The 54584-nt window shown below is 42.4% G+C and carries 60 protein-coding genes; 2 read left to right on the top strand and 58 right to left on the bottom strand.

From position 1 onward, the window contains the following. Positions 1-123 precede the first annotated feature (123 nt). The 31 genes from INF28_RS10120 to INF28_RS09970 form a co-directional block, all read right to left on the bottom strand. Positions 124-525, bottom strand: coding sequence for a hypothetical protein (locus INF28_RS10120; protein ID WP_226393353.1), 402 nt, complete (start codon positions 523-525; stop codon positions 124-126). Positions 526-601: 76 nt separating this feature from the next. After that, positions 602-763 carry a hypothetical protein gene (locus tag INF28_RS10115; protein ID WP_226393352.1) on the bottom strand — a complete coding sequence of 54 codons (162 nt, stop codon included), beginning with the start codon at positions 761-763 and terminating at the stop codon, positions 602-604. Between the two features lie 62 nt (positions 764-825). Beyond that, positions 826-1176: a hypothetical protein gene (locus INF28_RS10110; protein ID WP_226393351.1), complete on the bottom strand. Its 351-nt coding sequence runs from the start codon at positions 1174-1176 to the stop codon at positions 826-828. A gap of 293 nt (positions 1177-1469) precedes the next feature. Next, entirely contained in the window at positions 1470-1673 is a 204-nt protein-coding gene (locus INF28_RS10105; protein ID WP_226393350.1) for an IreB family regulatory phosphoprotein, read from the bottom strand. A 41-nt stretch (positions 1674-1714) separates the two neighbouring features. After that, positions 1715-2224, bottom strand: a complete 510-nt coding sequence (locus INF28_RS10100; RefSeq protein WP_226393349.1) for a nitroreductase family protein — start codon at positions 2222-2224, stop codon at positions 1715-1717. 68 nt (positions 2225-2292) lie between these two features. After that, complete coding sequence (locus INF28_RS10095; protein WP_226393348.1) at positions 2293-2931, bottom strand: helix-turn-helix domain-containing protein; 639 nt, start codon at positions 2929-2931, stop codon at positions 2293-2295. After that, on the bottom strand, positions 2912-3583 hold the full coding sequence (locus INF28_RS10090) for a DUF3990 domain-containing protein (RefSeq protein ID WP_226393347.1): 672 nt from the start codon (positions 3581-3583) through the stop codon (positions 2912-2914). The genes INF28_RS10095 and INF28_RS10090 overlap by 20 nt, the downstream gene beginning before the upstream one ends. A gap of 545 nt (positions 3584-4128) precedes the next feature. Beyond that, entirely contained in the window at positions 4129-6558 is a 2430-nt protein-coding gene (locus tag INF28_RS10085) for a hypothetical protein (protein ID WP_226393346.1), read from the bottom strand. Beyond that, positions 6521-8647, bottom strand: coding sequence for a hypothetical protein (locus tag INF28_RS10080; RefSeq protein ID WP_226393345.1), 2127 nt, complete (start codon positions 8645-8647; stop codon positions 6521-6523). The genes INF28_RS10085 and INF28_RS10080 overlap by 38 nt, the downstream gene beginning before the upstream one ends. Before the next feature lie 89 nt (positions 8648-8736). Further along, complete coding sequence (locus INF28_RS10075) at positions 8737-9402, bottom strand: YkgJ family cysteine cluster protein (RefSeq protein ID WP_226393344.1); 666 nt, start codon at positions 9400-9402, stop codon at positions 8737-8739. Continuing rightward, complete coding sequence (locus tag INF28_RS10070) at positions 9392-9604, bottom strand: hypothetical protein (protein WP_226393343.1); 213 nt, start codon at positions 9602-9604, stop codon at positions 9392-9394. Before INF28_RS10070 ends, INF28_RS10075 begins: the two co-directional genes overlap by 11 nt. Before the next feature lie 338 nt (positions 9605-9942). Further along, on the bottom strand, positions 9943-10761 hold the full coding sequence (locus tag INF28_RS10065) for an LPD28 domain-containing protein (RefSeq protein WP_226393342.1): 819 nt from the start codon (positions 10759-10761) through the stop codon (positions 9943-9945). 17 nt (positions 10762-10778) lie between these two features. Then, positions 10779-11615, bottom strand: coding sequence for a hypothetical protein (locus INF28_RS10060; RefSeq protein WP_226393341.1), 837 nt, complete (start codon positions 11613-11615; stop codon positions 10779-10781). Then, positions 11612-11929: a hypothetical protein gene (locus INF28_RS10055; protein ID WP_226393340.1), complete on the bottom strand. Its 318-nt coding sequence runs from the start codon at positions 11927-11929 to the stop codon at positions 11612-11614. Before INF28_RS10055 ends, INF28_RS10060 begins: the two co-directional genes overlap by 4 nt. Continuing rightward, entirely contained in the window at positions 11926-12255 is a 330-nt protein-coding gene (locus tag INF28_RS10050; RefSeq protein WP_226393339.1) for a hypothetical protein, read from the bottom strand. The genes INF28_RS10055 and INF28_RS10050 overlap by 4 nt, the downstream gene beginning before the upstream one ends. Positions 12256-12258: 3 nt before the next feature. Continuing rightward, a complete protein-coding gene (locus INF28_RS10045) occupies positions 12259-12753 on the bottom strand; it encodes a hypothetical protein (protein WP_226393338.1) in 495 nt (164 codons plus the stop codon). Between the two features lie 127 nt (positions 12754-12880). Beyond that, a complete protein-coding gene (locus tag INF28_RS10040; RefSeq protein WP_226393337.1) occupies positions 12881-13933 on the bottom strand; it encodes a DNA methyltransferase in 1053 nt (350 codons plus the stop codon). Beyond that, complete coding sequence (locus INF28_RS10035) at positions 13933-14580, bottom strand: hypothetical protein (protein WP_226393336.1); 648 nt, start codon at positions 14578-14580, stop codon at positions 13933-13935. Before INF28_RS10035 ends, INF28_RS10040 begins: the two co-directional genes overlap by 1 nt. A 66-nt stretch (positions 14581-14646) precedes the next feature. Then, a complete protein-coding gene (locus INF28_RS10030) occupies positions 14647-15159 on the bottom strand; it encodes an AbrB/MazE/SpoVT family DNA-binding domain-containing protein (RefSeq protein ID WP_226393335.1) in 513 nt (170 codons plus the stop codon). 2 nt (positions 15160-15161) lie between these two features. After that, on the bottom strand, positions 15162-15503 hold the full coding sequence (locus INF28_RS10025) for a SemiSWEET family sugar transporter (RefSeq protein WP_226393334.1): 342 nt from the start codon (positions 15501-15503) through the stop codon (positions 15162-15164). After that, the gene (locus INF28_RS10020) at positions 15496-15819 is read right to left on the bottom strand and encodes a hypothetical protein (RefSeq protein WP_226393333.1); all 324 of its coding nucleotides are present in this window, start codon (positions 15817-15819) and stop codon (positions 15496-15498) included. The genes INF28_RS10025 and INF28_RS10020 overlap by 8 nt, the downstream gene beginning before the upstream one ends. After that, positions 15816-16466 (bottom strand): hypothetical protein, encoded by a 651-nt coding sequence (locus tag INF28_RS10015; RefSeq protein ID WP_226393332.1) that lies wholly within the window; start codon positions 16464-16466, stop codon positions 15816-15818. The genes INF28_RS10020 and INF28_RS10015 overlap by 4 nt, the downstream gene beginning before the upstream one ends. Positions 16467-16476: 10 nt before the next feature. Then, on the bottom strand, positions 16477-18531 hold the full coding sequence (locus INF28_RS10010; RefSeq protein ID WP_226393331.1) for a vWA domain-containing protein: 2055 nt from the start codon (positions 18529-18531) through the stop codon (positions 16477-16479). Between the two features lie 36 nt (positions 18532-18567). Further along, the gene (locus INF28_RS10005) at positions 18568-18819 is read right to left on the bottom strand and encodes a helix-turn-helix transcriptional regulator (RefSeq protein WP_226393330.1); all 252 of its coding nucleotides are present in this window, start codon (positions 18817-18819) and stop codon (positions 18568-18570) included. Positions 18820-18839: 20 nt separating this feature from the next. Then, positions 18840-20645, bottom strand: coding sequence for a P-loop NTPase family protein (locus tag INF28_RS10000; RefSeq protein ID WP_226393329.1), 1806 nt, complete (start codon positions 20643-20645; stop codon positions 18840-18842). Between the two features lie 17 nt (positions 20646-20662). Further along, on the bottom strand, positions 20663-21424 hold the full coding sequence (locus INF28_RS09995) for a hypothetical protein (protein WP_226393328.1): 762 nt from the start codon (positions 21422-21424) through the stop codon (positions 20663-20665). Positions 21425-21522: 98 nt separating this feature from the next. After that, positions 21523-21930: a single-stranded DNA-binding protein gene (locus INF28_RS09990; protein WP_226393327.1), complete on the bottom strand. Its 408-nt coding sequence runs from the start codon at positions 21928-21930 to the stop codon at positions 21523-21525. A gap of 246 nt (positions 21931-22176) precedes the next feature. Further along, positions 22177-22347 carry a Txe/YoeB family addiction module toxin gene (locus INF28_RS09985; RefSeq protein ID WP_404815162.1) on the bottom strand — a complete coding sequence of 57 codons (171 nt, stop codon included), beginning with the start codon at positions 22345-22347 and terminating at the stop codon, positions 22177-22179. 88 nt (positions 22348-22435) lie between these two features. After that, positions 22436-22696, bottom strand: a complete 261-nt coding sequence (locus tag INF28_RS09980) for a type II toxin-antitoxin system RelB/DinJ family antitoxin (RefSeq protein WP_226393326.1) — start codon at positions 22694-22696, stop codon at positions 22436-22438. Between the two features lie 118 nt (positions 22697-22814). Continuing rightward, positions 22815-23126, bottom strand: coding sequence for a type II toxin-antitoxin system RelE/ParE family toxin (locus INF28_RS09975; protein ID WP_226393325.1), 312 nt, complete (start codon positions 23124-23126; stop codon positions 22815-22817). After that, entirely contained in the window at positions 23116-23376 is a 261-nt protein-coding gene (locus INF28_RS09970) for a type II toxin-antitoxin system Phd/YefM family antitoxin (RefSeq protein WP_226393324.1), read from the bottom strand. The genes INF28_RS09975 and INF28_RS09970 overlap by 11 nt, the downstream gene beginning before the upstream one ends. Positions 23377-23705: 329 nt before the next feature. Between INF28_RS09970 and INF28_RS09965 the strand changes: the two genes are divergently transcribed. Further along, positions 23706-24869, top strand: coding sequence for an IS110 family RNA-guided transposase (locus INF28_RS09965; protein WP_226393323.1), 1164 nt, complete (start codon positions 23706-23708; stop codon positions 24867-24869). A gap of 98 nt (positions 24870-24967) precedes the next feature. On the opposite strand, the gene INF28_RS09960 is transcribed toward INF28_RS09965, so the two are convergent. The 20 genes from INF28_RS09960 to INF28_RS09860 all read right to left on the bottom strand — a co-directional run bounded on the left by INF28_RS09960 (position 24968) and on the right by INF28_RS09860 (position 45562). Beyond that, on the bottom strand, positions 24968-25408 hold the full coding sequence (locus tag INF28_RS09960) for a hypothetical protein (RefSeq protein ID WP_226393322.1): 441 nt from the start codon (positions 25406-25408) through the stop codon (positions 24968-24970). Positions 25409-25463: 55 nt separating this feature from the next. Further along, positions 25464-26144: a hypothetical protein gene (locus INF28_RS09955; RefSeq protein WP_226393321.1), complete on the bottom strand. Its 681-nt coding sequence runs from the start codon at positions 26142-26144 to the stop codon at positions 25464-25466. Positions 26145-26224: 80 nt separating this feature from the next. Then, positions 26225-26806 (bottom strand): sigma-70 family RNA polymerase sigma factor, encoded by a 582-nt coding sequence (locus INF28_RS09950; RefSeq protein ID WP_226393320.1) that lies wholly within the window; start codon positions 26804-26806, stop codon positions 26225-26227. A 12-nt stretch (positions 26807-26818) separates the two neighbouring features. After that, positions 26819-27232 (bottom strand): zinc-finger-containing protein, encoded by a 414-nt coding sequence (locus INF28_RS09945; RefSeq protein ID WP_226393319.1) that lies wholly within the window; start codon positions 27230-27232, stop codon positions 26819-26821. A gap of 139 nt (positions 27233-27371) precedes the next feature. After that, on the bottom strand, positions 27372-27719 hold the full coding sequence (locus INF28_RS09940) for a hypothetical protein (protein WP_226393318.1): 348 nt from the start codon (positions 27717-27719) through the stop codon (positions 27372-27374). Between the two features lie 65 nt (positions 27720-27784). Next, the gene (locus tag INF28_RS09935) at positions 27785-29008 is read right to left on the bottom strand and encodes a S1 RNA-binding domain-containing protein (RefSeq protein ID WP_226393317.1); all 1224 of its coding nucleotides are present in this window, start codon (positions 29006-29008) and stop codon (positions 27785-27787) included. 17 nt (positions 29009-29025) lie between these two features. After that, positions 29026-30957, bottom strand: a complete 1932-nt coding sequence (locus tag INF28_RS09930) for a VirD4-like conjugal transfer protein, CD1115 family (RefSeq protein WP_226393316.1) — start codon at positions 30955-30957, stop codon at positions 29026-29028. Beyond that, complete coding sequence (locus INF28_RS09925; protein ID WP_226393315.1) at positions 30941-32056, bottom strand: hypothetical protein; 1116 nt, start codon at positions 32054-32056, stop codon at positions 30941-30943. The genes INF28_RS09930 and INF28_RS09925 overlap by 17 nt, the downstream gene beginning before the upstream one ends. Positions 32057-32205: 149 nt before the next feature. Continuing rightward, positions 32206-32874 (bottom strand): DUF6100 family protein, encoded by a 669-nt coding sequence (locus INF28_RS09920; protein ID WP_226393314.1) that lies wholly within the window; start codon positions 32872-32874, stop codon positions 32206-32208. Positions 32875-33040: 166 nt separating this feature from the next. Further along, positions 33041-33568, bottom strand: coding sequence for a DUF5697 family protein (locus tag INF28_RS09915; RefSeq protein ID WP_226393313.1), 528 nt, complete (start codon positions 33566-33568; stop codon positions 33041-33043). A gap of 87 nt (positions 33569-33655) precedes the next feature. Continuing rightward, on the bottom strand, positions 33656-36544 hold the full coding sequence (locus tag INF28_RS09910) for a VirB4 family type IV secretion system protein (RefSeq protein ID WP_226393312.1): 2889 nt from the start codon (positions 36542-36544) through the stop codon (positions 33656-33658). Between the two features lie 41 nt (positions 36545-36585). Next, positions 36586-38250 (bottom strand): lysozyme family protein, encoded by a 1665-nt coding sequence (locus INF28_RS13015; RefSeq protein WP_318961762.1) that lies wholly within the window; start codon positions 38248-38250, stop codon positions 36586-36588. A 1-nt stretch (position 38251) separates the two neighbouring features. Then, on the bottom strand, positions 38252-39313 hold the full coding sequence (locus tag INF28_RS09895; protein ID WP_226393311.1) for a hypothetical protein: 1062 nt from the start codon (positions 39311-39313) through the stop codon (positions 38252-38254). A gap of 13 nt (positions 39314-39326) precedes the next feature. Next, entirely contained in the window at positions 39327-40037 is a 711-nt protein-coding gene (locus INF28_RS09890) for a hypothetical protein (protein WP_226393310.1), read from the bottom strand. A gap of 90 nt (positions 40038-40127) precedes the next feature. Beyond that, on the bottom strand, positions 40128-41465 hold the full coding sequence (locus tag INF28_RS09885) for an ATP-binding protein (protein ID WP_226393309.1): 1338 nt from the start codon (positions 41463-41465) through the stop codon (positions 40128-40130). Between the two features lie 147 nt (positions 41466-41612). After that, a complete protein-coding gene (locus INF28_RS09880; protein WP_226393308.1) occupies positions 41613-41966 on the bottom strand; it encodes a fimbrial protein in 354 nt (117 codons plus the stop codon). A gap of 17 nt (positions 41967-41983) precedes the next feature. Further along, positions 41984-42364, bottom strand: coding sequence for a prepilin peptidase (locus INF28_RS09875; RefSeq protein ID WP_226393307.1), 381 nt, complete (start codon positions 42362-42364; stop codon positions 41984-41986). Further along, the gene (locus tag INF28_RS09870) at positions 42364-44181 is read right to left on the bottom strand and encodes a hypothetical protein (RefSeq protein WP_226393306.1); all 1818 of its coding nucleotides are present in this window, start codon (positions 44179-44181) and stop codon (positions 42364-42366) included. The genes INF28_RS09875 and INF28_RS09870 overlap by 1 nt, the downstream gene beginning before the upstream one ends. A 4-nt stretch (positions 44182-44185) precedes the next feature. Beyond that, on the bottom strand, positions 44186-45052 hold the full coding sequence (locus INF28_RS09865) for a copper amine oxidase N-terminal domain-containing protein (RefSeq protein WP_226393305.1): 867 nt from the start codon (positions 45050-45052) through the stop codon (positions 44186-44188). An 18-nt stretch (positions 45053-45070) separates the two neighbouring features. Next, a complete protein-coding gene (locus INF28_RS09860) occupies positions 45071-45562 on the bottom strand; it encodes a hypothetical protein (RefSeq protein WP_226393304.1) in 492 nt (163 codons plus the stop codon). Positions 45563-45836: 274 nt separating this feature from the next. Between INF28_RS09860 and INF28_RS09855 the strand changes: the two genes are divergently transcribed. Then, positions 45837-47021: an IS110 family RNA-guided transposase gene (locus tag INF28_RS09855; RefSeq protein WP_226393303.1), complete on the top strand. Its 1185-nt coding sequence runs from the start codon at positions 45837-45839 to the stop codon at positions 47019-47021. Between the two features lie 208 nt (positions 47022-47229). Here INF28_RS09855 and INF28_RS09850 read toward each other — a convergent pair whose 3' ends face one another. From INF28_RS09850 to INF28_RS09820, 7 genes are all read right to left on the bottom strand, one after another. Then, complete coding sequence (locus INF28_RS09850) at positions 47230-47856, bottom strand: A24 family peptidase (protein WP_226393302.1); 627 nt, start codon at positions 47854-47856, stop codon at positions 47230-47232. A 17-nt stretch (positions 47857-47873) separates the two neighbouring features. Beyond that, positions 47874-48791, bottom strand: coding sequence for an S-layer homology domain-containing protein (locus INF28_RS09845; protein WP_226393301.1), 918 nt, complete (start codon positions 48789-48791; stop codon positions 47874-47876). 23 nt (positions 48792-48814) lie between these two features. Next, on the bottom strand, positions 48815-50497 hold the full coding sequence (locus INF28_RS09840; RefSeq protein ID WP_226393300.1) for a leucine-rich repeat domain-containing protein: 1683 nt from the start codon (positions 50495-50497) through the stop codon (positions 48815-48817). A gap of 214 nt (positions 50498-50711) precedes the next feature. Continuing rightward, complete coding sequence (locus tag INF28_RS09835) at positions 50712-51569, bottom strand: hypothetical protein (protein WP_226393299.1); 858 nt, start codon at positions 51567-51569, stop codon at positions 50712-50714. Between the two features lie 27 nt (positions 51570-51596). Then, positions 51597-53729: a leucine-rich repeat domain-containing protein gene (locus INF28_RS09830; RefSeq protein ID WP_226393298.1), complete on the bottom strand. Its 2133-nt coding sequence runs from the start codon at positions 53727-53729 to the stop codon at positions 51597-51599. 28 nt (positions 53730-53757) lie between these two features. Next, the gene (locus INF28_RS09825; protein WP_226393297.1) at positions 53758-54180 is read right to left on the bottom strand and encodes a DUF4320 family protein; all 423 of its coding nucleotides are present in this window, start codon (positions 54178-54180) and stop codon (positions 53758-53760) included. A gap of 48 nt (positions 54181-54228) precedes the next feature. Next, a complete protein-coding gene (locus INF28_RS09820; protein ID WP_226393296.1) occupies positions 54229-54450 on the bottom strand; it encodes a hypothetical protein in 222 nt (73 codons plus the stop codon). Between the last annotated feature and the right edge of the window lie 134 nt (positions 54451-54584).

Raw genomic sequence — 54584 nt, 5'->3', positions numbered from 1 at the left:
ACTCATCTTAGAGTTCCTCCCTTAGTGGATTTCTTTTTATTAGGGCTTTGACCCTGTGTTACATTCTAAGGGAGTGAACTCCTTTTTGTCAAACCTCATTTTTGTTACTTAACAGGAATGCTCCTATCCTACAAGAAAGTTTGGAATACCATGCTCATCTAACCATTTTTTATCGTATCTATGCATGTGCCTCTCGTATAAACACAATTCACGTTTTTCTTCCTCAGTCGCATTATCACCAATTTCAATCAACAGATATTCACTTTCATAGACTTCGACATCAGAGCACAAACCATCCCAATCAATATTAGGAATAGCATCCGGATGATCCGGTTCAGTTAAATCCTGCTGTTCGGCTTCTATTCCCAATGGACAGGTATGGCAAAAGCATCTGCCAACTCTCTTTCCATCATAAATGTCCGTATCTCTCTGCTTTGGATGGTCACACCCGTAACCATTCGCTTTTTCCGGATTAAAATAGGAGCAGCAGCGCGCAAATTCATCAAATAAAACTGCCTTTTTCATTTTCTAACCTCCCAAATTCACATAGTCATGGACGTTAACAATAATCTATATTTTTAAAACAACAATAAACCACCAGCTATTTATCATCTTGGTTTTCGTTGTTTTCATCTGATACAAGCCCGCAAATAGCATGGATAAAATGATAAGCGCCAAATCCTATCAGAAACATGCTGAGCAATTTTACAATACTCATCAGATATGGCACAGAATTTGATACTGTTACTGATGCAGAAAACATAAAATCCCTCCTCTCTGAATGATAATATCTATTTCCGCGCCGTTTCGGCGCGGAGATAGCCTTTACATTTCCACTTCACTCTCATCCGAAAAATCGGTATAGCCCAATTCCAGCAACAGGCATTGCAGTTCGTCCGGTGTAATTGATTTCACCTTACTTAACCGTTCAAACAGCTTTCGGTCTTGTTCAAATGATACAAATGCATCCGAAAACACCTCTGCGCGGGCGCTTATTGCATTTCCAACCTGATAAAAACTGATCATGAACTCATAAACGCAGCCGTCATCCTCCATTTTGTCAACGATATTAAACTGTTCTGTCATCCTCTTCGGCATTTCAATATCCTTGAAATACTTTTGTTTTGTCAGCCTGTAAAACCCTTTCATACATTTCCGATCATCCTTAGCATTCATTTTCATTTCGCTCCTTTACATTTAAAAATATTGTATATAAAAAGAGCAGAGATACTTCACCATAACGGTTGAAAATATCTCTGCTCTTGAGTACGGATTTCCGCAATAAACAAAAAAAGTCAACAGCGTCTACGCCCAAACGGACATAGCAATACTATTGACTCTTAGTTACAATCACGACATTTGTATGCTGAGACTTTAAGACAGTCTCGGAGAAGTCCTCCACGCACATAAATAATTTATATTTGCATTATAGCACAAAACATTGTCATTTGTCAACGGGGACCGCAATATCAGGAGCGCTTATCCTCCAAACAACGCTCCAATTCACGCTTATCAAGCTGCCGTATCTTTTCTCTTGCACCACCGAAACGGGTAATGAATAAATCATTGCCGGTTTGCAAATATCCGGTAATCTGCTCATACGGATCGTAGCCCGCACTCTTCAGCGAGGATATAATATCCGTCAGTATGCACTCAAATTCACCGTGATTCATCTGTTTTACCCCCGCTTCTTTCCATTTTACAATCCTTAAATCTACACTCTATAAATATAATGCTCCTTGCGAGGCTTTACCGGCACTTTTTCTCCGTAACCAAGCACGCAATGACCGATTCCTTCGTAATCTCCCTCAATTCCCCACTTTTTCAGCAACGCTTTGCCCGCTTCGCTCTCAAATTCTTCTTTCGCGCGATGTATCCAACAGGACTGAACGCCAACTGCCTCGGCAGCGTTCATAAGATTTCCCATCACCAAAGATCCATCATACAAATATGTGGGAATATTCTTATCTGCAAGCACAATAATCACTGTCGCAGCGCCGTAAAACGGGTCGATGTCACTGCCCATTATCTCAGCATTCATTTTAGATAACTGCTTAATCGTCTCTTCATCCCGCACCACTATCATAATCGGGGACTGTCTGCCCATTCCCGTAGCTGCGTATGTCCCTGCTTCCAAAATCGCATCAAGCTGCTCATCCGTAATCGGTCTGCCATCAAAACTGCGGCAGGAACGACGAGATTTTAAAATGTTGATTCCATTCATTCCACTTTTCCTCCCAACAATCATATTGATAAAATTATACTACGAATATTCGTAAAAATCAATTGGCTTTACCGTTCCATTAGATCAGCAGGATTGCAATCCAATGCCTGGGCAAGACTCACCGCCGTAGATAGCTGCGCTTTGTTTATATCTCGTGCTCTCTGCTCATAGCTTTGAATAATCCGCACATTCACTCCGGAACGCTCCGCAAGCTCTTGCTGCGAAAAACCGCTGGTTATTCTCATTCTTGTCAGGGCTGTCTGTGTATAGAAAAGTCCAAGCCTGTCATCTATCGCAGCCACAAATTTTGTTATGTCAGCCTCGTGCATCGTATCGTACATGAAAAGCATTTCTCCGACCGGTACAGCGTTCAGAACACGGCTAAATTTATAATTCCTCAGCCATACATAATAACTAAGCGACCAGCCAAGCCAATACTCCGGAGATTTATCAAGATACATCGCATCGGCATTTTCTATTTCCTGATTCCTAATTTCAGACACAACCAACCGCACCAATTCGCAGCCGGTTTTTCCGGCGATATAGGCGGGATTTCCCTTCTCATACTGCGTGCATACATTAGATGCTAAAAACATCTGAAAAAACTCGTCTATGTCAAACTCGCAGGTATTCACTGCAAAATCAAGCATATGCCCGAAATTTTTTTGCGAATGATATAAATAATCTTTATCGTAAGCGGTCATCATCTTGTTTCATCCTTTCCCTCATAATATCAACCATAAACAATTCATCCGGGGACAGCAGCTCACTTTTTGCCTGTCTATATTCCCTTCTGGCCGCCCTATCTCTTTCTTTTTTCTTCTTGTAGTAAACAGCAGCTTCCGCCGGGGTACTTGAAATATATTCAATTCTATCAAATGCTTTTTCGCTCATCAGAACAATCTGCTCTCCAAGTTTACCAAGACGCATAGCTTCCCCAAGCTGCCGATAAGAGATTGCACCCGCTACAAAATCCTGAGCAAACGAAAAATAAGAGTCATCGGCGCGATAACCAATTATCACATCATAACCTGAAGTATCAATCATAAAATTGTCTGCAAGATATTTCTTTGCCATTTCAGATACCGTACTGTTTTCCCAATAGGTACGATTTTTTGTAAGAACCGCAAGCCAGTTAAGCAATATATATTTTTCGGAATTCAGGTGCAAAACATTCAGCCCGGCCATATCAAATTCATACTTATTTGCAAAACCGTCATGATTGTTGGAACACGCCCATTCCTTTGCGAGTTCCTCACTCTCTGTGCAGTAAAATCCTTTTCCATAATCATTATGTGTATTTCCCTTCCCGTAAACAGGAGCTTCAATCATCTTTTCACTGCCGTGATATATAATCATACCATAACCTCCCAATATAAATACAACTGTGGTTGTATTTATATTATACTACCACAGTTGTATTTTGTCAATACTCTTTAATATCAACGATACCTACTTTCAATTAGTTCAAAGGTGAATCCAGATGCAAATTTTTCGCATCCAACTCTTCTGTTCTTAAACAATCTCTACAATTTTCCGGTCATAATTATCATGACCGTTAGCTCACGCACACGCAGTATCGACACCGGCGTTGTAATGATCTTCGCATCCATCTATATTTTCTATGTCACAAGCCTTACAAAAACGTCGTTTCATCTCCTGTTGAGCTTTTTTAAATGTATTAAACTGCGACGTTTCAATTTCCCGTCACAAACCTCAATTAATAAATATGTTTTCACAGTTGTCCCTCCTAAATTTTGGTGTAACAGATAGTCTTTCACATTTGTCAAAATACTATCTGTCGTATAACCTTCTTCCATAATTTTTTGCTTTTACCTCTCTAACTCCCTTAATTCTCTGTTATATCTTCAAATGAAAATAAACTTACCGCGTGGAGTTTACTTTTACGAATTTTCCAATACGGAATCTGCAACCAGAAAACGATTACCCCTATAACTCTGCTCACTGGATACGGAACAGGAACCGCCTAAGCTGTCAAAATATTGCTCTCCCGCTTTGGAACGGGAAATATATAAATAGTACCTGACAGGTGTATAGTTTTTGGATGATGTCTCATACGATGCGCTAAGCACCAACAGGCAATCCAGCTCTTTTGCTTTCTTTTCTGCCAGTTCGATGAACATAGCATCAATTTCGCCCCTCTTATCTAAATTAATATTAGCAGAATAGGAAAGCTCCAAAAATAATGTCAGACGCTCACGATACCTTTTTACATGTCGCTCGGAATCGTTGCTCTCTAAATCAACATACATGAATTCTTTCGAGGCATTTTTTATATCCTGAAAACTTCCTTTTGTCAAACGAAGCAGTGCTCTTGCAACAGGTTCTCCATCTATGTATGCATATAAAATATGCTTATTGCTGTCAAAATTAGATAATAAACATTGATTATATGCGCCGTCTACATATGACATACAAGTACGTTGTGGCTTTACGCCAACCATCATTGTTTCAAAAAAGCCATCGCACTCCTTAACAAAAATATCTTGTTTTCTCTCATCCAACAATTTAGTCCATGAATAGCAGTGCTTTTCTGTAACAGAGTATCCGATTTCCCTTTTCAAATCGCCTAAATGATATTTGAGCTCATAGAATTTCCCCATCAGTTCAGCCATCACAATTCTTCGGTAAGACTCCTTCGCCTTATCATCAAGCTGACGATAATAAGTCAACGCTATTTCCGCTCCATTCTTCGTCAAAAACGCAAATATTGTTTCCGAATGTGCCTCAATAAATTTTTGGTCAATCTCCAGCGTTTTGCAAAGTGCCCGCCATGCGGAATCAATCTGCAGCAAATTGTATTTTACCTCTTGCAATGTTATATACTTCTGCACAACCCCTGCATTTCTTACTACATATATCGCTTCTGTTTCATTGACAATTTCCGAAAGAAATGGATAGATTTCCTCATAAGAAGCAAGCAGTTTAACTGCCGACTCCTGACCTAAACCTTTTATGTGCGAAAACTCTTCGTTCATCCAGCGGTACAGATGCTTTTGCGACAGTTTTTGTGCCAGTTTTCTGTAGTCATCCTCAGAAATTCCGTCCAGCAAGCCACGCTTTCCAAGCTGTCGAATCACAATCAGTTTATCATCAATACGTGGAATATCCAGCATATGATAAAACATTGTATAATCGTCCGGCAGTAAATACAGAGTTTTCACCTCTTCAAATGTATAAGCATAATCCGTGCGAAAATCTACTGCATCTCCATTTCTATTTCTGACCAACAGATTTTTTAAACAAATTAGATTCTTTTTATTTAGCGAGTTAATGTTTACTGCGTTACGAAACCAAGATGAAAATAAAATAGACCTTGGCGAAAGCGCTATGTACTCCTCCGGATTCTCCTCTATCAAGCGAAGAAAACTGTTTTTTCTTGCAGTGATTGCATAGATAAGTAATTCCTCTTTTTCTGTACTCAGGTAATCTAACTCTAAATTACAAATCCTGCTTCCGAAAATGAAATTTATATAAGCGGCTCGGCTATGAAATATTTTTTGCATTTCCACAGCTGATAATCCGCGCAGCCGTTTTGTCAGTATCTCCAATTCGTATTCTGAGCAGCCGTTGTCTCTCCAAGTCGCCAAGAAATCCCGCACAGAATCGCATGTCTCCAGCAAAGACATCACGGACTGCAGTTTTTCATAAAGCGCCTTCACATTCTGTTTCTCTATCTTTTCATAATCTGGATAATAAAACTCTGAAATACCATATCGGTACAATAACCGCACAACTTTGTACATCCATTCATTTCCCGACAGCGTATGAAACATTTCCGTCAGATACTCAAGCGGCAAAATAGCAAAAACAGGATCATAAATAAACGCCCGCTCCTTATCATTGAATTCGGAAAGTTTCAACTCCCTGCATGCATAATGACAATTCATAGCACACAAATTTTGAATTGCAAGCAGTTTTTGCTCCTCATTCAGTTCAGCAGAATCAAAGTAGCGCAAAAAGTCGTAAGTAAAATCACCAAGCTTATTATTTTGAAGCACAGTAAGAAGCGATTCTTTTGTAAAATCAGTCATTTTCTTGTCCTGCGGAAGATTTTTCAACATACTACTGATTTTCGATGCATAAATCTCATGTTTTTCCCAAAAAACAAGATAATCAATGAGTTTAGGCTCCTTGAGTATAGCTTCCTGTATTTCTGGTAAGTTTCTATACATGGTATATGGCAATCCCTTTTCTTTTATATCTGCTAATACCTCTGGGATAACGGATTGATATTTTGCCGCAAGATCTACTCCAAATTGACTTTCCTCTAAACTATGGATTAAGTTTAGCCTTTCTATTATTTTCTTCATGTACAAATGCCTCCTTTGCCAAATCAATATAATTAAAAATACCCTTCATATCTGTTACATCGTCCCTTATCAACTCCAGACAAAGCTCAAAAAATGATTCCAGTTCTTCATATTCTGAGAGCGGAAGCGACTGAAGTAAATCAGCCATGTTGCTTTGCAATATTTCATAAAAATATCTTTCACGAAAACCATAGTACCTTTGAGAAGATTTATGCAAAGCATTCCACGAGTTTTTATTGTCATAAAACTCCTCCGCAACAAGCTCCTTATCCTTTGCTTCCTGGGCAAGTTTCGCCTCCAATTTTTTCTCTTCTTCTGCCCTATCATGCTCTTTTAATTCCAAATCTGTTAAAAATCGCTCCATCAATTGTCTATCCCCTGCAATTTGTTGGTTAATTCTTGACATTGCCTTATAAATGCCGCTCAATTCCTCTTTTGGATACAAGTCTGCAACAAACCCGCTTTGCAGCATTAACGATATAAGTTCACCATAATCTTTTGCAGCATACCGGAATGTATATTCTTCAATCCATCCTAATAATTCTCTATGCTCCTCCGGCGACAAAAACTCTCTCTGCAATATTAATTCCTTGATTCGTCGAGAATTTTGGACATACCGTGTATCGGTTAAAAACCAAAGGTGAAACAGGGTAATACTCAAATAAGTTTCCAGTCCGCTTAATTGATACTTGCTAATAAACCACCTCAAAAACAAGAAAGCTTCCCGAGAAGGGATTTTCGATATTTCTTTTACTAAATACCAAAGAAAGCTCTTATCTTCCCCATTCTCCAAACAAAATTCTTCAAAATAATCAGAAAGATTTATGTAACCGAGTTTCACCAAATGTCTGAAAGTGCTCTGATTCAATTTATTTTTGCCAAATATATCTGTATATCGTGTATTAGTAAGCGTTTCAAATTTGTTAATCCATTTCTGAACTGCTTCCAAAGATTTCACATCCTGCAGTTTTTCTGAGAAGAAATCCACATACTTGCCCGGATCCAGTTCTTCTGCAAGCACATCCCATTTTGTATCCAACGCATTATAGTCTGTTACAAATTCATTTGGGATTTGTTCTGATAATTGAACAAATGTTATCGGATTGACTATAGAAACTCTTTCTTCCAATACCGCTATGATACCTCTTTCATCATAACATTTCACATTAAACTTTGCATATTTGGTTAATGCATCGTCTAAAAGCCAATATGTATTGAGCGAATGCGTCTGGAAACTGTTCAAAAAACAATTACAAAACTCAATCGCAATCTTTTCCTCAACGACGCCGCCGTAGTTGATGACAGGAGATATTTTAAAATAGTCCGCTATAACATAATTGAGATACGCAATCTCCTCCGGTGTATAGCCGCAGTCCCTTAGCTTAACAAACTCCGAACCGTCTGGTGCAATAAACTTATCGCGCAAGCACAACAAAAGTTTAAACAATCCCATATCCTTCTTACGGATACTCTTTATCTGTTCTTTAAATGTAGTTATAAACCAAATAAATACTCCGGAGTTTTGGAAAGCCGAAATGCTTCGGTCTTCTCCAAATGCTTTCAACAGCTTTGGTGTTAAAAATCTAAAGCCGCTCAACATATCATCAAATAACGATAGCAAAAAAATCAATTTCTCTGTTGCTATAGTTTTCTCATCCAACAATTTCTTCAGAGCTGTCTCTTTCTTCCCATTCAATAGATAAAGTGCTGCCTGAAGATAAAAATCTCCGCCTGCTAACGCTCTTATCTCACGAATGAAATTTGCTTTTTGTGCGCCCACAAACATATTCTTTTCTAAAATATCATTCGAATATGCCAAGCCCAGAGCCAGTGCCCTAATATTCTTTATATTACTGCCATAACGCTCTTCATAACGTTCCAGCATCTCGCCCGGATATCTGAAATCGTATTTTTCCGGTACATCTGTATGAGTACACTCATACCAAATACATTTTTCTTTTATACTTCTCCGAAAGTCAAATATATCGTTCTCTGCTGCTTCCATAACAAAAGCAACAAAATCATTAAATAACTCTATATTGATTTCGTTTGCATATGCTTCATATGTGAACAATGTGTTCGATTCCATATTGAATCCCACCTCCATAATTTTTATTTTGTCAAAAGACGCCGGGGAGTTATCTCATCGGCGTCTTTCGTATTTCATCATACTGTCCATCAAGCAAGTCTTTTACTCAGCACAGCAATCAACTCTTTATTATTTTTCTCAAATTGTATCTGAAATGGCTTATCAAGCTCAAATGCAAAATGCCTGAAATACAGCATTCTGCTTAAAACAAATTCGCGAATGGATTCATCATACGGCTGCAATTTTTTCAAAATACCTGCAATTTGAGGTATTACCCGCCAATCCTCTTGCATTGCTGCTTTATCTTCCTCTCTAAAGTTTTCATGCATCCAATCCTTAACACACACAAGCGAGCCTCTTGGGTGATGCCTGCGTTCTATACTATAGTTATAGCTAAATCCATCTTCACATGGGTGTACCCAGAAAGGATACAATCGACATGTTCGTGGTTTAGATTCTTGCACAGTGCATCGGTTGCCTTTTAAGAATATACAGGAATTTTCATTTCCGGTTGTTTTTAACGTAAAAACCGGAAAAGCAGTCTTTTCATCAACCAAAAACATATCCGTATATTTGTCATAGAATTCCTCTATACCGCACTGTAAGAATTTTGCGAGACGAAATGCGTCCACTGGCTCTATTACTACTGTCTGTGACACATGCCGGCAGCACTCGCCGCAGCGCATACATCGAAACCTCACTTTTTCCGAAAGCTTTACTTCTTTTGAATTTTTAATTTCATAATCATTTTTCATTTTTACATCCCTCTCTCTGCTCCGACCGCAAATACATATCAAAATATTTTTGTATTGCCGCCAAAATTTCTTCCTGATTTCCTGCCCGTTCTTCAAAACCGCTGGACGACTCTTCTGCGATATAAATTGAATTACTTTCAGCGTCGTAATCAACCGTGATAAAAAACGAACCCGGCTTTCTCTTTGCCGTTTCTTCCTTCACAATCCACACCTCCCAAAAGCTCATTTCTATATATTTAAAAAGCACTATAGCTTTTAAGCAAAAAGAAAAGCGGAAATAAAGAGATTATAATAATCCCCTCATTCCCGCTATATAAGTACGAATTTCGCAATAAACAAAAAAGAGCCAATAGCTCCTACACCCAAATGGGCATAGCAATCCTATTGGCTCTTACTTACAATCACGACATTCGTATGCTGAGGCCTTTGTCGGCCTCGGAGAAATTCTCCACGCACATAAACAATTTATATTATTATCATAGCATAAAAAACTGTATTTGTCAATGCGTGACTGCGCCGCGAAAAGCCTACCAGCCTCTTTCAGTCATCCTCCAAATTAAACTCAATTTCAAGCCCGATGACTTGACCATTATGCTTCGCTGCTTTCACCGGATAGAACCCGTCGCCAAATCCGGAATGTGTCCAAAAGCCATCGCCGGTTTCAAAATGTTTAACAAATACCTTTGAGCCTCCCTTTTCAACTGCATCCATAAAGCTGCATACATCCATCGAAGCAGCATCATCAAAATCCGGTTTATTATCAAAAAAACCGGCAAGGCCCGCATCAACGCCTATATTGCCTATGTATGTGTAATTATTTCTTAATCGGTACAAAGCTCTGCGTTTAAAAAACGGATTGCTGTTAATAATGTAGTTTCTTACGCATCTGTTACCCCAATCAGGAAAGTCCTCAAATTCAGCATAGCATTCATAGTTTCCCGGTATGATTGGCGCTTTCATTCTACACCATACATCCTTATCATAGCCCGGATCGGTTACATCGATCCTGTCCGCTTTAATTTCTATTGTCCCGGCAAAAACTTTTTTAATCTTTTTCTCTTTCGTTATACTAACATTTTTAACCGGTATGCATTCACCAATACCTTCAAATTCCAATTTTGATTCCAGAAACAAAGTACCGCAAAAATCCTCTGAAGCCCCTTTTTTCACTGCCACCGGTCTTTTATGCCTTTTATTGTCACCTCTACTGCATTCGTAAGTATAAATTCCATTCGGGACTGTTTTTTTGTCAACACGTTCGTTTACAAATCTTCCACACATAAGCAATTGGCCGAACCTGCCGTATTCCGCTCGGAAGTAAAGCAAGCTGTCTTTTACCTCATTATAATTCTTACGCATTTAATTTCCCCCTATCCTTAAAATCCGTTCCAAATCTGCTTTTCTTTGTACGGAAATGTTTGTGCATCATCACATTCTTCATCTGTCAAATCTTCTATTCGCTTTCTTGACCGCGATATATATATTTTACTCTTAATCGCCGTATGAGGCTGCATTTCTCCTATCATGCGGTCAAAATCAACCGTTTTTTTATAATCCTCCGGCAAGTTCTCCTTCAGGTATTGAAAGAAATAGTTTCTATGAAACGGGCAAAAACAGCAAGCGCTTGCTTTTGTATCCAATCCCCATACCTCGAGGATATATTTATAGCTATCCTTTCTTTCCCACTGCATATCAACCAGCGGATATTTTTTAATAAACAACTTAGATAACTGCTGTCCTGAAATCCGTTTGCGTTCCTCATAAGAAAACCCAATATGCATTTCATGCGCCTGCATGTCTTCAGGTTTCAGCCTTTGATATTTCCGATACCCAAGAAGCTGATGCCGCAAAAACTTCTCTATTATTGTTATCTTGTAATCAAGAGTACAATGTCTGCGCATCTTAGCCATCTTACCATTTTCATCAATGCTCCAAAAAGGAATTGATGATGCGTGTCCCCTGCCAAACTTCTCCATATAATCTTGATAAAGGTTGCTTTCAATGATATAAAATGGGATGTTGGCATGTTCACACGCATTTTTTATAAACGCTACCTGCTGGACAACCCAGTAAGGCTCTAAGCCAAGATCACAAAATATAACCGCATCATAAATCGGCACTTTAGGATAAAGACTCCCCTTCGTTTTATTTTCGCAGCTCATAAGGGCCAGGGCCGTAGACTGCATCCCCGCTCCACAGCTTAATATCTTCATACTACTGTACTCCAATCTGCTGGGGACGCTCCGTAAAACACCGACCATTTCCGTTCTCTTGCTGTCGCATTCAGCGCCGACTGCGCTTCGGCGAACGAGCGCTGAAATAAATGTTTCTCATACTCGCGGGATTTTCTATCCCCGGACTTAGTGTAATATGTTTTAAAGCCCTTATGCATGATTCCCGAACGAACAAAATAAATGATTCCTCTGCTGTCAACATAGCATTTTAAAAAGCAACAATCCCTGCACACTTTATTAAAATCACTCAAAATATATGTACATCTATCACACACCATTGTTTTACACATCATTGTGCCTCCAATCTAAATATTTTACTGGCTTCATAGCATTCTTTTTCCAGGTCTGAGGCATTTTCCAAAAGCTTGGAGAGCAGTTTTTGGGGAATATACTTGATTGAGTCTGCCCATGATATCGGTTTATATATGAGTTCTCCATCTTCCTCTGCCCAAAGAATGGTTTCACCGCATACCTTGCCATCCAGAGAATAAACCGCAATGCTCTTACTCTTCATATGCTTTTTCCAGAGCAATGCAAACCTTTGTACATATTGTTCTTGAGACATAAGTTCACGAAATGCAGATCGTCTGTCATGTCCCGGCATTCCAAACCATCCCATACGTCAAGCCTCCCAACCCATATTGATCATATCGTATAATGCAAAATTTTCGTCACTGCAATCCCTGTTAAATACCCGATCACATAGCCTTTCAACCAATTTGTCAGGATGAGCAAGCCACTGTTCCAGCGCCTTATACTCAAAATACGACGCAGCAGCGTCTTCCAGCACAAACTTTAAATTGCTCATAATGTCAAACCGATAACATTCTCTTGCAATTTCATCAACAGACATATCCTCAAAAGAAAGCTCGGTGAAATGCCGCTTTAATTCATCAAGCTGCTCTGCAAACAACACCGCTATTTTCTCTAATAAAAATTCCGTGTAGCTCTCTTCCTCTATCTCGGCAATCTCTATTTCCTCATCTGGCAAATTCTCACCAAACAAACCGGTTTCACACAAATGTCGTTTTGCCGATTTCTTAGACCCGAAACCTTTTTCATGCCGAAATACACTTTCTACGTCATCCCGCATATTTTTCACTTTGTAAAATCTCATACTTCACACATCCTTTCCAACTAAAAAAACGGGAATGACAAAATACAACTGCTGTATTTTAATCATTCCCGTCTGCTAAAGTAACTCTATCATATCATTTTCTCAAATCTAAGTAAGCCGTACCCTTTTACGCAACCTCATAGGTAAGTTTATACGAACCGGATTCCGTTTGAATATACTGATCCCTATGCTCGTATATAGTCGCTCTGATTCTCTCACGGTAATGTACATTCTTCTGCGCTTTTGGATGTGCGGACAATATATCATATAAATCCGTCAGCTTCGCTTCGCCGCCCATTTGTTCCATCATGGACCGAATCAAATGATGCCAGGTCAGCACGTCTGCATCCTTCTTGCTGATATCAATTCTGTTTCCTATCCGTTTTGAAAACGTAATCAAAAACGAATCTTCCTTTTGAAAAATCAGCATATACTCCGTCACAATCGGCACAAAAGGCTTTACATATCTTCTGGAATCTGAAACACAATTAAACTGCGCTTTTACAACAAAGGACTCAAATCTGCCCATACGCATAATATTGTGCTGCATAGAATAGAAGTTGCCTTTTGAGCGTATATCCCCGACAAGAATCGCAAGCCGCCCGTCCTTTCTAAGAGCCATATAGAGCTTTTTAATTACATAGTTCAGCTTTTCTATAAAATCTCCGTAGCTTTCGCATCTTGACAAATCATCCGGGTGCGGTTTACCCCACATATTCCCTGAATATTGAATAATAGAATGATACGGCGGATGAAAAAAGATAAGGTCTGCCGAATCCTCAACATCATTCTTCAGTGCATTCCAGTTGCCCTTACCGGCCGGCGGCTGTGGATTCAAGTCATACAAGATTGATTTCACGCCAAGCCTGTCCATTGCATCTTTGGTCGTTCCTGAGCCGGACATCGGATCAAGTACCGTAAAATCTTTGATATCCTTACCGTAATACTTTTTGGTATCCAGTACATATTTTGCTACACTGCGCACAACCTCCGGCGAGCAATTGCCGCGCCATTTGTTGTCTCCTCCGCTGCCGCGTTCCGGAAACGCCATAAAAGAGGTAAGCTCTTTGCCAACCCGCCTGCGTAAATCCTCGGTGCCCAACATTTGCGCTACCGTCAGCCATTCGCTGCCAAACTCATTTTCCAAAAGCTGCGCCGCCCTTTTCATTTTCTCATCCATCAAAAACGCCTCTTTCCGCCATTGAGTTCTATTAGAAATTGCTCAAAAATCTCCTCCGGCATCTGCTCTGCAATGCTCTGAATCATTGCAATCAACTGATCGTTTGACCTCTCTGCCAAATCCTCTATCGGCATATCAAGAAAACGGCTCACATAATCCAATCCCTTATGAATTGCTTTCTTAGCAAACAGTTCTGGCTTTTGTTTTAATTCATTCATTTGTATCACCACTCTTTCTATTTTAAACCGCTCATTATAGGCATCAATCACTCGATCCGGAACAGCAATTTTGACCACTTTAGACGGAAACACAATCAAGAACGATAGTTTCTTTATAGAAACCGGTTCTAAATCTGTCTCTTCGGCTTCTCCTGTGTAAACATAACACTCCGTAATAGACGAAATATTGTTCAAATCGTCTTCCGTCACGTTTGCAAAATCAGGGAATGCTGTAATATCCGCATCATTCAATGTAAAGTCAACAATCGCCGGATTATATTGACTTACATCTGCATGACTCGTACAAAAATCAAACTGTACGCTACGTCCGTTCATAATCATTTCATATCCGCCGGGTGAAATATTGTCCTTATGCCTATCCACTGCCCGATTAAATTTCACACGTAATAACATCTCAATCCTTAACATTATAATTTCTCCTCACCCTATCAGGGGCAGGATGAGAAATCCCATCCTGCTCACCTCAAATAATATCTACTGCACAACCGCCGCAAGCGCACCGGCACACAGCTTCAAACAATTCCTGTCCGATTCTGTCAGTTCTATCCCGCTAGCCGGAATAATCAGCGCACCTTCCACATTACCGTTTATGATAATCCGTTCTATTTCATCAACAGTAATTTCGTTTTCGTATACAATTTTCATTCCACTGCAAGGAGTTAATTCGTCCAACAAACAATCGCTTAATTCCATCGTCAGTTCCATATTGCGGATATTTTTATGCAATCTGACGCCATGCAAAACATGCGTCGTGTTGCATAGCAGCACCGGAAGCTGTGTAATCTCAGAGAAAGAGCCCAGAATTTTCTGTGTTGTCTCATCCGAAAGCTCAAGAACGCTATATTTCCTTAATAGAATCGTGTCCTCTCCCTCACCTATTTCAAGAGGATCGCCTTCCTGAATACGGAATTTTCTGCGGATTTCCTTGGGGATTACCACTCTTCCAAGGTCATCAAGCCGCCGAACAATTCCTGTATGCTTAAACATAGTTATTTCTCCCTTCTGCGCCATGTGGTGTTTTCACTTACTGTATCGTCAATTGCTTTTTCTCTGTTCTCCTTTTTCTCATAAACTTTAATCAATCCATACACTGTTCCGACCAACAGCAACGATACAGTATTCGTTATCAGATACATCTGCCCGCTCCCTTCAACCGCCAAGGCAATCGCATATATTTCGTACAGCAAAATGCCGGTGAACACCATTCCAAAGGACTTAGCATTCAACCCTTTGGCAGTCTTGGTTTTCACTATCTGCACTACCTGCGGAATATATCCGATAGACAAGATAATTCCGCCGATGAGTTGAAACACTCCGAATAAATTACTCATCTTCTCCCACCGTCCTCAGTTCTTCCGGCGCCATAATCACCATATCAAGACACAAATCGTCCATCGTCTTCTTTTCCCCGTACAATGCAGAAAAGTGTTCTTCCAGCAGCTGTTGTTTCTCTGCCGTTTCCGGAATTTCAAAGCGACAATACACATCATCGGTAGTATTCTCTGTTTCTTTGTCCGCTCCCGTCCTGATTTCTGTAATCCAGCCTTTCAATCCGGCATAGTCGCTGTCGGCAGCGATTATCCTATCACCGATCGCCAGTTTTACATTGTCGTTCTCTATAAATTCCCCTTGGTTTTGTAAAATCATTGTACGACCTCCTTTGCATTTTGCATGATTTCCTTTGCCGCCCTCAGCTGACGCGGCGCATAAGTAACCTCCCACACTGACACATAGCTTGAAACACGCGACAAAAGTTTGAACATATCAATATCATTTAAATTGATATATACCTTTGCGTCTGCAACAAAACTGTTTGCCCGAATATAGGTTCCGCCGGTCTTGTCGTTTTTCACTTTCACACCTGTGCCGTTTTCCACTTGGATAAACCATGGATATTTACGCTCTTTTCCGGCTTTATCTTTTGTCGCCCTTATGATTAATAGTTTGGTAACCTTACAACGCCCCTTTTCATCCGGCTTGCCGAATATCTTTTCCTGACTTGTCGAAAATTCCTCAACACCTTGACGCAGCTTTTCAAACACAAACATTAACTCATCCGACGAAACATTTACCTCGACAGAAACTGTCTTATCTCCTGTACCGTTCGAGTAATCAAGCAGCTTCATTCCGATATTAGAATAAATTGCATTTCCATCCGCAGTTTTATCTCCGTTCGCCTGCACATGAGCATAAAACTCAACCGGCGGAAGCTTTAGCTTGTCTGTAAACTCAATCAGCTTCTTATCCGTCGCATACTTGGCGATTTGCCATGAAATATACTGTTTTCCACTCATTCTATCCCTCCTAAATATTTTTTAAATATCTCAATACCAGCTTTGTCAATAGCGCCGGCAGTTTGTTCAGATCCGTAATATCCAAAAATCCTTCTTTATAGATTCTTTCAATATTGGGTTTGTCACTGCCGATTGCCGCCGCAAACATAGTTACACCCCTGTTTCTGTACTCCTGCTTGATTCCTCGTAAATCTTTTTCCGCTTCCGTTCCGCCGTAACCATAACCTGCCGGCTGACCATCAGAAATAACGATTAGCAACTTGATTTTTTCCGACCGCTGCGCAAGCCTTTCAGCCACAAAACGAAGAGCTGCTCCATCGCGGTTATCACTGCGCGCCGATATATCCATCAGACGATATCGGTCGTTTTTATCGGGATAATCAAACTCTGCATACGCATACATTTCTACATCGCTGTATTCCGTATGGCCATATATGGCAACCGGAATATCAAGCGAAGTACAGAAGTCATACAGCACAATGCTTGCAGCTCTGGCGCTTGTACTTCGGTCGCCCCATGACATGGAACCTGACTCATCGTTGAGTACGGCAACTGCAAGTTTGGGTTCATCCGACGGAAGTTTTTTGTTATAAAATATCTTTCCATCATTTCCGACAAGCGCTCTTGCGTTAATTCTCCTGCCCATACACAATCCGTTCATCCGTCCGCCTTCACTTTCGTCTCTCAGTTTGGGCTTTATCTGACGCTGCAGCCGTTTTGATATTGCCAACAGCGGCGGCGCCACACGCATATAAGAAGTGCGAAGTTCATCAGATACCCGCGCCATGCGGTTCACCTTAACATGGATCCCCCTATGTGCGTTTCCATACCGGATTTCATTTGCCTCAGCCTGAAGCTCCTCTTCCAGCTCTTCGTTGTACCGAACCATTGCCTTTTCTTCCGCAGCCGACATAAGCATCCGTTCTATATCCTCCGCCGCGTGCTTGTAACCGCTTCCCATAAAGGTTTTGTCATATTCCACGCCGCCGGATGCACCTTCTTCTATTTCATCCGTCTTGACCAATTCCATCCGACCGCCCTCATGTTCCAGCACCTTTCGGGCTTCTTTCGTTTCATCGCTTTTATCTGAAAAATCAGGCTTAAATTTTCCGCCAACGCCTTTTCCGCTTCCACTCGGACATTTGGAACCGGCAGTTCCGCCGGGTTCGCCCAATTTCTCCGACAATTTATCCAGCATTTCCTGAACCTCCTGCGGCGTCATGGATGGATCGGCTTTGATTTGCTCAATCCACTCCTCCACATACGGCCACATTTTTAGAAAAATGCGGTTTGCGGAATCATACCGTACCTTGGCGTCCGTTTTATCAACAACTTCATCAATCAGGGGAATACAGTCATAAAATACCTCCATCAATTCCCCGATATAACCGCCGCTATTGTTAAACTCCCCGATTCTCGCATATTGCAAAATCACATTGGTCAGTATCGCTGCATTGGGAATTTCCTTTTCCATTTGCACCGACACTGACATAGCCTCTTCCGTCAGTTTTACGTTGTTGAGCCGGATTCCCGTTTTGAAGCTGCCGGGAAAATCACAGCAGATTCGTTCTTCGATATAAACATCTTCCAGAATATTGGCGATTGTATGCAGCACATATTTAATAATGCAATTTGTCTTTTCGTCCTTCTGCTTAATTGTTTCAAGGTATTTTTCAAGATGTGCCTCCTCGTCCCCCTCCAGATCGTTGGGTACGAACGGGTACATTACTGCGTTATCCACTGCCTGCATAAACATAGAAAGCGCTGTAAAATCAGTGTATAAAATATGCCCCTCCTCATGTCCAAGCAGTCCGATTAAGCTTAGGCTCTTTAATTCCCGTGTCGGATAGTCTGCCGTAATTACATTACCGCAGTTCAGCATTATCTCACGATTATCCGTATAGGCTATGAATGCGCCCGGCGACTCATCCCAGATTGTCTTGACCCGCAGTTTGCGCTTATATCTGCCCGATGTCGCCTCGGCAATATCCATAAGATACGCGGCAAACGCATTGGACGAAAACAGTTCCTGATCCGTCAGCTTTGAGTGTTCTTCTCTTATCAACCGATTGATCCTTTTGTGCGACGTCCTCAAATCGTTTCACTCCTTCCATAATTTTTCATATAACATCTTATCGGCAGAGACTTTAAAAAACTTTGCTGCCTTAGCAACAAAAAAGGCCGGTGCCTGCCGTCTGCCCATCTCATAATTGATATAGGTAGTACGGCATACTCCCAGCCTTTCCGCTATTCTTCCCTGCGACAGATATGGTTTGTGCGTTTTTCTGAGTACCTTCAAATTCTCAGCAAAAAGCAGCTCTTCATTCCTGACCAATACTGTTCGTTTTTTCATTCATTTGAAATTCACTCCTTTCACATCCCCTCAAATACCGGATTGATACACTTTGAACGGATGGCGGCACGGTTTTCCTCGTCGGCCGATACCGATGCAAGCACCGTGTATTCGGCAGCGCTTAGCGGGTCTTCGCAAATCATATAGCTTTGTACCCAGCTGATAAGTTCCCGCATACCGCAGCTTCCATCGCCAATCATATCTTCACGGCATTGCTTTGCAATCTTCTCAACGGTTTCCGCCATCTTCTGAACCAGCGACTTTTCTTTGCATCCCGTAATGCCCAGAACACGCTCTGTCATCACTTTTGCATCCGGCGTGTTCATATCAAAAATGAGGTTCATGCGCGAAATAATCGATTGATTTAATTCCCTGCATCCGTTATAATCGGTATTTGTCGTAATAACAATCACCGTATCCGGATGACGCTCTATAACCTCGCCTGTAATGAGCTGTATCGCCTTACAATTATCCAAAAGAGAGTTCAAGCCGACCAGCACGCCCTGCTTACTAATGACGGTAGGTTCCTGCAGTTCAAGAACATAGCCGTTTTTGATTGCCTCAATCAACGGCGTATACACATACCGGAAGTCCTTTTCATCCTTTTTCGATTCTTTTTCAGTCATGCGCTTGGCAAGCGCATTCTTCACTTCGTCAGCTGTAATGCTATCTGAAAACTCGCCGGTCATGTTGTAATAAGCCCCGACCGGATCTGCATCAATTTCAGCCGTAGTAGGAATATACTCTCCGCTCTTGGGATCAGCAAAATCAATCCCTTCGATGTTCGGTAGTATTTGACCGACGTAATCGAACTTTTCATCATCTGCAGAGCAGGTCAGAAACATATATGGCAGTCCCAGTCCGGCCGCAATTGCTTTTGCGCCCTCAGTCTTGCCGGAACCGGCAGCGCCGCGCAGCATAAAATTGCGCATCGGCATCTGAGAATCTGTAGTTTTCTGCGCATATTCACAGATGGTTGCTACCTCTTCTGGGATAACATACCAGCTCGGCAGCTCCGGAATCAAAGATTTTTCCTTGTCGCTAAAAAAGCGTTCCGAAAGCTTATACTTTCCGACAAAATCATCATTTGAAATTTTAACCCTGCTTCGTTTGGAACTCAATCCGGCCTTTATGACCTCAAACTGTCCCAGTAAGACGTCGGAGGCGGAATACGAACCCCTTGACAACGCAAGCGCTGTCAAAAGTCTCACGTTTCCCGAAGTCGGAAATTCCATTTTTACCCCTGCGCTTCCGCAATCAGCCGGATTATTTACTCGGCGGTACACGTTATCGCATAATATATACCCCGCTTCCGCTATTGTGCTTAAATTAGGCGTTCCGCCTGCAATTTCATCGTATAGTATATCATAATACGTCTTAAACTCGTTGTCCTCCATAAAGACCGGCATTGCGGCAAAGAACATCGCCGTGCCTGTAGCCGTACCGCCGGACGCCCGATGCTTAAACTGCGTCGGCGGCGAGGTCTTGGTTTCAAACACACCCGCAATAAGACTGCCGGATTCTCGGTTATACACCACGCCTTGAATCTCTCCTCTGCCGCTTACATACTCCGCTACCAGTTTCTTGTCTCCCTGTTTTCCGATAGCGCCCAAATTTTCTGTTGAACCGCCTTCGGTAAATGCCTGATACAATTTTATGTACGCCATGACCGCGCGCAGCGTTGGTGCGTGCAGCGTTGCTTTTTTTACAGAAGCTACATTATACCTTGAGTTCGCTGTCGTACTCTCGCGGGCAATGCTCGTATCATCAAACGGCGGTGGACAGGCCATGGTAAAGGTCACACTGTCAAACAATAAATTCGGCATTTTCCATTACCTCCGTATCACCAGCTTAATTCAATACTGTCTTCCGCTTCAACTGCTTTCAGTTGATCGCCTTCCAGTAATTCCGTCAGCTTTTTCCAAAGGTTTTTGGTCGGAAATGCCTCCAGCTTTGCAACCTCACGGCTATCGGCAAGAGTGACACATCCATTTTCATCAATCCGTACGCTTTTTGTACCCTGTGCATTCAAATCGGTAATGACGTCAAATAGCAGCTTTCTACCCCTTTGCTCATACCAGACTGACGGGTCAACAGTAAAATCCGTCTCTGCCTTTTCAGACTGTGAGGCAATGATTTCTTCGATTGGATTCGCTTTTAGCATTTGAATCCCAATACGTCCAATCGTATCCAGTCGAACATCCGCCTCATGAAACTCCTTTGTCTGTGCCGTTGCAATCCGGATATGTCCGCCTTCCTCAAACAACTGCATGCCCGGCTTTTCTACCCACTGCCAGGTACTATCCGGATATGCGGAATGCAGCTTGTCGGTAATACGGTGCGCCAACTGCCGTGTTGCAATCGTTAAGTAATTCTGCGTTTTATCCGTATCGGATTTTGCCGCCTCCTTTACTTTTGCAGAAAAACGCCTGCGTTTCAAAAAGCCTTTGTGGTCTAAACCAAATCTAACCCCGTTCCACAAACAACACGCCAGTACAGCAATCAATACTGTCCATTGCGCCGTCTGTTTCGGCAAAAATGCAATTGCGGTCACCGCAATCATGATAACCGCTGCAATTCCGGTTTTTCTCAAATAATTTCTCATGTTCTTCATCCTTTCTGAATCAAATAAATTATCATAAAACAAAAAAGAGGGGAATCGCACGAGTCAAACTCAATACAATTCCCCTCTATGCCCGCAGCTTATGCCGGCAATCCATCGTCACAGTCCTCGGTGGGTAAATCATAATACCCTTCCGGGCCTGCATTTTCAGTTCCGGTTTTGTCATCCGCTTTTTTGCTGCCGAGCGGTACATAACTCCAGTGCCACACCCCAATATTGGAGGCGACCACAATTTCTCCGGTGTCTTTTCTTGCATAGGTGTCCAGCTTTTGCTCTCCTATCACCTGAAGCAAACTGCCTTTCTGAACCTTCGCCTTTACAATCCGGTCAACAAGCTCTTCGCCCCAGATTGTACATCTGTGAAACACCGTTTCTGCATTCTCGCCAAAGCCTATATTTTCCGCAAGGTCAAAATTGATATAGGTTTTCCCGGTAGGGCTTGTCTGCGGTTCCAGGTCTTTGGTCACTCGTCCGATTATGATTACCATAATCCATTCCCCTTTCTGCCATTTGGCTTTAAATTTATTGATATATATAAAAAAGCCAATAGCATCTATCCCCAAACGGGCATAGATATGCTATTGGCTTTGATTACAATCACGACATTCGTATGCTAAAGATTTTATAAAAAATCCTCGGAAAAGTTTCCACGCACATAAATAATTTATGATTTTATAATAACACAATATATTGATTTTGTCAAGTCGTTTTTATCTATATATTGTGTTTTTGTTTCATTGTTCATAATGACCTTTACAGGAAACAACAAATATTATTCCATTTTCTTCGTAATAGACAATACGATTGCATTCGTCAATACGTCTGCTCCACCATCCGTTCAGGGTTCCTTTTAACGGCTCAGGCTTTCCGATTCCCTCAAACGTATTTCTCTGAATATCTTTTATGAGAGCATTTATCTTTTTAAGTATTTTTTTGTCCTGCTGCTGCCAAAATATAAATAATCATCCCTAGCTCTGTCTTCCCACAGCAATCTCATTCGTCCACCTCAATTAACTCATGCTCTGAGAATTTTGCTTTTCCATCCTTTATATCCCGCATCATGCTTTCCAAATAACGCATATTGTTTTCAGAATAAAACGGATCGGCAGATAATTCAAATGGGATACGCTTTTCCCTTGCTACCGTTTTCAAAAAAATGTTGATTGCAGAAGACATGCTCAAACCGATTTCATCCAACGTTTTTTCCGCATTCAGTTTTACAGTATCATCAACACGCAAACTAATTTGTGCCATGCAGCTCACTCCTCTCTACAGATATTATATCGCGTTTTAAAGCAAATGTCAAGCATTTTACTATACATCTGCTTTTATATATTATGCAATTCATTTAAAAATATCCACTCTTATTTCATTAAATCAATGCAATATAATTTTGTCGGCCGTAGAAAAGTCGTACAACAAATACTGTGTTCTTCGCTTCATCAACACGGTATATCAGCACATAATGGTTGATTACCACTTTTCTGTATTCATCATTTTGCAACCGGCTGTTATTACAATACGCGTACATAAACGGATTATTCGCAATGTCAGTATAGACTTTCTCTATCTTATCAAGTAAATTTTTGGCAGCTGTCGGATTTTTCAGCACATTGACAATATAATGCAAAACGCTGTCAACATCGCTGTGTGCTTCCTCTGATAAAATAATGTCATATTTCATATTTACTCCTAAGTTCCTCAACAGATTGCTTAGCGGTCATAACTCTGTTGTTATCAATTGATTTTTCTCCCTGCTGGATTTTTTCGTAAATATCATTCATATACGCCATCTTCTCATATGCTTCTATGCTCATTATAACCATATCTCCATAACCGTTTTTTGTGATGAACACAGGCTCGTCTATGCTATGACATCTTTCTGATACTTCACTTGTGTTTTTCAAATCTTTTATCGGAATAATTTGCGGCATACTATCGCCCTCCTTTTATGGTATTATTATACCATAATTATGCCATACGGTCAAGTGGTTTATTCATTTATACCTTGTATGATATATACGTGACAAAAACACGCGTAATCATACGCTCCTTTCTTTGTTTTTGTTATAATTGAGACAGACGCTGTGGACTGTTGATTTTGCCTATAGCTTGACTATTTGTAGGAGTGTATGGCCACAGCTTCTATCTTAATTGTTAATTGGTTGGATAAGCCGCAGAGCTTTTATTTCATGCAAGGCTACAAGGATAGATGCTTGTGGAACACAGTCGTCACAATAACTTTCAAGGAGTGATATGCACTATGATCTATCTTGGCATCGATGTCGCCAAGGCCTCACATGTTGCCGCGGCAATCACCTCGGATGGCGAGGTGATTTTAAAACCTTTTTCATTCAACAATTCCTGCTCCGGTTTTGCAAAACTCAAAAGCAGGCTGGACGAATTTCCTTGCGATTCCCTGCTCATCGGATTGGAATCAACCGCCCACTACGGCGAAAATCTCATCGCTTACCTCGTTCAAAACGCTTACCAAGTCGCCCTGCTTAATCCTTTGCAAACAGCCGCTCTGCGTAAAAGTGCAATCCGCAAAACCAAAACAGACAAGATTGATTCCTTTCTTATTGCCAAATCTATGATGATCGATGGTTACTGTCCGCTTGAACCGGATGACATCCAATTGCTAAAACTTCGTGGGCTGTGCAAGACCAGACAAAACCTGATTTTGTTGCGCACACGTTGTAAAATCCAGCTTGGTGCTTTTGTCGACCAGCTTTTTCCAGAGTTGAATGGCTTTTTCCGGGCAGGGCTTCATATCAATGTATCCTACACCCTGCTCAAACTCCATCCCCGCCCCTCAGAGGTACAATCCCTACACCTTACATACCTTTCAAACCTGCTTCAGAAAGCCTCCAGAGGAAAATACACCAAAGCCGATGCTGTGCACTTACGCGAACTGGCAAGGCAATCCATTGGTACCGACCATCCTTCTCTAGCTCTGCAAATCAAACAAACCATAGCGCAAATCGAATTGTTTTCCGAACAGCTCAACCAAGTGGAACACGAGATTGTCGGCATTATGGACAACCTCAATTCTCCCATCATGACAGTCCCAGGGATCGGGCACATCAATGGCGCAATGATTCTTTCTGTCATCGGGGACGTTACACGCTTCTCCAGCCCCGCCAAACTTCTTGCTTTCGCAGGTCTTGATCCGGCTGTGATTCAATCGGGCAATTTTACGGCACGCAGCACCAGAATGTCTAAACGCGGTAACTCCATGCTTCGTTACGCACTCATCAATGCCGCGCATAATGTAGTTCGAAACAACCATACGTTTGCGCAATATTACGCTTCAAAAGTTGCGCAAGGAAAGTCCCACTACTGTGCTTTGGGTCATACCGCACACAAACTGGTGCGCGTACTTTTTACGCTGCTGACAAAAAACATTCGGTTTGATCTGCCGTAATTGCTGTATCATTTCTGTGGTTGGGGTACTTTAGGTATCCCTTGTTTGCCATACTCTTTTTTACCCGCTTAAATTTTTTTCATTTTTCTCTTGACATTTCATAGTTGGTCTTCTATTTCTTCACAACCGAGAAAATTATCTGCATTCATTTTGTTTGCAATACGTTGATTGATACTCTTTGGCATTTCCTCCGGCTTTTTGGCAAAATAAAAGGCGTAGATTTTATTGACAGCAAGTTTTGTTTCTTTCGGAATGCACACGCGCATCGTTTTATCGTCAGTCTGTATTTCTGCCGACTTGGTCTTGGAAAACAACGGTCTGTCCACTTTTGTGCAAACACCGACAATTTTTATAAATTGGTTATTCTTAAAACGTTTGCAGAGCAGCCACGCTTTCAAAACCATACCCGCTGACACTATCACACTAAGACATAGCAGTACGCTATCGCCGTATGCAATAAAGCTGACAACACCTACAACGAGACAGCCGCTTCCAAGCAAGATTCCTCCCATAATTCTTTTAAAGATTATGTCCGGCATGATATTCCTCCTCAAAAAAACAGCCCAACAAACGCGCGTTGGACTGCTTCGATTTTTATTCAAATATAATTTTCTTTTTTAAATATAAGTTTGCAACCGCTTGCAGAACATCTGACTTTAACCTACTGAATCTGGAGGCTGTCATGAGGGTATCCGCTGTCTCATCCGAAGCAATATACAATTTATCCATGACGTCGTCCTCGCTACCTAACTTTTGAATATTTTTCTCGGCGCATTGTATGATTTCTGCGGCCGTGACCCCTGTTGATTTGGAGAGCAGCAGCACCTTCTTTTCATTCGGTGTTATTGCTGTGCCAAAGTATCCGTCAATGCATTCACGCATCGGAATGCCTTTTACAAAATATAAATAACAACAGCTCCGGATTTTATCCCATAGCCCAAACCGAACCGGACGAATTTGCAACTCGCTCAATAACCCGTACAATGCATCTGCCGCCAAATAATCTGTGTATTCTGCAATCAGTTTTCGTATTTTGAGTCTTTGCACGAGAGATTCAAACGATACGTCATTGTAAATTCTTGCCCGGCTGCGTCTGCTCAGGTACTCTTTCTCCAAATCCGATTGATTCAGGAAGTTCCAGTGCAAGCTGCTCCATACCATAAGCTCATCCGCATCCAAATGATATTCCTCGCTCCCGATTACAACAACCGGGATTTGCGTTCCGTTATCCTCTTTCGTAATCAACCTGCCCAATGCCGTCAAATATGTAACCATTGACCATGCCTCCTCATATTGTTCTACTATACCCTTACGAAAAAGTTCTTGAAAACGCAATGTTTTTCCATCCTTAGGAATCAGTTTTTCAGCAGAGCCGCAACATTTTCCTCAAGGCACAAAATCTTTCTTGCATTGCTCATCCAGCTTCTGACCGAATTGGATGAAACATGATACATTTTCGCAATCTGCTCGCCGCTGTATCCTGCTATCTTTAATTCCAGCGCTTCAAACCCTTTTACCGTTGACGCTGCCGTACAGCTTTCTTTGGAGTTTTTGATATATTTATGCAGCAGTTCAACGGTCAAATTTTGCAAGGCCTGATTTTCAGTTTCATTCCCGCCTTTCAATAAATCGATCAATTCTAACCCGTTGCCTTCCTCATCCCGAATATCGTGATCTAACGAAAGGAGTTCTTTCTTTAGCTCCCGGTTTCTTTTGTATACATCAATCAATCCATTTGTTATTACACGGCGCGCAAAAGGTCCAAATTCCTTATCCGGATCAAATTTATCCGCTTGTTTCCATATAAGAATATACGCTTCCTGCAAGCAATCCTCATATTCTGCCTGCGGGATTCCAAGTTTTTTCATTGCACTTTTCACCAGTTGGCGAATCGATTGCATATGCTCTATCAAGAATTCTTCTCTGCAGTTCATCATAACCGGCACCTCCTACGCTCCGATTGGCAGTTCAATATGATGATTCATCAGTATTTGCCTGCACTTTTTCATCAACTCTTCACACCTGTAATCTGAAAAATTGGCAATGTGCCCGGTATCCTTTGGAATTCCCATAAAATATTCCATCCAGCGGTATGCCTCTTTCCGCGTCATCAGACCATTCTGCCAAATTCGGTCAAACAATTTATGCGCCCATATTCTTTTATTCCGCAGCTCTGCGTCTGCGAGCGTACCCAGCGGGCGCTTGGTTCCGTGGTGTACGCCCACATATGCGTCACATGCCGGATAATTTGTACATACGTAAAGCATTTCTCCTTTGGAGCGTTCGCCATATACATATGCACCTTCTCTCAGGACTGCTGCCGCACCGCAATACGGGCAGGTAATTTTTCTTCTTTTCTTCATTTTCTTTTCACCATCCTTTATCTCTAAAACGCAATAATGCGTCTTTGCTTATATTTTAAAATTGCTATCGGAAAATTGAAATACCTCTCATCCAAATAACTGTTTAAATATGAGTCACTTTTCCAAAAATCCCCTGTAATCACGGGGATTTTTTCCATTTTGTCAACTGTAGAAACGGGCAAAGCGATGGATTTGTATCTGCATGCCGCTGTAAATAATTTTCAAAAAGCCACCGAAATTTTGCGTTGCTGATTTCGCAAAGGCATTCGGTTCTATCTATCACAGATCCAAACAAAAAATTTGCATCCGTTACCATAATCATTGCAGGAACGCCATCAGCGCCGAAACTGACAAGCATATCGCCGCAGCATTCTTCTTTTTGGCAGTTGCATATGGTACAGGCAATATACATGCTGTTTCTCCAGTTCCCGTTTATATTACGGAGAAATGCACTGATATTCTCATAATGCGTATAGCATTTGTTCATTTTTAAAAACACCTTCTTTAAAAAGAAGCAGCGAAGAGCATATTTCAGCTCTTCGCCGCATTTTGTTAAATATGTTGCTTGATAATTCGTGTTATCACTCCGGTGACATTGCCATAGTCCGGATTGATGCGCGTAACGACAAAGCTCACAATGTCGCCTTTACCGGGATTGCGTTTGTCATAATTGGTATGAGCAATCGCGTTCACTCCGATTTGGAGCCGTAAATACACCGTGCCGTTATGTATATTCGTCACTTCGCCGACATACTTTCCCTGCACTGCACACTTTTCAAGATTCTGAACGGAAACATTCGGAATCAGGCTTTTCACATCCGGCGTAATCCTCAGATTGTCAACGCTGTCTCCTTCCAGCTTTTCAATCAGGACATTGATCTTGTCCCCAACGTGAAACTTATCCGATACATCCGAAATCCAGTCCCAGCTAAGCTGACTGGCCGACATGGACACCTCTACGCCAAACAATTCAATTCGCGCGACCATCGGCGTCACGGCAATAATCCGACCTTCCACAACTCTGCCCTCACGTACCTGCGGCAAGCCATCGCTGAGCGGCGTTAAATAGAACCGTTCCCGTTTCTTGTTCATTGCGTCTTTCCGGCTGGCAACAACACTGCTGTTTTGTTTGTCCATTCCCTTGATAACTACGTCAATCTCTGCGCCAAGCATTGTATTGCATATTCTTGCGAGCCTGTCTTTCACACTGCCGTCAAGGTATCGTATATCATCGGACAAATTGATTGCCATCTCGCTCATGGGCACAATAACGCGCTGCTGCTTGTAATATGCAACTACAACGTCTCCGGCCAGCTGCGTCGTTTCAAGACCCGTTACCGTGACCGGCACAGTACGCTTTGTCCGATTGTAGTTTGCCAGCTCGTTCCATATAAGCTCCTGCGTACTCATCTCCTGCCGGTCTTCCTCATCTGCCCGCAGCTTCAATACTCCCAAATGCAGCTGCTGTGGTGTTGACGGGATTTCTCTGTTCTCATTTTCTTCCGGCAGTTCGGATACCGGCTCCTCTTCCGCCGCCTCCGGCTCATTCCTGTTGGCAGCGTCTTCCTCCAAATCTTCCTGCGCCGGTTCCGTCTGCTGCATCTCAGCTTCATCGGATATCGGCTCGGTCGCCTCGGATATTTCTGCTTCAGGCCCGGCCTCTTCCTCCTCAATGGCAACTGTAGTATGTTCCTCCATTTCAACTGATTCGACTGTTTCCTCTGCAATCGGTTCCATTTTCTCCGTTTCGGGAGCTTCTGTTTTTTTTCTTGGCATACGCTTTTCCTCCTCTGTTACTTAATTTTTAATACATTCTTTGTTACTTTGGTAAATTTCGGGGCTGAAACATTGGCGTCACCTCCCTTCCGTGCTGTCTCTGCCGTCGGTGGTTTTTGCTTGGGAACAGCATTGCCTCTCCCCAGGGCAATCCTTGCCGGCGACGCCTCTTCTCCCGCCCTGCTGTCAATATCCCCTTGGGTCTCCAGGGTTTTTCGCCAATCAGGAACATGTGCTGACGCCTTATTTGGTATCAGCTTTTTGGCATATGGGTGCAGGGTATAATCGTATTTCTGCACCTTCAGCGTCTTTTGCCCGCGCATCAGAATTAACGCATCGGTAATCGGCAGCCGCAGTACTTCATCTGGCGTCAGCAGCTTGCGCTTACCGATTGACCTTGCCTCGCGATACTCAGGTGTATAATCCGATACCCGCCAGGTATTGAGCTGCTTTGTTTTGCTGGCAACCGCTACCGTCACCTCTCCCGATCGATCGCTGATATACCGCGCCGTAGTAGAATCGGTGCAGCCCAAAAAGCACATGGTATCGCATCCGCCGAGGATTTCCTCCCACGCACCGAACGGATATCTGTTCTGAAGCTGTGCAAGGTTTTGGAAGATGACCGAGATATTGATTGCCCTGCTTCGCACAGTGCTTATCTTTTTGGTAATGTCCGGAATCACTCCGATATTCGGAAATTCATCTAAGACCATATTCACCGGCACAGTAAGCCTTCCGCCGTCGCAGTGATTATCCGCATACCGCACAAGGCGGATAAATAAAAACGAAAAAAACAGGGAAGCAAGAAAATCAAAAGCGCTTTCCTGATCAGAAGTAATACAGAAATAAGCGGATTTTCTCTTTCCCGCATCGACAAGATTGATTTCATTATACGCGGTAATATTCCGAATCATCTTGTTTTGGAATACCTGAAGCCGGGCGCCAAGTCCGATGATAATGCCGGAACGCACATTTTCCGAAGCTTGTTTGAAAATATTATACGGCGCATATGCCGGATGTTTGTAATCAAGTATGGAAAACATGGCGTCAAGCTCGTCCGCCGATTTTAATGAAATCAGCTTGTATGCCTCGCCCATATTACAATTTTCTGCATCAAATTCGATTGAAACATACAAAACGAGAGCTTTCAACAGATTTACCGATGCACTGTCCCAGAACTCATCACCCTTACCGACAGTGGTGTTGCGAATGACCACATCCGTAAAAGTTTGCGCCATTAAGTCATCGCCGTCAATATCCGCGATGCAGTTCCAGCTGTCGCTGTTTTGCGGAGAAATGAGATTAAAAACCTTTACATCATATCCCTCATTCTTTAAGTACTCCGACATATCCTCATAAATCTCCGACTTCGGGTCGGTAATCACCAAACTCTCTCCCCTCCTGACTGCCTGAAAAATATAGTTACGGACGAAGGCTCTGGACTTCATGGAACCCGAAGCGCCAAACACCGCAATATTCCGATTCATGAAGGTATCGTGCGGCAAAAACAACGGCTTATTGTGATACAGACCCAATAGGATTCCATCGTTATTCCGAACAGAGTCTACTTCAAATACCTCCCGCATTTCCTGCTCCGACATAAAGCCGGACGTCCCGTAGGTTCCTTTATCGGAATAGTCAAAGTTGCGCTCCCGGTCTCTGCAGTTATGATCCCCGTCGCCCATGTGCATTGTCATGAAAATCAAGATTCCAAATACAGCAACGCAAAGTCCCAATCCTATCAATCCATAAGGATAGGAAAACAACGCTGTCAACACCTCGGAAATTGCAATACTCGGGAACTCCGGACTGCTTTCACCGCCTATCACTCCGCCGCCGCGCTGCCAAACGCTATAGTTCCTGAAAAACTGCGCCGCAATTCCGCCGCCATACAGCAAGGCGGTCAACAACGGAATAACGGAAATCAATATTTTAATTGCTTTTTTCATACAGTATCCCCTCTTCATATTTTCGGCTGTCTATTGTGTAAACATCCATCAGCGCTCCACGGCACAGCTGCAAATACTGCTCTTGAAAATCAAAACAAATCATTCGCCCCTTCTTATTGTTTACGCACAGGTATGCGGCAAAACGATGCACGCGCTGCATATTAAAATCCAATGCAATAAACACAGGTGTTCCGTCCTCGTCTGTTTCACAAAACTGTCCGCTGCCGCTCTGCCAAATTCCGAAGCTCTGCCTTATGTAACCTCTGACTTTTTCGCAGAGCAAGTCATCAGCAATTAGTCGCATGACAGGAAGAGATCCACGCCGGAACTCCACATAATGCTTTTCTAAATTGTTATCCGAAATGTTCATGTACTTTATTTTCCCCGCGCCACTCTGCTGCACCAATTTATCCGGAACCTCGGCGCTGTTCCCAATCACCAGCCATTTCAATTCCTTTTGATTACGGAACACTTTTCTCACAATTTCATGTTCCACAGTAATTCTGAACTTTAATTCCGTTGATTCCTGCCATTTCATTGGTTCCTTTCCGGTATGATACACAATATACAAGCAAGAGGCTGTAATCAAAATACCCATTGCCCGCGAACCTCTTGATTTGTTAAAGTCAGCAAAAAGCTCTTTTAATTCTGTCGAGGTATAGAATTCTGCCTGTATATTGTCTGCTTTGTCTGCGGGGGGCACAGTATGCTTATAGAGCAGTCGTTTTTCATCCGGAAATATTTTTCCATTTGTCTGCCGGAGCAATATAATAATCTGCGCCATTTTCAGGTTTCGTTCCCGCCGCTGCGGCTCGCACCTTAGCTTGTTTGTTTCCGCTGTCCCTGACAGATACCTTTCATATCTATCCAAAGCCATCTGCAGCAGATACTTTTTCCCGATGTTGGTAAGCCGTACGGTACGGCAGTTGTTAAACACGGATTCTTTTATCAAATTGTCTGCCCGAAGTTCACTCAAAATCTGACGGATATAATTTGCGGCATATCGGGAAACATACATCAAATCCTGTCTGTATACCTCTCCGGATGCAGCAATTATTTCTAAAATCTCCCTTTTTACCGCACTGCATTTTTTGCTCATTGCGACATCTCCTCCCGAGCTGTTTTTTGACCGAACTCTTCTTAACTTCGGTAAAATCTGCCCTCAAAATCTGCATTCTTCGCTGATTCCGTAAAGGTTTGCACATCTGCATTTTCACCTTGGAAAAGCCACTGATTTCTGCCGAACTTTTATCGGCCGTTTTCCACCTGTTTTCCCCGGTCAAATTTCCACCGAAAATAACACCGCTCGGGCATAACAAAGATACAGGTTTTGTTTTCGTCTCCATACTCCATGCTGTTCACAATATCACAGAACTCCGCGCCGTCGTCCCGCAGTGCAAACAACGCGACAATATCCAACACTCGCTTTGCTTCTACATTATCATAATCACGAGGGCGAACATGCTTATCTGTTTTATCATAAATATGTACAAAGCAGACAACGGCCCTTTCCTCCACCTTGAGTTCAATGGTTTCAGAAACTTCCGTCAGCACATAATACAAAGGATCGCAGATAAACTTACTGTTTTTATGCAGCTTTTTGGGCAGCAAAAACGGCATTTCAATCTCCAAAATCTCGCCATTCTTCCTCACTTTAATTCCTTGTATCTGCGCCGCATTGCTCAAGAGCATTTCCGACGGCGCCAAAAATGAACGAATCGCAAAGTTTCTTGCATAGCAAGTAATCTTTTCACATTTCGCAATGAAATCATTTACGAGCCTCCCTAAAGCCACCTCGTCGGTACAGCCATTTACCTGTTCCATATTCTTGCTGATAACCAGCAGCTCACAAAGCTGTTTGGTAATGCTTTTCAGCATTTTTTCTTGCTCATTTTCATTGCACACATTAATCGCCATAGCCTTTCTGCCCGCAAATAGTAATTAAATAATATCAACGATACCTTATCGCGGGCGGATAAGGCGTAGAGTGGCGATTAGCGCATCGCCGTTTCGTGCCGTACGGCACGAAAATTTCGGCGGCGCATCATTCCTCGCGGAGCGGATTAACGTGATGTTTTTCACGTTATCCCTCCTCTGTCTCCTGATAATAACTGACGCTGCCGCTGTCTTCTACCATACAAAACACAATACCCGGGCAGAAAAGGCGATACATCTGTTCCATATTCTCTACCACAACCAAATGCCTGACTGCATCATCCCGTTGTTTATGAAAGAATGTACTGAGTACATGCTCCATCCCTTGCTCCGCAATGATGATATCATAGGCGTCATTTGGCGTTATAAACTCGATCTTTGCCGGGAACCCGGCTATGGTGTGATACAACACCTCCTGCCAAAAATCAAGCAGCACCCAAAATGCTGCAATCATCCCCCGGTCAAAGCTTTTACTCCATTTTTCTTCTGCCGACACCATACTGTCGTGAATAAAAAGCCTGTCTTCTCTTTCCAAAAGCCGGATTACAGACTGTTTTGCCGCCTTATCCTTATCCCCCATTACTCTGATAAGCTGTTCCAGCTTCAAAACCTTATATGTTGTAATAATCTCCAGCAGTTCCTTTGCATCCTGTATAACCGCCTCTCTTGTCCTCAATCATTTTCACCTCTCCCGCGTATTACTGCGCATTACTGCGTTTTTCGAAACAATGTTTTTATTTCTTCACCTCATCCATACGCATTATTACGTCTTATTGCGTTTTTTATCTATTATCGCCTGCAGCTCCGCCCGATCCGTTGTAATCTGTTCTTGCTCCAAATTGCTGGCGCGGAACTCCACAGTGACATTGTTGTTATTGGTTGAGATAAGACCGTTGCCTCTCTCAAAATGCGTAATATTCATCAGTTCGGTATCGGAAAGCTTTAATATATCCTGCACCCTTGCCGCTTCATCCTCTTCCAGATTTAATATAATCTTTGTCTTGGATACGTTGATAATCCCTTTGCCATATTTTCCGTCTTCTAATGCAAAAAAGTCGTTTAAATCCTGGGTTGCACAGATTGCGCTTCCTCCGTAACCCCTAATAATCTTAAATATTTCCAAAACAAATTCCGCCGCCTGCTTGTTGGAGGAAGCGCCAATCAACTGCCAAAGCTCGTCCAGAAATATCGCTTTCTCCTTTGTTCTGTCCTCCTTCGCTTTGTCCCACATATAATCAAGGCCGACAAACATTCCCACCGTAAGCAGATCGCCGGATAATTCAGAGATATCCAGCACCGTATACTTATTATCCAGATTCACATTGGTTTGCTGATTAAACGTCTTGGCGCTGCCGTTTACCAATCGGTTTAATATATTGGCAAGCCGTCTGGTTTCCGTCTTTTTCAAAAGCACTGCATGTAAATCGCCAAGTACAGGCATCTCGACATATCCGCCGGTTCCATCCTCCAACGATTCGTTCTGATGCGTAATTCCCTTTTCCGCATAGGTTTCCACCATCGCTTCATCCAAAAGCTGCTTTTCCTCGTAACTCATGTCCGGAATCAGCAGCGAAAAGAAAATATGCAGCCTTTGTATTTTGGCTGCAAGAAGCGATTTATTCAGTTCCGGTCCGTCAAGCAATTCGTTTGCTGTGTTGTCAATCCTGCGAATTTCCATGACGTTAATACAATTTGTGGATGCCGGCGATATCTGAATTACTTCTCCGCCGATATTCTTTGCCGCGCGGTAAAACTCATGGCCTTTCAGCGGTGCGAGGATAAACACCTGTATATTTTTACGCCGCATTCGCAGCGCCATCAGCTGGAGCAAGAACGTTTTCCCTGCGCCGGAGGTTCCCAGAATGGCCATGTTTGCATTCTTATATTTCTTTGAATTGAAAATATCCACAATGACCAGAGAATTGTTATGTTTGTTTACACCAAGCAGGATTCCGTTATCATCGGAAATTTCAAAGCTGGTAAACGGGTAGCAGCTTGCAACTCCCGTTGTCAGCGCGTTGCGTTTGGATTTCTCATATAGCTTCTTTTCCGGATGCAGCAGCGGCAGGGACGTCCGAAACGCCTGCTCCTGCAAAAAGTTACAGGTCTTGATGGTAATATCCCGCGAAATGAGCAGCTTTTTCATTTCATTCACACGCCACGCAAGCTCTATTACGTTTTTTGCCGTAATCGTGACGAGCACATTCATGTAATAGAAATCCTCGTTGTTTGCAAGCCCGTCTTTCAGAAAATAACCGGACCGGATTGCGCCCTCCAGATCGTCAAAATCCGTATTGGTATCTGACGCTTCTTTAATTTTGGAACGGTTAATGCGTATCTGCTGCCCAAGCTTAAACTGCACCTTATCCTTTGGCTGTTTTGAAACAAATAAATCAACATCAATTCCTTCGCCGGCATTTACCAAAAGCGAAAGCCACCCGGCCGCCACATGCGATTTATACCCATCGGACGGTATGTACAGATAGGTGAGAAATAATCCGTCAATTTCAATGTAGTCCATGTGCGAAAAGTCTATCCGTTCCGGCGCAATGAACTCATTAATGTGTGCTGTTTCAATGTCTTTTCCTTCCGTTTGATATCTTCTCACAACCTCCTCCGCCCGTTCCTCTAATGAGTGCTCAGAAGCGCGGTTCAGAACATTGTAAACCACATCTGTTAGAAACTCGTTCTCATCTTCATGCTCTATCACCTCGTTCCCGCATTGGAACAAATAATTCTTTGCGCTTCTTTCCGCTGTTTTTAAAACACTGTATACTTCATTCATATCGCCTCTGCGATTGGGCATATACGGCTCGTATTCGTATATTAAAAAAAAGCGGCGCGACACCGCTTCTCTCAGCCCGATTTGTTTGATAAACCTGATATAATCAATCTGCTGCATTTTGCACTTTTCATTTGTCTCCAGGCGGATTTCTTTGTTGATCCGGCTCAGATGTTTATTCAAATCCGCTTTTTTCGTAAGCACCTTAAACTGCAATTTTACCGGCGCGACCTTCAAATAACTCACAAACGCGTAAATAATATTGCGCTGTTCCCGCGCACTTCGAAGCAGAAAATTGATTGGCTCAATTTCAAGGATTTTGAGATACCTGCCGTCTTTCGTAAAAACAACTCCGTTTTCTATCTTATCTATCGGCAAATAACTCTCTATATCTATCGGATTTTTCGGGCGGCTTTCTTGCTTTGCCCGCTCTCGGCGCTTTTGGTACTTTCTGACTTTTTGCCTTCTCTGATAATCCATTACTTTTCCCAGAGTACAATCAAGCGCTTTCATTTTCTTGATTTTTAACCTCATGCGGCTCACTCCATCAAAATCCTCTATATCGCTGCGGCACAATGTCCGCCTGTTTCTAACAAATTTAGCGACATTCATGACAAACTCTGTCAGGCTGTTACCCTCAATACCTATCAATCCAAAGATGGCAAGCGGAAGCGCTGTAACACAGAGAATAATAATCTTCGCTGTCAGGGATACCGGCAGGCGAAAAACAAGAAGTGCACACCCGCCGCCAAGCGCCCCGGCTTCTATCGCATTCCGCAGCCGAAACATTCCGCCGAATATCTTTCCGCCTTCCACAAAGTTAGGCGGTATTACATACATGTCAAGTTCCTCGCGTTCGCGCTTACTCATTTTCTCCTCCTTTCTCCGGCTGCAAATGCAATCCAACATAATCAGTTAATATAATTCCTTGGATTTTGTGTTTCCCCATTCACATAAACATTCAAATGCAGATGTGGTCCTGTGGATTTTCCTGTACTGCCTACCTTGGCAATCGCCTGTCCCTTTGTCACCCTATCGCCTACATGCACCAGCAGAGTACTGCAATGTCCGTACAATGTTTTATAACCCCCGCCGTGATTGATAATCACATGATACCCATACCCGGCCGTGTAATAATTGGCCGCTTCAACCGTCCCTTCTTTTACGGCAGATATTATGGTTCCTGACGGAAATCCGATATCTATCCCCGCATGGAATGCTACTTTTGCTCCGGTCACCGGATCAATGCGATATCCAAACTCCGATGTAACAACGCTTTTCCAATCCTTTCCCGGGAACGGGCTGCCCCAGCCATCGCTTCCACCGCCCGATGTTGATGTGTCCAGGTAATACTTCAATACCGCTGATACATAATTGGGGTTGCCATATCCCGTCCACCCAAGCTTTGCTTTCATCATATTTGAAAACTCCTGTGCGTTTGCCTGCGAATAGCCGCCATAATTTTTCTGCGCCCAGCCGATGTAACCATTGCCATAATTATACCCCTGCAGCGCAAGACTGAGTCTTGGCATATCGCCCGGCAAGGTGCATCCTGCTTGCTTCAGGCATTCAGCGAAATATTTGATACCCACTTCTATGGAGTAATCGACATCGGTAATAGAGTTAGGGGCCTTCGAGAACCTTTCGTTGTACGGACACTCGCTGCACTGCATGACGTCCGTTCCTCGGCCGCCGGATTCAGCCATCATCACACATTTAATTACAGCAACGAATGAAGGGATACCATACTGTTGAGCGTAAGCATTGATTTTATCCGAATATCTCTCTACATCTGCCGATACAGCCGCCGTACCGGCCGCTAATGCGCTGCCGTACAAGAAGGTTGACAGATTTTCGGCGTAGCTTTGCGACAACTGCTCCTTCTGTTCATCCAGTTTAAATATTTCTTTAAACTTTTCTCCGCCAACATACTGTACGGTATAGGTATACACCGTAACTGACTGTTCCCCGTCTTTTTCTGTATTTGTTGTTACCGAATATGTAAAAAGCTCGTTTTTATGATTGTTTATCACTTGCTTCAGATCATTTATATTAATCTCGTTCCACATATCCTTTGATGCACAATATTGGGATATGAGCATATTGGTATCCATGAGAATCCCGCCTGTAAAACTGTCCTCTATGCGCGAGGAAGACCCTTCCGGCTGGGCAGAAATCGCTTTATTGATACGCACAAGCACGTCTGCGTGTGCTTGTCCGATACAGTCGTTCACCGTTGTCTGCGCGCATTCCACATTTGCTATAATTGCCGCATCATTGTTCATAACGTCAGTGGCGGCAGTTGAACTTAAATCTCCAAAAACAAGACTGGGAAGCATAAGGATAAATAAAACCGGAATTGCCAAAACAAATGCTCCAGCCGCCATTATTTTCCCGATTGTTTTTCTGTTTTCCCATGCAAATCCGGCGATTGCCCCATACGGACCTCCGGCTGCCGCACCTTTTGCAGCGCCGGCTATCGCTTTTCCGGCTTTTACCGCCCCTTTTATCTGATTTGCTGCATGCGCGCTCTTTGCAAGCACGTCAACTGCAGCATTGTTATTCTCTTCCGCCATACTACATCTTATCCTTTCGCATCGGCGCTCTCGGCAGCTTCTCTACAATTTTCTCATTGTACTGTACCTTTCCCTGCATATCCATATACGGTGTTCTTTCAACGGTTGGAGTCGTATACTGTTTATACCATTTTGAATTATCAACCGCCGTTACGGTTTCAAAACTGCCATCCGGTTTTGCATATTTTTCTGAGTCATACATTGCAAACTGCCGCCCTTCCGGGAATTCATCCGTAGTTTCCATTCCCGTAATTCGTCCGCCGCCCATTTCGATTTCTGAGAAAACCGGTACTGTTTCCGACGGCGCATCTCCGCTTATGGAGCTGTTAAAGGAATCCACGCCCATCGTACCCCCGACCTCTTCTTTATTGGTTATGGCAGTCGCTCCGCCATGTTCCAGCATTGTCTTGGAAGTTTGATGCAATTCAGCTGTCTGTGCAGATTGCTTATTGGCATTGGTATGGAAGCCAAAGTATGATTCCATTGCGGTTTTTCCATTTGCGCCTGATATTGTCCCCATTTTGGATATGTCGCCTCTGGCTACAGAGCCAATCACACTTGCCGCAAAGCTTCCGCTCTTCCCGACAGACCCTTCATACGCCTTTTGACCGATACTCGCCATAATACCGCCCGCCGAATTTTTCCCTGTCACCATACCTGCCGCGCCGTCCGCCATTCTTCTTCCGACTCTGCCGCCAAAAAAACCGCTTCCCGCCGGATTGCTGCCGCCCGAACCGCTGTTTCTGCCAAACCCGGAAAATCCGCCTGATTTGAAGGCATTGCCGACGGCTCGCGCTGCAATCATGGCTTCTCCCAGCATAGAGCCGCCTGTTCTGCCCACAGAAATCCCAAGCGAACTCATAAACGAATCTATCTTCTGCGAAACCTTCATAAACGCTATTGCGCATAAAAACCATACAAATAAGTTGCCGGACACTGCTTCTTTACCGCCTGCCTCCACAGCAGTATGCACCTCGGATTCCGTAATTGCATAACAGGTTCCGCTCGCCATAAGCGCCAATACTGTAATCACAATACCAATTTTAAATATTTTCTTGTTCATTTGCCGACACCTCCTACAGCGAAAGCGGGTTGGACAAAAATGTGCCAACCATCGAGGTAAATATTCTCAGGCACCATGCATTCATCAGTAACAGAAACACCTGTCCTCCGAGCATTTTGCACCATGATTTGAAGATATTTGCGGTTGTCTGTGATGCGCCCAGTGCAAATGCTACGGGCGCAGTGTACACCAAAACGCCAAGCAGTATATACCGCTCCGCCGCCTCAAACAACAGTTTGATATAATTCCACGCAAGAATCAGGATCAGAATCAAGCAAATAAGGCCTACCGAGCCGCTTGCAACCACACCCAATATAACCAGAAGCACCGAGTTGAAATTTGCAAAATTCAGCGGAGGCAGTTCCTCCGTCATAATCCAGCTGTAAGGCGTGCCGCCGATTTTGAGTATTATGTCAAGAATTTCATCAGAAAATATGACCAGCATGATAAAAAACATGGAACGAATCACAAGTTTTACCGGATCTTCCGCTTCGCTGCCCATAACTAAGCCAAAATTCCTGAAAAGCTGCCACACCAAGTTTAACAGGATTAGGCCAATCCCCAGAGCGACAAATATGTGATACATCGTGTCTGCCGCCGGAAAATATCTGACAAACGTACCCATATCACATCCCAGCGCCCCAAGCACCGAGCTTGAAATCATATCAAGCACATTCATTACCTGTTCAGCAAGCCATGACACAATACCATCCAATATTCCCACAATTCATCACTCCTTCCGTATTTGTAAATCTTTCAGAAAAACAAAAAAGCAATCAACATATAGCTGATTGCTTCTTCATATGATATTTTCTTATTTCTTCTCCTTCAAAAATCGCTTAATCAAAAATGCCAGAAAATACGGAAAGGTATAGAATTTTTCGTTAAACCCTATATTCCTGTATCCCAGCTTTATGCCGTATTGAATATCGGCATATTTTTCCTTATCAATCAGATTATTTAACGAAACTGTCGCACCATCCATCGCTTTCACCTCAACCGGCACAAGCGAGTCTGCATCTCTCACAAAAAAGTCCATTTCAAGCGTACCTTTTTCGTTCTTATAAAAATACAGCTGATACCCCTGCTTTACCAGCATATCCCCAACGACGTTTTCGTAAATTGCGCCTTTATAGGCGTTGAAATTTTTGTTGTTTCTTAAATCCTCCTGCGCTTCATCGTCAAGCGAACCTACAAGCAGCCCTGAATCGCCAAAGTACAGCTTAAAATTATCAGGATTATAATTTCCTTTCAGCGGCAGCTCCGGCTGCTCCATGCAATAGCATATATTGACAATTCCGGCGGAAACCAGCCAGTCTACCGTACCGGTATATTCACGGTTTCTTGCGCCTTTCTCAACCTTGGATATCTGGAATTTCTTATTTTCTTTTCCGAGAAAGGTAGGAATCTTTCTGTAAATATTTAAGATTTTTCCCTTGTCCAGTCCCTTAGCATATTTGGTAATATCTTCTTCATAGTCAAGCAAAATCTGTTTTTGCATTTTCAGCGTTCCGCTGTAGTTTTTATTCCTTACAAACGAATTCACAATTGCGGGCATTCCGCCAAGTACCATGTATTCACGGAAATTTTCCATCATTACGTCAAACTCCACCTTTGAAAGCGGCGTGACGTTCAGCATTTTTTCATACATCGCTTCAATCTGCTGCGCACGATACCCTTTCGCCCACAAAAATTCTTCAAAATCCATAGAATACATCTCATAATCCTCTTTGTATCCTACGCTGTTCGATTCAATCTCCTCATAGCTGATTCCCATCAGCGAACCGGAACAGATGACGTCAAACCTGCCATCCAGCTTAAACGCCTTGAGACTCGTGGCACAATTCGGACAGGCCTGCAGTTCATCAAAAAACAAAAGCGTTTCATTCGGCAGAAATGTGAAATCCGGATTGATCAGCGATATGTTTCTTAAAATCGTATCCACCTCAAACCCGTCGTCAAATATACTCTGATACTGTTTTTGCAGCACAAAGTTAATTTCAACAACACTTTTATAATGCTTTGAGGCAAACAGCTCAATTGACGCCGTTTTCCCAATTTGTCTTGCTCCCTTTACAATGAGCGGCAGCCTTTGCGGATTGGCTTTCCATTCTATCAGATACTTATCAATTTTTCTTTTTAAAAGTTCCATGTTAAGCACCTCCGCAAGCATCATATCACATTTTTCCCGCCTTGTCAATTTATAATATCACATTTTTCTAATCATATTGTTGATGTTTTACACAAAGCCCTAATTTATATACGCTTATTGTAAAACTTAATTGTCATTCAACAATGGTCAACCATTCCACTTACCGCCGGACAGAAACGGATTTATGTATGAAATGAAAAATCCTAAACTGTTAAGAATGACCCATGTAATCACGATCCGCTTTAACCATGCCCGTGATTCATCAACCGTCTTTCCGGATTTCGAAAAGTTCATCAACAGCAGCGCAATGGACGCTGTTACAACGGCTGCAATCGTGGAAATCAATAAAATTTTGTTATATACATCCTGTAACACTTTCTGAGCCATGTCCCATATATCCTCTGCAAATACAGTCATGGTCATCATGGACGCAACCGTAATTATGACGAACATCACATATAACACTTTCCCTGCATTTATCTTTTTGAAATACTTCGACATCTCCATTCTCCTTTCTTTCATACTCTTACCATAACACACTTCAGCGTCAGCCAGCCAAGCAATACGCAAAATGCCAGCGGCACACTCTTTTTTTCGCTTATCATCGTATATACTACCGCATACAGCGTTGTAAAAAGCAACGTCTGCACAAAACATGTCATTCCTGCCGCCGCGCCCAACGCCGTAAGAAATTTCACATCGCCGCCTTTTATCTTATCGGTTGCCGCAGCTAAGCAAAACGCCGGTATAGCGCCAACAAAAAATCCCGTTATCCTCTCATAGAAGGATACGGGACTCCATAACAGCGCATATAATAATAACAGCAGGATCATGGCTAACGGTATCTTTCGATACCGCCAGTCTATATATCCTGCTGTAAGCAATAATATTGTAAGCATCAGTCCGCTCCGGAAAAGTCATCGCTGTACATGTCGCCGTTTACAGTAATTCTGCCAATCAATTTCTGACAAAATTCCACGCCTTCTATCCCGCCGCCGCTGATATATATTTCGAATTCATGATTCACCGGTTCCTCTTCTGTCCCCGGAAGCTCTACCGGGGTATAAATCTTTCTTGCCCCGGCTTCCGAAACATTGCTCACCGGAAGCTGAAATTTCAGCTTGCCGTTTGGCTCCATTCCAATCGTCTTGCTTTGTGTACCCAATCGGTTTGTCATATTCCACGGAAGATATACCGTTGCCTTTGCCGGATCCTTTACCGTCATAAGCGCGCGCCGATTTGCTCCCCAGCCGGAACAGCCGCCCTTATTGGAAACAAGCGTTGTTTCCAGAGAACAACTTACCCCGACCTCAAACCCATAACCCGATTTTAATGTGTCCGGTGTGATTACTGCATCAGCGGTCAGCGCTGCTTTGTACTCAAAAGTATGAGTGCAAGTTCTGTATTTCCGTTTTCCTTTTGAAGTGTATCCATCGGGAACCCTGTGCGAATCGGTCTCTGTCCATTCAATGATACCATTGCACACACCGTTTGGTTTAATTGAAACCGTCGGATCGGGCAGGTTTTCATTTTCGGATGTTTCTCCCGTTCCCATACCGCCGCCCGGTATCATTTGCGTACCGGAATTACGGCTGCATTCCACATTCAAATATTTTGTAGGAATATACCCGTTTAAAATCACATCTACCGGGTTGTCTGTCCCCGTATACTGTATTGCACCGTCAATGAACTGCACATTCCATCCTTTTATTGTGTAACCGGACGGTGGCGTTAATGCAGCTGTAATGGTTGTCTCTTGCTCTTTCACAACTTTTTCCCCCGTCAGCAACTCAGTTTTCAGTATCGTGTTTTCCGCCGTATCCCAGTAACGTACTTCAACACCGGTTGCCATATACGGATAGAATTCAATATTGAGATACTTTTCCGGAACCCATCCGGCAAGGGTAATGCCAACATCACGCTCTGTACCGCTGTATTGTATTATCCCGTCCATAAGCTGCACATTCCAGCCGGAATACAAATAGCCTTCCCAGTCGTCAATGTGGAAAGACGTCTCTACGGTATCCGCATCCTGCAAGATCTGCCCCGCATTTACATACCCTTCGTGAAAAATGCGATTATTTTGCGCGTCCCACCATCTGACAAACACCATTGCCTCACGCATTGGCTTTACAACTACCCGGACTGCCGAAAAATACCAGTACGCGCCTTTAGGGAACCACTTATTCGTTCCAATTGTCTGGTGGCTGCCATTCTCGCTCCATGGGTCGCAGCAGCCTGTTTTCACCTTTACATTATTTCTCACGCAAAGATAAAATATAGTCTCCCCGGGCGAATCCAAATAAATCGAAGTATTGTTTACGATATTATAATCGTAGATTGCGTAAGCGTCTCCGAGACTGCCGGACCGCTGCCAGTCCCACTCCACAATACTGCCGCCCTGATTATTATCTCTGCTCAAATCTTCAAATGTCAATGTATCGCCGACATAACAGGTAAGCGTCGGGAATGCGGCCGCACAGTCATACCCTGCATCGCTGATGACCGAGTCTGCAACCTCGCCGTTCACCACACGCTTGGCGGCAAATTGCGCGGTTGGTTTATTGATTACCACCCCGTCCTTATTTAGGATTTCCATCATACGATAGTCCTTATCTGCATGCCGGTTGCTCCACTCAGCCGATACCGGGATTCCCGATAATATAAAAATGGCTGCCACAAGGACAGCCATCACGTTCCAATATTTTATTTTCATTGCATTATTCCCCCGCTTTTTCCAATGGATACGGCATTTTCAGTGCCTCGCTAAAAGAATACATCTTGCTTTCATCGCTGCATTTTCTGTGGATGGTAAGTTCAAAATCAATCGTATCTCCGTCTGCAATAGAAAATGTCTTTGCATTCTCCCGTGTCGTATAGTACGCACGCCGTATAGTTACAATCGTATTGCCCGAATTTGTCAGCGTAACAAACTGATCCCGGTTATATTTCTGCCAACCGTTGATCGCGCCTTCATCCTGCTCAAATACATTGAATTCCACCGGATTTTTAAATTCTATGCGAAATTCATAATTAGGGCAATCCCTTTCAAAATCCCGGTAATTATCCAGTGTAATCCAGAATAGCCGCCTATCGCTTTCCGAATCTGGAAAATGCATGGTCAGCTTCGGCTCCGGAAATTTAACCACCTCGCCCGGCGAAGTAATGAGCACCGTCATAGTATCTCCATTCCAATCAACGCCGCAGGAGAGCATTTCCGAGATAAAACGCAGAGGCACAAAGGTTCTGTCCTCCTTGAGAATGCCATAGGTATCAAACACATGCATTTCGCCGTTCAAAAATGCTTTCATGTCGCCGATTTTATATGTAATCGTATCTCCATCCTTCCGGATAATTGCCGTTCGTGTTTCGTTTTCCCAGTCAACATCTGCGCCCATTGCCTCGGACACAAATCTGATTGGAACAAGCGTCCTGTCACGCGCATCAATAAACGGCCGGGCGTCCGGAAAAACGATTTCAACGCCGTCAAGCGTTACCCTTACCTTTTCTCCGCCAACAGCGAACACAGGAACACCGATACCCAAAAGCATACTAACCGTCAGCACAATACTTAAAAATTTTTTCATAGCCATCTTCCTTTCTTCTTAGTCTACTCTGTAGTTTGTTGATGATATTTCAAACGGTATTTTAATACCGCCGGTCAAGAATACAAACAAGCTCGATGCTTCTGCAGTTCCCTTTGCAGTCAACACAGCAGGCTTGCTTGAGCCATCAACAGATACAAAATGCAGCTGATAACTCAGTTTTCCGTTTTTATGTTTCCGGTACTGCGAATCAAGTTCTACATCCTTTTGCAGATATTGATAGAACTGCTGTTTGGCTTCAGCTACATTTAGATTTGTTATTTTATCCTGCCGATAGCTGTCTCCCATGGCATATTCCACTGCACAGTTTACAGTCCGTTGAAGATTGTATTCAATTTCCTGCTGTAAGAGGTGGATCCGATAAAATTCTCCTACCGTGACGGTCAGCGTCACAAGCACAAATACAATTATCATGGTAAGAAGCATGCCATCGCATTCTTTTTTAATAAAATGTTTGTTCACTATGCCCTGGTATAATGATAAAAGACTCATCTAACAGTCATTTGTCATTATACCTTTCTCCTTTCTATCAACCTTTTAATCCGTGGTTGATTACGGTTTTAAACATTGGTATTATATAAATAAGTAATGTGGATTTGTACTTGTGTCCTGTGGCTTTGACTACTTGTAGGAGGTTCTTACCACACCTTGTTTCTTAGTAATGATTAGTTAGATGAGTCTTTGAATTCGTATCTCGTACCAGGTTTTACGGAACAAGTGCTGTGGATAACACATTACATATTTTTTATGAAAGGAATGTATTATCATGATTTTAGTTGGAATCGACATTGGTAAAAACAAACACACTTTCTCCATAATTGAGAAAGATTCCGGAGAAATACTTTCTCCCCCTTCTGATTTTAGTAATAATCAGAACGGATTCTTGTTTCTCATCAAAAAGTTAGGTAGCTATGCTAAATCGGAACTTCTTATCGGCATGGAAGATACAGGGCATTATCATTTTGCCTTGCTTAAATATCTTCTTGACAGACGATATACAGTTGCTCTGATTAACCCTACAACCACTGACCTTACAAGGAAAATTCAGGGCGGTATCACCAAAAACGACCCTCTTGATTCTCTTACCATCTGTGATGTAATCGCCTCTAATCAACGCAAGAAGCCATACCGCATTACGAAAGTAAACCGTTTTGACCTCTACGAACAGAAGCAGCTTACCCGTCATCATCACAATCTGAAAGAAGAGTTAAACATTTACAAAAACCGTCTTCAAAAATGTATCGACGTTGTATTTCCTGAATTTAACTCTCTGTTTCATTCTAAATACGGAATTGTCTACATGAATATTTTAAAGACATTCTCTTCTGCCGAAGCTGTTGCAAATGCTGATATACGAAGTATTCGTAAATGTTTTGAAGTCAAAGGTCAGGGGAAACGAATCTCCCTTTCTGCCGAGCAGCTTAAACTAACCGCCAAGTCTTCTATCGGCATACCTTCTTCTGCTGAAGAAATCCAAATCCGACATCTTGTAAGCCAAATTGAATTATTGGAACAACAAATTTCTGAGATAGATAAAAGGATAGAAGAGTTCTCCATCCAAAACAACTCTACTATCCTTTCAATACCGGGCATATCACATTTTTCCGGTACTTCTATTTTAGCAGAATTAGGAGATGTTTGCAACTATACAAAAGCTTCTCAGATAATTAAATTTGCAGGCGTTGCTCCATATCACTATGAATCCAGTCAGTTTACGGCACTGCATACAGCTATTACGAAGAAAGGCTCTCGGTATCTTAGAAAAACTCTATATCAGATTATTTTACCTGTTATCAACAACAATGAGGTTTTCTATGCCTATTACAACAAAAAGCTGTCCGAAGGCAAGGGGCACAGATGCGCTCAAGGTCATTGTATCAGAAAGCTCTTAAGAATTATCTATCACCTCTTAACCACGGGACAGCAATTCACTCCGGAGTTCCTGGTGTAACCAAACATAAAATCGCCATTTACAATTCGCCTTTCACAGAGGGTTTATTTGTCGTGCCACAAAATCCACAATTATTTATATATTTTCAATGTTCATACTTAGCTAACTAAATTTTATTTTTAAAAACTACTTGATTTTTATATAGTTAGCTCCTACTGTATTATACGAAAAAATTTTTAAAACCGCAATCATTTATTCTCAGAGCCTCTTACAACCAAAAATATGCCAGAGTGCCTAAATATAAAATCGGCGCAAGCGGTATCTTCCGGTGCTTATCCAATCTTTTTAATAACAGCTGCGGCGCATAGATAATAAGCCCAATAACCGAAGAGAGGAACACCGCCTGCACGATACCGGAATACCCGCACAGCATGTAAACGATAAATAAGATGTCATAATCTCCGTCCCCAATCATGTTCGGACGTTTCTTCGCAAGTATTTTCATAATTACATATACAGCAATTGATGAAAGTATAAACATACACAACGCCGAAAAGTCATACACAACCAGATATCCGAAAATTCTCAGCAAAGCAACCTCTAATATTCCAAGATGCAAGAATGCGGCATATACAGCCATTTCCTGCATATCTTGAATGGCATACAACGCCAAAAAAATAAGGCCTGCAAAAACAGGTATCACTTCTATGTAACCTTCGGATGGCATATAACAGCAAGCGCATAAAAAAGCGCTTCCCATATAGATACCGCTTGCCGCAAAATGGAATCTTCGCTGTCGTTTGTTCAGATTTATTTCTTCCGCATGCAATAACCAACATAACAATATGCCAAGGGCAGCGCCAAGCATAAAAAATATTACCTTTACCGATACCATTTCGCCGCTCCTTTCTTCTATTCACTGTCGGTTCTTCCCGCTGCTTTCATAATTTCCTCATACGCCCAATGATTAGGCGTGACATCTGCAAATTGCTTAACTGTTGCAGGATTTCCGCTGCGTGGAACAGTTCGGTTAATAATTGCCACCGCCTCCGCTCTGGCAATCGGCGCATCGGGGTGAAATGTATTGTCCTCGTAGCCTGTAATAATACCCTTTTCCGCAAGCAACGCAATGTACGGCTCCGCCCAGTGCCCGACAACATCTGTAAAATCCGCTTTAGTATTCTGAGCTGCGCTGCCAAGCATTTTGGCGATTATCTTTGCAAATTCTGCTCTGGTAATATGATTATCCGGGCGGAATGTATCGTCACCGTATCCGTTGACAATTCCTTTGTCGGCAGCAGCGCTGATGTAGCCTTTCGCCCAATGCGCAGATATATCTGAAAACGCAGGAGCGGCTTGCGGTTCTTCCGCTATATTATCGGCTCCATTCTCAGCACGTAAAATCATTACGGCAGTTTCAGCACGGGTAATTTCTGCGTTCGGATGGAACGTGTTATCCTCATAGCCGGTAATATACGGCGCAGTGTATTCTTCATTTTGGTCGAATACAGCGTCGCCAACAGTATTAACCCAGCCACCACCCAAACCTCCGCCGGAGCTTGTACGTTTTTTCCGCACAATTTCAAATGTTTTTTCCATTGTGCCGGTATAATTACCGATAAAATTTACCGTCACCGTTGCTGTTCCGGGATTGACATTATCTCGATAGGTAAGGGTATAATCAACATCCTTTTGCAAAATCTTTCCTTGTGCCGTTACCGTAACATTTTCTAAAGTCTCGTCCGCCAATCCTGCGCTTTCATCAGCGCTCACGCTTACTACGCCTACGCACAATATAAGCGTCAACAAAATTGAAATTATCTTTTTCATATTTTCTCTCCTTTCTGCGAGCCTTACCGCTCCATGTCTGTTATACACGGATTAGGCGTAACCGCATGACTTGTATATGATTGATTGGGTATAGGTGTAATTAACAATTCACTGCTTGATTTGGGTGTAATGATAAACGTCAGATTCTCATTGCTAAGTCCCGCATAGCCATTCATAAAATCAATCTCAATTTCGGCTGTTCCAACATTGACATTATTAGAGTAATTTAAACGATAATTCTCATTTTCCACAAGCACCGTTGATGCCGTACCATCCTTTCTATCCTCCGTTATGCTTATATGTTGCTTGATTTCATTGCCTGTGAATATATGTGTTTTTGCAATAGGCGCAATATTCATTTTACGCAAATATGTAATTGCTGCACCTGATGCCCCCCATGGTGCGCCGAATATAGCATTTTCCGCTTTGTCAACAGTTATATTTGTTAACGAGGGACACATATTAAATGCGCTTGATTTAATTTCCGTTACTGTATTTGGAATATTTACCTCCGTCAAATAACGGCAATAAGAAAACATATTTGCAGGAATGACTGTCATTTGGCAAAATTCTATGTCACAGCCGCTTCCCTTTCCTCCTACTGTCTTTAATTTGGGACAAGCGTCAAAAATCTGACTTCCGCAATACATATCTCCCTTTGTTTCTATATACACCTTTGACAAGAAATTGCATTGAAAGAAACACGCCATATAAATGGTTTGTATGCTTTCAGGCAAAGTAATACTTTCTATATATGACAACCAAAACGCCTCAAAGCCCAATATTTCTACACTGTTCGGAAACTGCACACGCGAACATTTGGAACCGAAAAAAGCTCCCGGCGCCACAACATTTACGCTATTCGGAATGATAAAGTTTTCACCTTGTTGGTGGTACGGCGGGTACCATATGAGTATAGTCATATCCTTATTATACAAAACCCCATCCACTGAGCAAAAATACGGATTCTCTTCATCTACATAAATTGCTTCTGTGAATGTTGCAAATGTGTCATGCCCCATACCGCGAGCATTAAACATATTGTTATAGATATTCATATCCACTATTTCAACGTTTTTTGTTATAGTTAATGTTTGCAAAAATGAAGCGCTATAGAAAGCGCCGTCAATATCCCGAACTGTTTCAGGTATTACATAGTTTCGTTCTTTATAGCTCCGTGTGTATTGAATTATTTTGGTTTGGTCTTTATTGAACAATGTTCCATCTACGGAGCTATACACAGGATTATCCTCCGAAACTACAATGTCTGTGCAGTACATTTCTCCTATCAACTTACTTCTTGTCAGTTGCCCCGTATATGTACTTGGCAATACAAGCCTGTTCAATTTCCGCGGGAACAATTTTTGACTTTGCGGAATTTCCGTTACACCTTCCGGGATTTTTATTTCATTTATCTTTGACAGCATTTCAAAAGCACAGCAATTTTCTGCCGGGCATAGTGTTTCCGTCACTACATCTAAATTCACGTTCTTAATTTGTTCTGCATACCCATTCCACGGTACTTCGCTGTTACTTTGATAATTTGCCAAGTTTCCACTGCCGCTTATCGTGAGTGTGCCGCCGCTGTCCAAGCTCCAAGTTATGTTGCTGCCATTTTCTCCGCAGTTTCCGGATGCAACAGTGGAAGATGCAGCATATAGCGTGACATCGTTGCTTTCCGGCAATTCTAAAGTTTCCTCTGTCAAAAATTCTTCCTCAGCGCTTTCCTTAATATCAGCCGCTTCCGAAATCGTTTCCGGATTTTCCGTCTGTGCTCGGTTATATTATTCTCATTCGCATAAACAATCATTGTCACGCAGACTGACAGAGCCAAAAACATTGATATTATTTTCTTCAAGATTTCACCGCCTTTATATAAGAAAGTGCGGCAAGAAAATTGCCGCACTTCTGAAAATTAAATTATCTTGTTGTATCTGTTACTGTCGGTTCCGGCGTGATTGCTGCTCCGGTATATGTTTGATCCGGAATCGCGCTGATTGTAATATTGCTTTCGTCTGCCGCTTTTGCAATGATTTCAAAAGTTGTCCCGGCACTTCCGGCGTAATTTCCGGTAAATGTTACATTTACGGTTGCCGTCCCGGCGTTTACATTATTCTCATATGACAAGGTATAATCTTTCCCTTGTTCCAATGTCACACCATGATATGTAATTGTCGGCTCCGGCGTCAGTTCACCGCCTGTGTAGGTTTGATTATCAATCTCGGAGAATGATACATCTTCTGTACTCAATTCGTCAGGGACAATTTCAAACGTTGTTTCTGCGCTGCCCTCAAAATTACCGATGAACGCCACATGGATTGTCGCAGTACCGACATTAACATTGTCCGTATACGTCAATGTATAATCCCTGTCCTCAACAAGCGTCACATCGCCATATGTAATGGTTGGTTTCGGCTTGATTTCGCCGCCTGTATAGGTTTGGTTGTCAACTGCCGAAAACACAACATCCGAACCGGACAATGCCCGCGCAACAATGTTAAAACTTGTAGTTCTTGTACCCGTATAATTCCCCTTAAATGTAACAATTACCGTTGCTGTACCAACATTGATGTTGTTTTCGTAGGTCAAATCGTAATCTTTCCCGTTTACAAGCTGAACTCCCGCACTGTACGCCGCAATGTCCGGCGTAATTTCCTCGCCTGTATACGCTGTTTCCGCCGCCTGTTCCGGTTCCGCAGATACCAAAACTGTTGCCATTGAGAATACTACCGCGATTGTTAATACCATTGATACTACTTTTTTCAAATTCTTTTTCATAATGAATTACCTCTCTCTTTTCATTTTTTAAATTTCTGTATCTTTTATTGTTGGGTTGGGTGTAAGTGCCCGCCCGGTACACGCCTGATTTGGGATAGGCGCAATCAGCAAATTATTGCACGATTTCGGCGTGATTGCAAATGTCAGCCTTTCTGCTTTAAGATTAGCATAATCATTGATGTAACTAACTGTTATTACAGCTGTTCCGACATTTTTATTTCGGGAATGGTACAAAACATAATCTCTTCCAATAGTCAAAATTTTTTCTTCTGCACCATCTGCTTTGGCTTCTGTTATACTCACGGTCTGTGTAATTGGATTTCCGGTATATGTATAACTTTCCGTAATAGGCGCAATGTTTAACTTACGCAGATATGTTATATTGGCGTTGGGAGCGTTCCACGGTGCGCCTGATGTAGTCCCCTCCACTTTGTCAACATATATATTTGATAATGATGCACAATTTTCAAAAGCATAATTTCCAATAGTCGATACGCTATATGGAATAGTTATTTCCGCTAAATTTGCGCAGTCGAAGAAAGCATATTCCCCGATTGCAGATACGCGATTGGGTATGGTTATTGATGTAAACTCACACTGTTCAAATGCTCCGCATTCTATTGAGAATATACCATCCGGCAAAGATATGTTGTCTAAACTTGTGCAGCCGCTAAATGAGTACATTCCTAAAGCAGTAATGCTATCCGGTATCATTATCTCAGTTAATGCATTGCAACTGCTAAATACATAATCTGGAATTTCCGCAGTCCAGCAAAACTCAATGTCGCACCCGCTTCCTATCGGCCCCGCTGTTTTTAAATTATAGCAATTTGCAAAACAACTATAACTATACGCAATCTCATCGTTTTCAATAATTACTTTTTCCAAATTGTAACAGCACCAAAAACAAGCACCATAAATCGCTTTTAAGTTTCCCGACAATGTGACATTTTTCACTGCTGAATCAGAAAACGCGTCGCGTCCTAATATTTCTACTCCATCAGGTATCGGTATACATGAAAACCTTGAATATTCAAACGCCCCCGGTGCAATGACCTTTACGCTATCCGGTATAATATAGCTATCCCCGGACTTATGCGGCGGACACCAAATGAGGATTGTCATATCCTTGTTGTATAAAACACCGTCAACGTCACAAAAATATGGATTTTCTTCGTCTACATAAACTGCCCTGCATTGGGAATAACATGCGTCCATTCCCATACCCCAATCCCAAAAGTCATGATTGTAGGTATCCTTATCTACTATTTCCACATTTTTAGATATCGTTAAGGTTTCCAGATAGAGGTTGTGATAAAACGCACTGTCTATGTCTGTCACTGAATCAGGTATTACATAGTTAGGTTCGATTGCACTTTTTGTATACTGCACAATTTTGGTTCTGTCTTTGCTGAATAACGTCCCGTCTACCGAACAATATACAGGGTTATCTTCTGCCACTTCTATGTCAAGATGACACATATGCCGAATGAGATTATTGTTTGACAGCCCACCTGTATATGTGCTTGGAAGAATCAGTTTAGAGAGTTTTCTCGGAAACATATATACACTTTCTCTGATAGCCGTTATACCTTCGGGGATTGCTATTTCTTCTACATTGTCCAACATATTGAAAGCATAACAGTTTCCATTTGCACACAATGTACTGTCATATATATCCAAATTGACATACCTTATATCTGCGGCATAACTGCTCCACGGTACTTCGCTGTTACTATAGTATTTAAACAATTCTCCGTTTCCGCTGATTGTCAGCGTACCGCTGCTGTCAACTTTCCAGGTAAGATTATCCCCGCACTCGCCGCTTGCGATTATTTCAGATGCGGCAAATAGTGTTACATCATCATCTTCTGATAATTTAGGCATTATGCCATCCGAAACAAAGATTTCTGTGTTTTCCTGTTCCATTTCAAGTGGTTCCATAAACTTCTCAATTACATCATCCGGACTGCCGCCTGATAAAATTAAACCATCATTTTTCTCGCTCAACTCGTTTGTGGTGGTATTTGGTATGCTAACATAGTCATCTTGCTCCATTGCTATCACTACAAATGCAGACGATACGCTGACTATCATCATTACTATAATCAGCAACGATGAAACAATCAACCTCACTTGCTTGTTTCTTTGTCTCATCATTCTTTGCCTCATAATTTTTCTCTCCTTATCATTTCCAAAACTTCTCGCTCATACCCGTTAGCCTAACCTTGAGCGGAATATCAAACCCGACGGGCGTACCGCCCTGCGGTGTAAAAACATTGATTCTATAATTTGCGCTGCAAGTAACTGCAAACGTATCCCGCAGCTGTATTTTTTTCTGCGCAGCATTGTAATACGCCGCATTTACGCTCATTGTCGCGCTATCCGGTATATTGGTATTGGCTTTCATATCTTCATACAAGCTGTACGTCGCCGCGCTTACCTGTCCGGATATTTCTATCTCTCTTACCACGCGCCTTGCTGCATAATTCAGATTCAGATATGTGGTAAATAATCCGAAAAATGAAATAGCAGTTGCTATCAGCGTAATAAACACAAGTGTTTTGATAATCAGCTCATAATATGCGCTCGCCGCCTTTCGTTTTTTCAAGTCACCAACTCCTCTCAAAGAAACAGAGCCGGCATAAGTCGGCTCCCGTCAGATACCAAACGTAGCATAAATCTTATCGACAATCGCTTCCCATATTTCAACGATTGTCCCCTGGTATGTTTTCAAGAAAAACGCTCCAACAACAACGACCAGCAGAATTACAATAAGCCAGCCGGTAATTTGATCCCCGTCGTCGTTTTGCATAATCTGCCTTGTCCTTTTCCCAAAGTTATAAAGAGCCATTTTCCCTTTTAACGCAAGCTTCTGCATAAGATTCTCCTCCCTATATAATCTTAGTTTTTCTTTAATTTTCTCCGTTTTTCTTACAATTTCAAAAGTTTCATAATGAGTTTATGGATAAAATCATTGTATCTGATTGATTTCAGTACGATTTTTGAGTAAAA

It is taken from the genome of Ructibacterium gallinarum, from assembly GCF_014982785.1.
Classification (GTDB): Bacteria; Bacillota; Clostridia; order Monoglobales; family Monoglobaceae; genus Ructibacterium; species Ructibacterium gallinarum.
This window is presented reverse-complemented; position numbering and strand designations above follow the sequence as displayed.

Excerpts from the sequence above, each read along its gene's own strand:
- INF28_RS10120 (WP_226393353.1), bottom strand. The coding sequence starts at position 525 with ATGAAAAAGGCAGTTTTATTTGATGAATTTGCGCGCTGCTGCTCCTAT.
- INF28_RS10115 (WP_226393352.1), bottom strand. The coding sequence starts at position 763 with ATGTTTTCTGCATCAGTAACAGTATCAAATTCTGTGCCATATCTGATG.
- INF28_RS10110 (WP_226393351.1), bottom strand. The coding sequence starts at position 1,176 with ATGAATGCTAAGGATGATCGGAAATGTATGAAAGGGTTTTACAGGCTG.
- INF28_RS10105 (WP_226393350.1), bottom strand. The coding sequence starts at position 1,673 with ATGAATCACGGTGAATTTGAGTGCATACTGACGGATATTATATCCTCG.
- INF28_RS10100 (WP_226393349.1), bottom strand. The coding sequence starts at position 2,224 with ATGAATGGAATCAACATTTTAAAATCTCGTCGTTCCTGCCGCAGTTTT.
- INF28_RS10095 (WP_226393348.1), bottom strand. The coding sequence starts at position 2,931 with ATGATGACCGCTTACGATAAAGATTATTTATATCATTCGCAAAAAAAT.
- INF28_RS10090 (WP_226393347.1), bottom strand. The coding sequence starts at position 3,583 with ATGATTATATATCACGGCAGTGAAAAGATGATTGAAGCTCCTGTTTAC.
- INF28_RS10085 (WP_226393346.1), bottom strand. The coding sequence starts at position 6,558 with ATGAAGAAAATAATAGAAAGGCTAAACTTAATCCATAGTTTAGAGGAA.
- INF28_RS10080 (WP_226393345.1), bottom strand. The coding sequence starts at position 8,647 with ATGGAATCGAACACATTGTTCACATATGAAGCATATGCAAACGAAATC.
- INF28_RS10075 (WP_226393344.1), bottom strand. The coding sequence starts at position 9,402 with ATGAAAAATGATTATGAAATTAAAAATTCAAAAGAAGTAAAGCTTTCG.
- INF28_RS10065 (WP_226393342.1), bottom strand. The coding sequence starts at position 10,761 with ATGCGTAAGAATTATAATGAGGTAAAAGACAGCTTGCTTTACTTCCGA.
- INF28_RS10060 (WP_226393341.1), bottom strand. The coding sequence starts at position 11,615 with ATGAAGATATTAAGCTGTGGAGCGGGGATGCAGTCTACGGCCCTGGCC.
- INF28_RS10055 (WP_226393340.1), bottom strand. The coding sequence starts at position 11,929 with ATGATGTGTAAAACAATGGTGTGTGATAGATGTACATATATTTTGAGT.
- INF28_RS10050 (WP_226393339.1), bottom strand. The coding sequence starts at position 12,255 with ATGGGATGGTTTGGAATGCCGGGACATGACAGACGATCTGCATTTCGT.
- INF28_RS10045 (WP_226393338.1), bottom strand. The coding sequence starts at position 12,753 with ATGAGATTTTACAAAGTGAAAAATATGCGGGATGACGTAGAAAGTGTA.
- INF28_RS10040 (WP_226393337.1), bottom strand. The coding sequence starts at position 13,933 with ATGGATGAGAAAATGAAAAGGGCGGCGCAGCTTTTGGAAAATGAGTTT.
- INF28_RS10035 (WP_226393336.1), bottom strand. The coding sequence starts at position 14,580 with ATGTTAAGGATTGAGATGTTATTACGTGTGAAATTTAATCGGGCAGTG.
- INF28_RS10030 (WP_226393335.1), bottom strand. The coding sequence starts at position 15,159 with ATGTTTAAGCATACAGGAATTGTTCGGCGGCTTGATGACCTTGGAAGA.
- INF28_RS10025 (WP_226393334.1), bottom strand. The coding sequence starts at position 15,503 with ATGAGTAATTTATTCGGAGTGTTTCAACTCATCGGCGGAATTATCTTG.
- INF28_RS10020 (WP_226393333.1), bottom strand. The coding sequence starts at position 15,819 with ATGATTTTACAAAACCAAGGGGAATTTATAGAGAACGACAATGTAAAA.
- INF28_RS10015 (WP_226393332.1), bottom strand. The coding sequence starts at position 16,466 with ATGAGTGGAAAACAGTATATTTCATGGCAAATCGCCAAGTATGCGACG.
- INF28_RS10005 (WP_226393330.1), bottom strand. The coding sequence starts at position 18,819 with ATGAAAAAACGAACAGTATTGGTCAGGAATGAAGAGCTGCTTTTTGCT.
- INF28_RS10000 (WP_226393329.1), bottom strand. The coding sequence starts at position 20,645 with ATGCCGAATTTATTGTTTGACAGTGTGACCTTTACCATGGCCTGTCCA.
- INF28_RS09995 (WP_226393328.1), bottom strand. The coding sequence starts at position 21,424 with ATGAGAAATTATTTGAGAAAAACCGGAATTGCAGCGGTTATCATGATT.
- INF28_RS09990 (WP_226393327.1), bottom strand. The coding sequence starts at position 21,930 with ATGGTAATCATAATCGGACGAGTGACCAAAGACCTGGAACCGCAGACA.
- INF28_RS09980 (WP_226393326.1), bottom strand. The coding sequence starts at position 22,696 with ATGGCACAAATTAGTTTGCGTGTTGATGATACTGTAAAACTGAATGCG.
- INF28_RS09975 (WP_226393325.1), bottom strand. The coding sequence starts at position 23,126 with ATGAAATATGACATTATTTTATCAGAGGAAGCACACAGCGATGTTGAC.
- INF28_RS09970 (WP_226393324.1), bottom strand. The coding sequence starts at position 23,376 with ATGCCGCAAATTATTCCGATAAAAGATTTGAAAAACACAAGTGAAGTA.
- INF28_RS09965 (WP_226393323.1), top strand. The coding sequence starts at position 23,706 with ATGATCTATCTTGGCATCGATGTCGCCAAGGCCTCACATGTTGCCGCG.
- INF28_RS09960 (WP_226393322.1), bottom strand. The coding sequence starts at position 25,408 with ATGCCGGACATAATCTTTAAAAGAATTATGGGAGGAATCTTGCTTGGA.
- INF28_RS09955 (WP_226393321.1), bottom strand. The coding sequence starts at position 26,144 with ATGGTTACATATTTGACGGCATTGGGCAGGTTGATTACGAAAGAGGAT.
- INF28_RS09950 (WP_226393320.1), bottom strand. The coding sequence starts at position 26,806 with ATGATGAACTGCAGAGAAGAATTCTTGATAGAGCATATGCAATCGATT.
- INF28_RS09945 (WP_226393319.1), bottom strand. The coding sequence starts at position 27,232 with ATGAAGAAAAGAAGAAAAATTACCTGCCCGTATTGCGGTGCGGCAGCA.
- INF28_RS09940 (WP_226393318.1), bottom strand. The coding sequence starts at position 27,719 with ATGAACAAATGCTATACGCATTATGAGAATATCAGTGCATTTCTCCGT.
- INF28_RS09935 (WP_226393317.1), bottom strand. The coding sequence starts at position 29,008 with ATGCCAAGAAAAAAAACAGAAGCTCCCGAAACGGAGAAAATGGAACCG.
- INF28_RS09930 (WP_226393316.1), bottom strand. The coding sequence starts at position 30,957 with ATGAAAAAAGCAATTAAAATATTGATTTCCGTTATTCCGTTGTTGACC.
- INF28_RS09925 (WP_226393315.1), bottom strand. The coding sequence starts at position 32,056 with ATGAGCAAAAAATGCAGTGCGGTAAAAAGGGAGATTTTAGAAATAATT.
- INF28_RS09920 (WP_226393314.1), bottom strand. The coding sequence starts at position 32,874 with ATGGCGATTAATGTGTGCAATGAAAATGAGCAAGAAAAAATGCTGAAA.
- INF28_RS09910 (WP_226393312.1), bottom strand. The coding sequence starts at position 36,544 with ATGAGTAAGCGCGAACGCGAGGAACTTGACATGTATGTAATACCGCCT.
- INF28_RS13015 (WP_318961762.1), bottom strand. The coding sequence starts at position 38,250 with ATGGCGGAAGAGAATAACAATGCTGCAGTTGACGTGCTTGCAAAGAGC.
- INF28_RS09895 (WP_226393311.1), bottom strand. The coding sequence starts at position 39,313 with ATGAACAAGAAAATATTTAAAATTGGTATTGTGATTACAGTATTGGCG.
- INF28_RS09885 (WP_226393309.1), bottom strand. The coding sequence starts at position 41,465 with ATGGAACTTTTAAAAAGAAAAATTGATAAGTATCTGATAGAATGGAAA.
- INF28_RS09880 (WP_226393308.1), bottom strand. The coding sequence starts at position 41,966 with ATGTCGAAGTATTTCAAAAAGATAAATGCAGGGAAAGTGTTATATGTG.
- INF28_RS09875 (WP_226393307.1), bottom strand. The coding sequence starts at position 42,364 with ATGCTTACAATATTATTGCTTACAGCAGGATATATAGACTGGCGGTAT.
- INF28_RS09870 (WP_226393306.1), bottom strand. The coding sequence starts at position 44,181 with ATGAAAATAAAATATTGGAACGTGATGGCTGTCCTTGTGGCAGCCATT.
- INF28_RS09865 (WP_226393305.1), bottom strand. The coding sequence starts at position 45,052 with ATGAAAAAATTTTTAAGTATTGTGCTGACGGTTAGTATGCTTTTGGGT.
- INF28_RS09860 (WP_226393304.1), bottom strand. The coding sequence starts at position 45,562 with ATGAGTCTTTTATCATTATACCAGGGCATAGTGAACAAACATTTTATT.
- INF28_RS09855 (WP_226393303.1), top strand. The coding sequence starts at position 45,837 with ATGATTTTAGTTGGAATCGACATTGGTAAAAACAAACACACTTTCTCC.
- INF28_RS09850 (WP_226393302.1), bottom strand. The coding sequence starts at position 47,856 with ATGGTATCGGTAAAGGTAATATTTTTTATGCTTGGCGCTGCCCTTGGC.
- INF28_RS09845 (WP_226393301.1), bottom strand. The coding sequence starts at position 48,791 with ATGAAAAAGATAATTTCAATTTTGTTGACGCTTATATTGTGCGTAGGC.
- INF28_RS09835 (WP_226393299.1), bottom strand. The coding sequence starts at position 51,569 with ATGAAAAAGAATTTGAAAAAAGTAGTATCAATGGTATTAACAATCGCG.
- INF28_RS09830 (WP_226393298.1), bottom strand. The coding sequence starts at position 53,729 with ATGATGAGACAAAGAAACAAGCAAGTGAGGTTGATTGTTTCATCGTTG.
- INF28_RS09820 (WP_226393296.1), bottom strand. The coding sequence starts at position 54,450 with ATGCAGAAGCTTGCGTTAAAAGGGAAAATGGCTCTTTATAACTTTGGG.